The sequence below is a fragment of the Cognataquiflexum aquatile genome, from assembly GCF_003316845.1.
Taxonomy (GTDB): Bacteria; Bacteroidota; Bacteroidia; order Cytophagales; family Cyclobacteriaceae; genus Cognataquiflexum; species Cognataquiflexum aquatile.
The window spans coordinates 1,211,097-1,268,767 of record NZ_QMIK01000001.1; the positions used below are offsets into that span (position 1 = coordinate 1,211,097).

Sequence of the window (57,671 nt, forward strand, 5' to 3'; positions counted from 1 at the left end):
GTATCTGGTTAGCATCAGAAAGAAAGAGGTTAGAATTTGGTAGGTCATTTAATTTATACTGCTTTTCTAAAAATACCTTCACCATATTTTCAGCATTTTGTGAATCATTTTGAAAGTGATTTTTCAAAAAAAAGTAAACCTCCGCAGGAATGCCATGCGGGATTTTTTCCTCCGAATAATGCCCGGAATTCTGAAACAAATCTACTCCTACTAAACTGACTGATCTCATTTTACTTGAAAGAAATGGAACCTGCTAACGTCCAATTATTTAAAAATGGAAATCACCTTCCCAATTTATCGATAATTACATTAATACAATTTAGGAATGGCATTGATTTTTTTTATGGCTTCCTGAAAATCTATACCTATGATTTCTAGGTACCAACGGATGGTTTCAAAACGGGGGACGTTCTCTGCCTTTACTAAATTTAAGCCCATTTCCCTGCTGATCATTCCTTCTCTGATTTGGTTGCTGCGAAAAGTGTCAACCTCAGAAAACCCTGCAACCGTATAGTAGATATAATTATAAAATCCTGCCGTCCCATCCCCTATCCTCCAAGTTGAATCGGTGTCCGGGGATTTTTCCCAATTGTATTCAGATAAAATCAAATTATTGACCTCGTCTTCATTCCAAGGATAATAATCAAATAGCTGAAAATAATCCCTTTTGGGGGCAACATACCTGACTGCAAATGAACCCAAGCTATCCAACACAGATTGGTTAAAGTAAGCAGGGTTTGACAGCATTTCTTTTCCGATAAACCCAAAGAGTTTTAATTGGTTGGCGATAGAAAGAGAAAAAATCCTCTCTTTTTCGAATTCAGGTTTCAATCCTGCAAAACCTGTTTTGAAATCAGTGTTTTCCAGGTGGTTGACTCCCCAAATATTCAAGTTGATGCCTGTTTGTTTTTTGAGCCTGTCGGTATAATAGAAAAAATATTTGTCCCCTGCCATAAAAAGTGGAATCATGCCCAAAGCCGGTTTTCGCAACCAAGCCTCTACATTTTTCCTGATATTTCGACGCTTCCATTGGATATCCGCAGCGACGACCACATTCTCCACTCCGAGTTTACAACAAACTCTTGAGATATTCCTTCTAGCCAAATCGGTGACCATTCCCCAATCATAGGTGAAGGCAATTGGGTTTAGACCAAGCTCCTTCTTGACAAAGTGCAGTGCAAACGTACTGTCTCTTCCTCCACTGAAAGGCACAATACAATCAGGTTTTGACGAATTTTTGCGATAAGGTTCAATAAGTTGCCTCAAACCATCAAGGTTCTTTGGCCGGGATTTTGGTTTGTAATTCCTACAATAGTTACATACCCCTTCATGGTCAAATGAGATAAATGGGAAGGTTTCTGGCAGAATACATTTCGTACATCTTTTCAGGTTTTCAATCCTTTCCGACTGATTTTCCAAAAGATCAAAAAGATCCTTTTCTTTATTTCGGTTAAAATTTATCTCAGGCTCAATGACGATTTCACTTCCAGGCCCAGGGTTTTGGATAGAAGAAATCTGAACTGAATACGATGGGTTGTTTTCTGATTTCGCTTCAATTTGCTCACTTCGCTCCACTCCAATTTCCTTTAATTCCATTGTAAAAGGATCAAACCAAAACGCTTGATTTGGATTCACTTTTGAAATCAAAACCGTATCATCCAATTTTCCTTTTTGGAATAATGCCAACAGTTCTTGCATATAATGTATTTCCGATCCAAAAAACAGATAATTTCTATTGTCACTCAGGAAATATAAGGAGCCATTATTGGTGGCAAAAAGGAATGTATCAATTCCAGGAAAAAATGCCATGATGGAATAAGTCCCTTCCAATTGTGATAAGGATTCTTTTATTGCCTTTCCCAAATCAACCGGGTTTTGGGAAATGGTACTATCCAAAAGACTTAGGATGACTTCTGAGTCTATTTTGAATTCCCGTTTCATGTCGGGAAATTTTTCCCAAAGTGAATCAGCATTGACAACGATGCCATTGTGGATCAAAAAATTACCGTTTTTGATCACAGGTTGGTTGTTTTCAGTTTGCAACTGCGAGCCATTGGTTACCAGTCTCGCATGCCCAAAAACCGAAAAAGAGCATTTATTGCTCTTATACCGCTCCAAAGAATCTGAGATTGAGGATTTGACCTGGGTGGTGGCTAGCAGTTTTCTAATTCTTATGTCTCCTTTTGTCACCTTCACTTTCTTATCCAAGTGGTCCACAAAAGCCATTCCTGAAGAATCCTTTCCGCGCGACTCACTCATCAATGCAAGTTTTGAAGTCAGTTTCCTGATATCCTTATCCGAAATTCCGGATTCAGGTTTAACAAAAAGTCCAAATATGCCGCACATACTCTCTAAAATAAGGATTTTGGATCTATTTCGCCTGAAAGAAGTTTTTGCTTGGAATCGGGATATTCAGCGACCAACCAAGTTAAAAAATCAGTGAGATTGTACCTTTCTCTGTTTAAGGTTTTGATCTTTTCCTTCAATCGGATTTTAAACCTAGGATCCTTTAAAATTTCAAAGGCTTCTTCCAAAGTCCCTTCCTGATAACGCTTGTTGATAATCAAGCCATCCTCAGCCTGCCTTTGCAAAGTGCCGGCATCAAGTGAATTGACATAAATGGCAGGGGTTCCCAAAGCAGCGCATTCGGATGCCATGGTCGCACCTTCTCCTATAAAAAGGTCAGCAAAATACAAAACATGGTGGATCCTATTTGGCTTTATTTTGATTAAAAAAGGTTGAAGTTTGTAGGGCAAAACTCCCTCTGAGGAGATAAATACCTTGTATTTCTCACTGAGCTTTTTGACCAAAGTGATTTTATAGTCATCCGAGAAACCCATTTGTCCCTGATCATGAAAGGCTCCCCAAGAGACAAATCTTAAAAAAATAAACGGGGCGCTTTCCGTAATTCCCAACTCATTGAAAATCCCCATATCGGGTTGAAAGTACTTCTCATTGAGATAAAAAAGCTCCATGTGGCCTTTGAATTTATACTGCTTTTGCCCAAAATCAAGTAAGTAACTTTCGGGATTGAGTACGAGGTCGGTAAAAGGAAAGTACAACCTCCTATTGAGTTTGGCATGCTCTGTATCATCGAAAGAAATATGAGGCAAACCAAAAATAGAAGCCATATGGGCAACATAGGAAGCCGCAAAGCTTAAAGCTATATCAGGTTTTTTCTTAAGGTATAGCTTGAAAATATTCCATTCACATTTCAGAAGAAACAAGAACTTACCAATCGAAGACTTTGGATTTTTGCCCATTGGGATATAGTCCAAACCCTCCAATCCCAACAATTCGTAAGTAATCTCTTTGTTTCGGCAAGTAATAATAATCTCAAAACCCATCGCCTTCCAGTTTGCTATGGCATGCTTGAAATAATGCACGTTGGCCGGATGAATGATGTCGATGTGGATGGATTTCATTAAATAGAATTAGCTTCTAGGGATAAAGAGAACTTGTCGGTAAACGTCCAAAATTTTTTGAACGATTAATTGGTTGCTAAACTCTCCCACAAATTTCCTTCCATCAGAGCGCTCTCCTTTTTCTAAAATAATTCTCATTTTTTCCACTATTTCATATTTGTCAAACTTTGTAACAAAGCAGCCTTTTGTCTGACCAATGATTTTTTTCACATCACCGACATCGGTAGAAACAATTGGACAGTTACAAGCCATTGCTTCTTTTATTATTTGAGGCGAGCCTTCCGAGAATGAGGTAAGAAGTAGGATGTCACATCTGTTCAACATCTCTGCAACCTCCTTGCGGGTTTTATTTGACAATTCAATCAAGGTGGCATCAAAATCATTCAACATTAAAAATGATTCATTGGCCAGAGGGAAATTTTTAATCTTATTCGAAAAAGCGGAGGAAAATAAAATCTCTATTTTCTTCCTACCCAAGTCCTTTTTCAGTTCCTTATTTTCTATATCAATCGGTTTGAAAATATCTAAATCGACTCCGCAGGGAATAATGGAGAAGTTTGTTTTTGGTCTCCTAAACGCTTTTTGATAAAGTTCCTCAGAAACGAAAATGTTCCAACTTGCAAAAAGAATAGAAAATGAGGAAATTAAATTTGAAACTTTTTCATTAATGTCTGTCCCGTGATACGTCACAACAACAGGAAATCTTGACACTAAACCCGCTATAAAACCACAGTATCCATAATGGGCATGAACAATATCATATTCCCTATTTTTTAAAAATTTCCTGAGTTCAAACGCTCCTTTGACATAGCTTAAAATTCCTGTTCCCCTCAAAAAAAACACATCAACTGTGTGGATGTGTTTTTTTAAGCCTACAAACTGATCATATATATAAGCTCTATTTTTCTGAAAGTTTAATTCAGAGGGCTCAAAATTTGCTTTGCAGACTATTAAAATACGCATGCTTTTTTTTTTGAGATTTGAATTCAACAGCAAAAATATTATTTGAATTCACAAGTTTACGTTTTTGCCAAGGTCTGATTTTCTACACATGCGTGGTAAAATAATCGATTAATTTAAAAATTCTTCAAAGCTATTTACCTGCTGTAAAAAAGATATTCCTTAAAGATAACTCTATACTTAAACTATTATGTTGTAAATGAATTCAACTTTGTAGGATAATTCTTGTGATATATTGATGAAATTGAAAAATTTAAGGGTCAAACCGATTATTTTGATAAGATTCTTCAGATAATAAAATCTTTGTTATTTATGGACACCTGCTGTTAAGACAAAATTTTTCCTCCACTCCTCATGCCTCAGACTTATATAATATTTTGTTTTTGACAAATTAGAATATAAGCTTAAAAAAATCATGGTAATTGAAAATGAATAAGAGTTAACTGAGACGTAGTAAAAGAAAAAGAAGTCCCATAAAATAAACAGAAATAATATCCATTTTAAAATCTTATTGGTATTAAACCTAATCAACATAAAACCAAAACTTAAAAAAAGTATAACTCCAAAAAAACCATAGGCAATAAAAGTTTGAAAAAAACCGCTGCTACTTCCTTTGGATTTTAAACCATATTTACCAGAATCAAAATTCTCATAATCTACATCAATTTTAGAAAAACCGTCTCCTATATAAAAAGAGCTATCCTTTAAATTAATATTATGCAGAAATTTACTTAGTAATTCCAAACTTCCACCTCCACGACCTTGAATCAAATCTGTTTGATAAACTTTTTTACTATCACCAAAAGAATATTCCATTAAGTACTCAGAAAAAAAACTAGGGTCAAAACTCCCCCATCTTGAATTTTCAGGATTTAAACTTGGGTTAATTTTAACTGCAACAAACACACAAATAAAGCAAATAATAGAAACCTTAAGAAAATCAACCGGATTGATTCTTCGAGAAAAAACATAAGTCAAAATAACAAAAATTGGAAATATGAAAATTATTGATCTTTTATCCCCAATAATTGAAACACTAAAAACTATTAATAGATACAACCAATCTTTATAGCTAAGAAAACCATCTTTTTTAACCCAAATTAAAAAGAAGGCTATAATGGGTAAAATATTACTAGCTCCACCACCATTAAAAGAAATACTCCCCACCAAAGATTCTCCAAATCCCCAAATAAAAAACTTGAACAACGCGAAAATAAATTGGACACCTATAATCCATAACAAGGCATCTATATAAAATTCATATTTGATTTTAGGATAATGGACGAAACCAAGGATAAAAATAATGGGAACTAATTTTTTTTGAAATTGGCTAAAAATAATTAAAAAGTCTTGATCATTAATGTAGAAATTTAAGGAAAACAATACTCCCAAAAATAATAGCAAAATTATATAGGATAATTTATATCGGCTAAACTTATATTGAATTATAGGACCTAAAAACAAGTAAAGCGAAAAAAATAAAAAACCCAATTTATATATTCGGGTAAATGATGTATACTCATATCCTATGTATGAAAATAGCCCTTCACAATAAATGAAAATAAAAAATAAAACTAGTTTATCAAGTTTAAATTTGATGTAAATAGCCAACATACTCAGCGCAACTAGCAAATAATAAAAAGGTAATAGACCATTGCCTAAATACATTTCCACACCCTCTGCTAGAGAACTTTCCTCCATAAAATTTATTTTTTGAAGTTTAATTAATTTTGTTTTAAAAAATAAAAGGTATTATTTATAAATTATTAAGATAAATTTTTGACAATTGATAGGGTTACAAAAGATTCAATTTCATTGCCGAAGAAGGGTTTGAATCCAAATATCATTTAATAAAAAAGTTAATCAACAAAAAGGACATTTTTTTTTTAGAGGGATGAAGACGACCCAAACAAGAGGTAGCCATAATAGAAAAACAAAAAAATTATCAACTTAAAAAACTAATGATTGACACTAAATAAACTTATAAAACACTTTTCAACTATTAATGCCCAGTTGTTATTAACAACCGACCCCCTAATCAAATCAGAGTTATAATTATCACGATTAGAAATAAGTTTCCCTAAACCTTGACAGAAGCTCAATGGAGTATCTTCAATTAATACACCATATTTATTATTAATAACCTTCAAATTTTCTTGAGTTTTAGTAGCAATTACGGCCATACCAGCACTTAAATATTCAAAGGTTTTGGTAGGGGGTTGAAGGTTATATGCTTTAGAAATCGGTACATATGAAATTCCAATTTGACAACAATCCCAAAGGTATTGAATATCGATATGTCTCTTGCGTCCTAAAAAAAACACTGTTTCGTTTAGATTATTCTCCAAAATACAATTTTTAATGTTAAATATTTCTTGTTTTGTACCATCTCCAACTACATAATACTTAATTAATTGATCGGGATTTTTACTTCTAAATAGTACAAGTCCTTCAATGGTTTGATTTATGTTCCTATTATTTAATGTTCCGACATATAACAAATTTAACCCTTCACTAAAATTTTTATTAATACTTGAAATAGTATTTGTACCAATTGGTAAAATTGAAGTTTTGTTTTGAGGGAGATTTAAATGACCTCTTACTTTTTCTGTAATTACTGTTACTTTGTTAAAAAAAGTTGCCTCTTTTGTAATTTTTTGATCAAGTTTAAAGTTCAAACCTTCATCATTAGAAATAGAAACACTTCTAATATCTAAGATCATATTTTTCCAAAAAAACAACCTTTTTATCCAAGAACAACCAGGGAAATATTGGATGAAAATAAAAGAACGGTTAATTAGAAGGTAAAAAAAACAACTCATCGAAAATAATAACCCATTAATAATTTTATTATTTCTATCCTTTATGTAGACAACATCTATTCCACATTCTACAACTTTGGTGTATCCACTATCAAAACATATAAATAAAATTTCAAATAAATTTTTTGAATACTTACAGTGCATGTAAGCATCAGTATGATATCCAAATTGATTTTTATTAATATAGATTAATTTAAATTTTTTCATTTACTTAAAATTTAAATACTAAAAATCTACAAAATATTTTGATTAGTTGATTAAGATGTAAATGTCCGCTGCAATTCAATCAATAATATATATTTTGATAAGGTGGATTCTTAATTTAAGGAGAAAAAACACAAGCCAATGCTTATCATCTTTTTTAATGGATTTTAATCACTTGTTTCCATGTACAGTTCTTTATCAATAGATTCTTTAATAATAGAAAATATCGAAACCTTGATAGATTTGAAACAGAATGATTATATCTAAAAAGAAGGATTTTATCCAGAAAAATTATCAATTTCAAGTTTCAAATTTTTCAGCCTCGCTTCAACCATATAACAGAGAAAATAGGAATTAAAAAAAAGTTGAAATTAGCTTAGGTGATTTTTTTATTTTTTTTTGCTTTCCGCTATCAGTTTAAAGGTCATCTTAAAAAATTTATTTTCTACAATTAAAAATAGAAATACAATTCCGATAAGGAAATACCTTATGAAAAAATTTTCGGAAAGGAAAAAAATAAAAGATAAACAAAAACAAAAAAATAGTAGGATGTTTTCTTTAGAACTTAAAAAAGAAATTTGGCCTTGAAAACTTGTATATAAAGTTAGAAAAAGATAGTTTATAGCAGAAGGAAGCATAATGAAAAATGCCATACCTAAAATCCCAAATTCATTTTTAAAATAAAGAAGAAACAAACCTGAAATTATATAACTTAATAACTGAGCAAGTGATAAAATATAAACTTTATTATTTGTATAAGGCAAATAACCTCTCATCCTTACCATAATCTTAAAATAATTTAATAAAAGTATGAGATTCAGTATGAACATAGAATCTTTAAATTCATTAGCATTAATCAAAGAAATAATTTCAGGAGAAGCTAAAGAAAATATAATGATGATCGACAAAATTAATACAGATATACTATGGGAAATTTTAACAGTATCACTTTTAAAATTCTCGTTATCTTTATTCTCAAATAGCAATGGCATCCATGTCATGTGAATTGCAGTATTAATCAATTCCAATAACGAAGCAAGTCTAAGAGTGAAATTGAGTAAGCCAATTTGGCTATTGGAAAAGTAATCAACCAAAAGAAATCTAGAAAATGGTTCCCAAAAACCGATAAGAAAAATGTAAGGAATTAGACGTCCTGAGTATTTTATAATTTTTGTGATATAGTTAAGTTCAATTGAAAATTTTATATAGTTTTTGTTGATAAAAATAAAGCAAATAGTTGAGAAAATGACCTGAAATAAATGACCTAAAATAACAGAAATTAGTCCAAAATCCAGATAAAAAAGAAAAAATAAGATAGTAAATATTTTAACTAAAACAGCCAATATGTTAATAATTGTGAAAATCTTTGCTTTATTATCATATCTTGGAATTACACTCAAATAAGTACTTATTGCATTAAAGAAAACATAAAATATTCCAATAAAGTAAAAATTGAATTGGCTAATATCTCTTATGTAATACTTTAAAATATAGTCAGAAAAAAAATGCAAAATTACAACAACCACTATAGCTAAAAAAAGTGTTATAATTAAGCCACTACTTATTAATTTTCTTTTCTCTTCAAATTCCTTGGTCTCATAAAAAAACCTTCCAATCGCTGTATATATTTCTGAATTAATCAATAATGTAGCAAAACTAAAGAGAGTCAAAAACAACTCCATATAACCAAAGTCGTTGCTATCTAGAAAAAGGACATAAACTGGTAAAAGTATGAAGCCAGACGCCTTAGTTATAAGGGGAATTAGTCCATAAACAAAAAGATTTTTATTGAAATTTTTCAAAATTCTATATTAAATCAAAAAAACCTATTTCAATTGTCTGTGAATTTTTATTCTTCAAAAAGCCGGAGAATACGGTTCCCAACTTCATTAGCCCAAACCCCTAATCTTCCTAGCCGGATTCCCTGCCCAGACTTCATTGGCAGGAATGTCGGAGATGACCACCGAACCCGCCCCGACGATGCTGTTGTCTCCGATGCTGATTCCCTGCTTGGCTACTGCCCCCACTCCAAAAAAAACTTTGCTTCCCAAGGTGACATTTCCCGCCAAAGTGGCATTGGGTGCAACATGGGAAAAATCTCCGATGACGCATTCATGCTCGATAATCGCCCCGGTGTTGATGATGACTCCCTCGCCGATCTTTGCAAGTGAATTGATGACTGTGTTTTTTCCTACAAAGGTGGAAAGACCGATTGTTGCCTTTGATGAAACCAAAGCAGTTTTATCTATCACAGCCAATTGATTAAAACTTTTACTCTTGATAAAACTGACAATTTTCTCCCTGATGGAATTGTCACCGATGCAGGGAAATATCAAATTTTCATCTAGGATCGGACCCACATCATCAGCCCTTTCATCGCCAAAAAACTCCAGGTTGTAGGGATCCTCCACATTAAAATCCTTTGCAAAATACCCCCCAACATGAAGACCCTGCTCCAGGATACTGTCCAAAACCACATAAGCGTGGCCTGAATAGCCGATGATGAAGATTTTATTTTGTTGTGTCATTTTAATTTAAGGGGATGATTTTTTATCTAAATTGAAGAATTGAATTTCATTGTTTTTGTCAAAAGTCTTTTTTTTGACTTGGGATATTTTCGGCCAAAAACCGGATTGCATTTCCTTTTCTACCAAGATTTGACTCAGTCCGAATGGCTCCAGCCAGGCGGGCCCGTCCGAATGGCTTCAGCCGGGCGGGCCAGTCCGAATGGCTTCAGCCGGGCGGGCCAGTCCGAATGGCTTCAGCCGGGCGGGCCAGTCCGAATGGCTTCAGCCGGGCGGGCCAGTCCGAATGGCTTCAGCCGGGCGGGCACTACGTGGCCAGTTGTCGCTATCGGCTGTACCCTCAATTTATAAATCCAGCTTCAGGACAAGTAGGATAGCGACGCCTCCTCTTACCTCTCACCTTTTACAATCCTTCATTCCTCTACCTTCATCCTTTCTCTGCGTCCTCTGTGGTTAAAAATTTTATTGATCTTTCAAAGAAACGGATGGTCGGCCAATGGTTTTTTAGAAAAAGGATGGTAATCACCAATCAATCCTATGCCTTTCTGCTGCCTGATGTCATGGACGAGTTCGACCGAACTTCTAGCTTCCTGCAAACCAAACCCTTTTCCCATCAAAATCCCGGCATAACTTTCGGTATGCAAATCCACAAATCCATCGCTAAACTCAATTTCCTGTCCTTCCAAAGCCAAAGACCGATAGATAGTTTTCCCTTTTGCCAAGATGGATTCGGGCAATGTTTCCTGATTGATACTCAAAAACCACCTGACCCGCGCCCTTTCCAACTCAAGGTATCCTGAAGCCCTGTCATGGGTCTGCAGGTGGACGATATTGCTTTTTACTTTCCCAAAAATCCATACCAACATGTCAAAAAAATGAATCCCGATATTGGTGGCAATGCCTCCGGATTTGCTTTCATCCCCTTTCCATGAGGTGTAATACCAATTCCCCCGGGAGGAAATATAGGTGAGGTCAATGTCATGGATTTTATTGGCAGGTTCGGAAATGACTTTTTGCCTGAGGGCCAAAATCGCAGGATGAAGGCGCAGCTGAAGGATGTTGAAAACCCTCGAACCGGTTTCTTTTTCTACCAATTCAAGTCCGTCCATATTCCATGGATTGAGTACCAATGGCTTTTCGCAGATCACATCGGCACCTAGCCGCAGTCCAAACCTGATATGTGAATCATGAAGGTAATTAGGCGAACATACACTGACGAAATCCACCCCTTTCCCTTCTCTTTTCAACTTTTCCAGATGTCTGTCAAATCTTTCAAATTCAGAAAAGAATGATGCTTTGGGAAAATAGCTGTCCATCACCCCTACCGAATCAAACTTATCAAAAGCAGCCACCATTTGGTTTCCTGTCTCTTTGATTGCCTTCATATGTTTTGGGGCGATATACCCTGCGGCCCCGATCAGCGCAAAATTCTTCATTTTGGAACTTCAGATTTACGGACTTTCTTATTTTCCAATACATACACTTCGCCGCTTTCTGGACATATTGCTTTTCCTTCTTTGTCAAAATCAAGCTTATGGCCAAATTCCGACATCCATCCTGTCTGTCGGGAAGGATTACCGATCACTAAAGCATAATCAGGAACGTCTTTGGTCACTACTGCCCCGGCCCCGACAAAAGAATAAGCCCCAATTGCATTGCCGCAAACAATTGTCGCATTGGCACCTATTGTAGCACCTTTTCCAACTTTGGTGGATAAATATTCATTCTTCCTGCTGATGGCAGAACGGGGATTGATGACATTGGTAAATACCATAGAGGGTCCCAGGAAAACATCGTCTTCGCAGGTAACTCCAGTATAGATAGAAACATTGTTTTGGACTTTGACATTATTTCCAAGGATAACTTGAGGAGATACTACCACATTTTGACCAATGTTACAGTTTTTTCCGATTTTGCAATTGGCCATAATATGGGAAAAATGCCAGATTTTGGTCCCCTCTCCTATTTCGCAGCCTTGATCGATATAGGCTGATTCGTGTGCAAAATATGGTTTCATAGGAAATAGCTTTGGATAGAATCAATGATCAATTCTAATTGTTCAGGTTCCATTTCTGTATGCATGGGAAGTGAGATGACTTCCTGACAGAGTTTTTCAGCAATAGGAAAATCACCCTGTTTGCAGCCATAGCTTTGATATGCTACCTGAAGGTGAACCGGAACAGGATAATATACCATGGTAGGAATTCCGTTAAATGCCAGGGATTTGACAAATGCTTCCCTGTCAACTCCCTTCAATTTGATTGTATATTGATGGAAAACATGGGAAGATTCCAGCACCCTTTTTGGAATGGAAATATGTGGATGCTTGTCAAAGGCTTTGTCATAAGCGGCTGCTACCTCATTTCTTGCTTTGATATATCCGTCCAAATACCTGAGTTTTACCCGAAGCATGGCAGCCTGAATGGTATCCAGGCGGGAATTAACCCCTATGGTGTGGTGATGGTATTTCTTTTTTTGTCCGTGGGTGGAGATCATCCGCATTTTTTCGGCGAGGTCATGGTCATTGGTAAACAATGCACCGCCGTCGCCAAAACAACCCAGGTTTTTGGAAGGAAAAAATGAAGTTACCCCAATGTCTCCCATGGTACCCGATTGGGCCACAGTCCAATCCCGAAACCTATAAACCGACCCGATGGATTGGGCGGCATCTTCTATCACTTTTAACCTATGTTGCTTTGCTATTTCCAAAATGGATTCCATGTCAGAACATTGTCCAAAAAGATGCACAGGAACAATTGCCACAGTTCTTTCTGAAATCACAGGCGCAATCTTTGCCACATCAATTTGAAAAGTATCTGGATCTACATCCACAAAAACAGGTTTCAGTCCCAAAAGTGCAATCACTTCCACCGCTGCGACATAGGTAAATGCCGGAACTATCACTTCATCCCCGGGTTTGAAATCAAGCGCCATCATCGCTATCTGCAAGCCGTCAGTGCCGTTGCCGCAGGGAATGACGTACTTACAATTGAGGTATTGCTTCAACTCATCAGCAAACAGCCTGACATGGGGTCCGTTGATAAAAGCAGTCTGATCAATGACTTCCTGCATGGCAGCATCGATTTCATCTTTTATTTTTTCATATTGGGACCTTAGGTCCACCATCTGGATTTTTTTCATTTGTTCATTATGCTTTCCAAAGGCAATGGCATAGCTTCGCCACCTGGGTCACAGTAATTATCGGGATTTGGGAATTAAATCAAACTTTAAATTCATAATTCCAAGGTCTGGGGAGTTTTGTAAAAACAATAGTACTTTTCCCGAGGCCGAGGGGTTATTTAAGTTGACATAATGAAAGTTTAACTTGATTATTCATTCTAACCCTCCTCCAACTCCCCTGATTCCTCCCTCTTACCTTCCACTTTTCCCATCCATTCTTCCTAACTTCAAACTTCTTCCCTTCTACCCCCTTCTCATCGCCCGCTTCCACCATGGCAACTGAACCTCATCATGGTAACCGTAGTGGCTTGAATAGCCGTAGCCATACCCATAGCCGTAACCGAACCCATAACCTTTATCAATGTGGACATCATTGAGGATGGAGTAAATTTTTGAAACTCCGCCTTTTTCAATCAAATTGTTCAATATCTGGATATTGCTCTTGTTGGAAAATCCCTGCCTGAAAATAAAAAAGTTGACATCCGAATGCTTGAAGAGTTCTTTGGTCTCAGAAACCAAGCCTGCGGGAGGACAATCCAATACAATCACATCGTACTCCTCTTTGATTTCCGCCATGATTTTGGAGAACTTATTCTGAAGGAGCAACTCGGCAGGATTGGGAGGAATAGGGCCTGAGAGGATAATGTCAAGGTTTTCATACTTTGTTTTTTTCACCACCTCCCTCCAAGGGACGTCTTTACTCAGGCAGCTACTCATGCCTTGGTAATTGACCAGTCCAAACTCTTCCGCTATTTTGGGTTTCCTTAGATCCAACCCAATCAGCAAGGTCTTTTTGCCCAAAAGTGAGTACACAGAAGCCATATTGATAGATGCAAATGTCTTTCCTTCACCGGAAATACTGGACGTAAACAAGATGGTAAGCTGCTCTTTATTGGGACTCAGGTAGGACATATCCGCCCTGATGTTTCTGAAGGATTCGGTTACGGAAGACCTTGGATTGTGCAAAACGGGTTTGGGGTCACTGCCTTGGTTTCTCCCGATCATACCGATCAGTGGGGTTTTGATCTGCTTTTCGAGTTCCTTGGGATCTTCAATTTTGGTGTTTAGAAAATCCCTTATGGAAATGTAGCCAATGGAAAAAATCAAACCAATCGCCAAACCGATGATCAGGTTGGTGATTTTCTTTGGAAATACAGGCTCTTGTCCTGCTCGGGCCAAGTCCAGAATGGAATTTTTAGGCATGTTCGACGCCCTTGTGATTTCAGATTCTGCCCTTTTTTGGAGGAGGTAGACGTAAATGTTTTCGTTTACGGTAAATTTCCTTTGGATTCCCAAAAGCCTTCTTTCTGTTTCGGGGAGAGAATTGATTTCTTTTTCTACTCTTTTTATCTGAGAATTGATTTCCTGCAAGTAGGTATTTGTATTGCGGATAGAAGACTGCACATTTTCTTGCAGGGCATTTTTGGTATTCCGGATCTGGCTGTTGATTTCCCTGATGGGTGGTGCTTCCTCTGAAAAGTTATTGGAAAGCCTCATTTTTTCAACCTGAAGTTCACTGATTTTCACTACCAAAGATTGTAACAGTGGGTCGGTATTGCCGATAATTGCCGGAGCCACGATGTCACTGGCATTGTCTTTATTGACGTAATTTTGCAGGGTCTGAAAATACCTCAGGTTAATCTCAGCCTGAGATTTGTCTTTTTCAAGTTCTTGGAGCCTCAAAAAAATCTGCGAACCTTCTTCACTTAAATTGAAAATCTTGTTTTCGGATCGGTATTTTTCCAGACTCCCTTCAAAAAAAGCAAGTGAATCTGTGATTCCGCTCAATTGGTCTTCAATAAACCGGATGGTATTCTCCGCTGCTTTGTTTTTTTCATCCAATTCCCGCTGCAGGTATACTTCCATCAGTTTGTTGAGGTATTGCTCCCCCATCCTTCTCACAGGCGTTTCAAAGGAAATATTCAGTATGGAAGCCTGTTTGTTGGTAGGGGTGACCGAAATTTTATCTTTTAGAAAAAGCGCCAATGAAGGCGTGTCTACCAATTGGATGAGAATTCTGTCACCGGGTTGGGCATTGTTGCTTTCAACTTTAATATTTAAATATTCCGATTCAATGGTTTCACCAAATGAATAAGTAGGATTGTGTTCAGGGATATCTTTGATTTCAGTTTTGTAGAATGGATCGGAAGGATTGAACAATTCAAAATCATCTCCTTCAGGCATGAAGCTGAATGTCTGACTATCCAATACCTCAATCAGAAATTTTCCATTGACCAGCTGCTTGTGGGTCCAATCCACGTCTACGTCAACAGGAACTCCTGCATGAACCTGTGAGCTCATCAACAGGTCGTCTGTAAAATAAAAAACATCCAAACCGAGTTCAGTAATTGCCTCCTCGGCAAGGGTATAGGATTTGAGGATGCCGATTTCGTTTTCGACGTTGTTTTTAATTGGCATCATGCCAACGGCATCAAAAATTTCGGAACCCAAGGCCTGCGGTTCTTCGGTCACAATTACCGAAGATTGGACCATGTATACTGGTGTTGCATACTTATTGAAAAGGAATGCTGCCAACACACAGACCAAAGTACAAATGGCAATAAATGGCCAGTACTTGAGGTAATTGAATAAGATCACCTTCAACTCTATATCATCCTCATGCGGCGGCATAAAAGGATCAGGCATAAATGGGTAGGAGTTGTTAGCACTCATCAATTTTGGAGGATAATATTCAAAATCAAAGCAACAGCCGTAACGGAAGAAAGTATCAGTGCCACCGTCTGTGCGGTGTTTTCACCGGTACCGATCTCCCTTGTTTTCAGAGGTTCAGCGTAAATCTGGTCATTGGGTTGTATAAAATAAAAAGGAGTCTGTATAATCTGTCTGTCATTTAGGTTGATCCTGTGAAGCCTTGTCCCATCAGGATATTGCCTTACAAGTAAGATTTGGTCCCTTTTTGCCACAGTGGTCATATCTCCCGCTTGAGCAATGGCTTCAAATATGGTTAGCCTGTCCTGAAGGACGACATATTTGCCTGGTCTCCTGAATTCACCAAGGGTCGAAAACCGGATTCCACCCAACTTAACCCTTACAAAAATCTCGGAAGTCACATATTTTTTCAACTCTTTTTCCACCAAAATCCTGATTTCATCCAAAGTCATGTCATTGACCTGAATTTCCCCTAAGAGAGGCATTCGGATAAAGCCATTTTTATCAATGGTATAGCCGGTCATATAGTAAATGTCCCCGCCGGATTGGGCAATCTGACCAAAAACAGCATTATTGGCTTCATTCTGGATTTTGGAGGTAAGGCCTTTTTCAAGAATCTGTTCTATGGTCTGAATCTGGATATCGATGATGTCGTTGTACTGAAGCCTGTATTCAGGCAATTCATAGCTGATCAATTCTCCATCCTGAATGACCTGATTTCCTTCAAGGTTTTGGTAATACATAATCTTCTTGTTGGATACACAAGAGGTGAAAGAGAGCATAAAAACCATTACCAAAAGACTCCAAACAACCTTTCTCATGGCCGGATCAAAAGAAATTTTCATGGGAAATGTATTGTGTAAACTTAATCAAATAATTTAACATTGGACAAAAATCAGCCCCGGTGGAAATTTGACCGGAAGCTTTTGGCTAATTACGAAAAAAAGCAAAGAACAGAAATCGTTTATTATATTTTTGGCCATAAAATAAAAGAATCCAATCAGAGATTCAGAAGAGAAGATCAAATGGAATTCTTTCATAGACATGAGCTTCTTTGCCAGGAACCTTATATTCTTTTTCAGCGGGGACGGAAGACGGAAGACCGATGTACCGGGCATTTCAATCTGCAGACAAGAATTTAAATGGATATCAAATCTACTGTCATAACAGCTTGCATCCATTATTTTTTTTTCAATTTGAAAATGAAATAATGCATAGGGGGAATTACCCGTCTGTTTTCTTTTCTTCAAATAAGGAAGGCACGTATTCTTTTTCCTCAAGTTTGACAAGATAGCCGTCTTCAAAAGTGGCCAAAACATAGAATTTATCATCCCGATTGACCCGATAGGTTTTTTGAATCCCGTCTAGGTTACTCAAAACCGCATTTTCATTTTGCCTCAAAAATTTCTTTTCAGTCATTCCCTGATAATATTCCTGGTTAGGACCGAAAACACTGCACGAACCCAACAAGACAATAGAAAGGATCAAAATCAGTAATTGCTTCATATTTTTTATTGTTTTTTCAAGTTAAAATATTGCAAATACTTTGCCACGAAATTTATCACTGATATTGAGAGACTTAAGAATAAAAGCTTTGGTTTTTATTTAGCTTGTTTGAAACCGGAGATTTTTGCCTTACATTTGCGTCCTAGCGGCACGACCAGCTCCTGCTGAATCCCCCAGGTCCGGAAGGGAGCAAGGGTAAGCAGTCGTAGCGGTGCGATGCCGCTTCTTTTTTTTATTTTTTTTCCACTTTTTGAATTTTGGAATACACGACATTTCAATTACCCATTCATCATTTTACATTCTTTTTCCCCTTCCATTTCCTGATTTATCAATTAACTTTGTACACTTCAACATAAACAAACAACATATGAAATTCTTTATTGATACCGCCAACCTGAATGATATCAAGGAAGCCTACGATCTTGGCGTATTGGACGGCGTCACTACCAATCCATCCTTGATGGCAAAAGAGGGAATCAGCGGGGAAGAAAGAGTCCGTGCCCATTACAAAGCCATCTGCGACATCGTAGACGACAATGTAAGTGCCGAAGTCATTGCCACGGATTTTGAAGGAATGATCAGGGAAGGCAAGGAACTTGCAAAAATCGATGACAAAATCGTCGTAAAAATCCCCATGATCAAAGACGGTATCAAAGCCATCAAGTATTTTTCAAATGAAGGCATCAGAACCAACTGTACTTTGATTTTTTCAGCAGGCCAGGCACTTCTTGCCGCAAAAGCCGGCGCAACCTACGTTTCACCATTTATCGGAAGACTGGATGACATCTCCTACGATGGCTTAGAGCTGATCGATCAGATTGTCAATATTTATGAAAATTATGGCTATGCCACCCAAGTTTTGGCGGCATCAGTAAGACATACCATGCACTTGATCAAATGTGCCGAACTCGGTGCAGATGTAGTGACATGTCCTTTGAAAGTTATTTTGGGATTGTTAAACCACCCACTTACAGACTCGGGATTGGCAACTTTCCTTGCCGACCACGCCAAGGCTGCAGGAAAATAAGTGAAAAAATGGGATCGGTGAATTGACTACGATTTCCGATCCCTTCATTTCTTTTCAAAGGGATACATTGTTTTTCCTGCAAAAGATTGAAACACAATCAAAAAAACGGTTGTTTAGCCACTTGACACCGGAACCTCCAAAAATCATGTATATCTTAAAAGTAAAAGGAAAAGCTAAAATCCCTGATTATGTCCAAATCAGAGATGATAATTTTGTTTTGGTGGCCTATTTCAGGGCTGATAGACCCTTGAAGAATATTGAGAAATTCGGTTTGGAGGGAAAAGAAACAGAACTCGAGACACTCATCAGAGACCTCCCATTTGGAAAAACCCAAAAAATTGAGATTTAATGGAATTTGGAAAGCAAGCGATCATTGAGGTTAAAGATGCCTGTATTTTTCAGGGCTTGGATGCAGTCCTGCAGGATGTCAGTTTTTCGATCGGAAAAGATGAATTCGTTTTTTTGATTGGAAGAACAGGAAGTGGAAAAAGCTCCCTCTTAAAGACCCTTTATGCGGATTTGGCGCTTAAAATGGGACAAGCTGAAATCGTAGGCTTCCAACTAGCCAAGATCAAAAAGAATGAAGTCCCCTACCTCAGAAGGAAACTTGGGATAGTATTCCAGGACTTCCAGCTTTTTCCGGATAGATCTATAGCTGAAAATCTCTTCTTTGTCATGCGGGCCACCGGCTGGAAAGACAAAGAGAAAATGAAAAACAGGATGATTGAAGTCCTCCTCAAAGTTGGTCTTGCCGATGCAGCCACAAAAATGCCACATCAGCTATCAGGTGGAGAACAGCAACGTGTGGTGATCGCCAGGGCACTGATCAACCAACCTTCTATTCTTTTAGCCGACGAACCTACGGGGAACCTTGACCCCGATGTAGCAGACGGGATTTTCAAACTATTTCAGGAAATCAACAATGAAGGTACTGCCATCCTGATGGCGACCCACAACCATGATTTATTGAGAAAATATCCCTATCGTGTATTGAAATGCGAGAAAGGGAAACTGCTTGACAGCAAAACATCTGACATCACCATCAACACTTCTTATTAAATCCGGAATATTTGAAAATTCTTAATAAATTTTCAATCATTTGGGGTGGAATCTGCGTTTTGATCTATGTTCATTCCTGATGTTCTATTCCTTAAAGTAATTGTATATGAAATATTTATTCAGTAAAAAAACAGGACTTTCCCTGTTATTTGGCTCCTTGATTTTCTTAAACGGCTGCAAAGACAAAACTGAAGATCCCGTACCGGAATTGTCTGCCAATGCAAAAGTCAATACATGGATTCAGGAAATGATGGATACTTATTATTTCTGGTTAGATGATATGAAAAATCCGATTGCTTTAGAATCTGACCCTGAAGATTATTTTGAATCCCTTCTCTTTAGACCAACAGATAGATTCTCGGTCATCTATCCGGATTATCAGGAACTCATCAACAGCCTATCAGGAGTGAGCAAAGAAGCGGGATATGAAGTTACACTTGCCCGCGAAAGCAGTACCAACAACAATGTAATTGCATTCATTACTTATACCAAAAAGGGAAGCCCTGCAGAAAGTAAGGGTCTAAAACGTGGCGATCTGATCACCCATATCAACGGGGTCAGGATGACACTGGACAATTACCGGGAAATACTGGGACAAAGATCTGAGGCTCATTCTATTTCTTACCTCAGGTATAATGCAGGTTCTTCCTCATATGTAGCGCAGACTCCTGTGGACCTGACTACTTCCGTTTTATCGGAAGACCCTAATTTCCTAGACTCTATTTACACTATTGGAAATCAAAAAATCGGATATGTGGTCTATCATTTCTTTGCTCCTGGGATTGAAGGGCAGTCAACCAGATATGATGATGAAATGGATGCTATTTTTGCCAAATTCAAGGCAGAAGGCATCAATCACCTGATCTTAGATTTCAGATACAACGGTGGAGGCATTCAATCCAGTGCTGTCAATCTTGCCAGTTTGATTGCGCCGGGGGTGACTACAAATGATATTTTATCTAAAAATAAGTTTAATTCATTTCTTTCTGGATTTAATGAATTCAAAAATGTAACCATAAAATTTGAAAGCAAACCAGAAAACCTTGGACAAATATTGACTGGAAATCGGGTATTTATCATCACCTCATCCAGAACCGCTTCCGCAAGTGAATTGATCATCAACGGGCTAAAACCATACATGGATGTATTTTTGGTTGGAGGATTAACTTTTGGAAAAAACGTGGGGTCTGCTCCGATAGAAGATGAAGAAAACATAGAGAATAAATATGGACTTTTGCCGATAATTTTCAAATCGTTCAATAAGAATGACCAATCTGATTATTCTAACGGCTTTCAGCCGAATATCCAAGGAAATGAGCTTTCCCAGCCAACCTTGTTACCACTTGGAGACACCAATGAGTTCCTATTGAAACTGACATTGGAGCAGATCACAGGAACTCCATCTTCCGATAGGCTTAAGCTTATTGACAGAATAGATCTTGGCAGCTCTATAGAAAACCAGACAAGGTTTGGAAAATTGATTGATGACCAGACGAAATTTAAATTGAAGCACTAAAAACAAAAATCAAGCTCCTTCCCCATGGGAAGGAGTTTTTTTTGCCCTTTCCATTCCTTTAGTAGAAATGATGGAATAAAACCTGTCAAATTGTCGGTATTTTTTTAATTTCGCAGTCCAAAGTAAATTATCCATGGAAAATATCATCAGAGATATAGATATCCTCAGTCCTGAGGAGGCGCAAGCAACTGATTACAAAACAACCGAAGAAGTCAATACAGGCAAGCAAAAAAAACTCTACATTGAGTCCTATGGCTGCCAGATGAACTTCTCCGACTCGGAAATAGTGGCTTCCATCATGAAAGAAAACGGGTATGATACCACTTCAGATTTTGAGCAGGCGGATGTGATTTTTTTGAATACCTGCTCTATCAGGGACAAAGCTGAACAAACGGTCAGAAAAAGACTAAGCCAATTCAATACGCTCAAAAGAAACAAACCTGAACTGATGGTCGGTGTTCTTGGCTGCATGGCAGAGAGGTTGAAAGAAAAACTACTTGACGAAGAAAAAATCGTGGATGTAGTCGTCGGACCGGATGCCTACAGGGACCTTCCCAACCTGGTGACAGGAGCAGAATTCGGTAACAAAGGAGTCAACACTTTCCTTTCAAGGGAAGAAACTTATGCAGACATTGCACCAGTCAGACTCAACTCCAATGGCGTGAATGCCATGATTTCGATCATGAGAGGCTGTGACAACATGTGTTCCTTTTGTGTTGTACCATTCACAAGGGGCCGGGAAAGAAGCCGTGATCCGCATTCCATTGTGAGTGAAGCAAAAGACCTTTTTGCGCAAGGTTATAGAGAAGTAATGCTTTTGGGCCAAAATGTAGACAGCTACAAATGGTCTCCGGAAGAAAACAACAAAGCGAGACTCAGTAAAAAAGAAGATGAAGTGTCTGAAGTGGTACATTTCCATCATTTGTTGGAAATGGTCGCTGAGGTCAGTCCCTTGCTTAGAATCCGGTTTTCGACTTCCCATCCCAAAGACATCACCGATGAGGTATTGTACACCATCAAAAAATACGACAACATCTGCAAATACATCCACCTTCCCGTCCAAAGTGGTAATTCGAGAATCCTCGAACTGATGAACAGAACCTATGACAGGGATTGGTATTTGGAAAGGGTCAGCAAAATCAGAGAAATCCTTGGGGAGGAATGTGGCATCTCATCTGATATGATCACGGGTTTTTGCAGTGAGACGGAAGAGGAGCACCAAGATACACTTACCTTGATGGATATCGTGAAGTATGATTTTTCATACATGTTTTTCTATTCCGAGCGTCCGGGAACCTTGGCCGCAAAGAAATTTGAAGATGATATCCCATTGGAAGTGAAAAAAAGAAGGTTGGCAGAAATCATAGAAAAACAAAGCCAACTGTCATTTGAGAGAAATAAACTTGACTTGGGGAAAATCCAGGAAATCTTGATAGAAGGAACTTCAAAAAGGTCAAAAGAACAGCTTAAGGGAAAAAATTCTGCCAATAAAGTTGTGATTATTCCCGATGGGCCTTACCAAAAAGGGGACTATGTCATGGTAAAAATTACCGACTGCTCACCGGCAACACTTTTTGGGGAAGTTGTATCCTGATATCTAAGACGCTATAATGATCACAAACTCAGAGATTCAAAGTATCAAGCAGCGGTTTGGCATAATCGGCAACAGCCCTTTGCTCAACCATGCCATACAGGTGGCCATGCAGGCCTCTCCTACCGACATGACAGTGCTGATTACAGGAGAAAGCGGTAGCGGGAAAGAATCATTTTCAAAAATCATCCACTCGCTTAGCCTCCGCAAACATGGCAAATTTATTGCCATCAACTGCGGGGCAATTCCTGAAGGCACGATTGATTCAGAATTGTTTGGCCATGAAAAAGGGTCATTTACCGGTGCACATGAAGCGAGGAAAGGCTATTTTGAAGTGACTGATGGCGGGTCGATTTTCCTCGATGAAATCGGCGAAATGCCGCTTGGAACACAGGCAAGGCTCCTCAGGATTTTGGAAAACGGGGAATTTATAAAAGTTGGCTCCTCCAAAGTGCTCAAAACAAACGTCCGAGTCATCGCTGCCACCAATGTAAACCTGATCAAAGCCGTAGACAAAGGCGAATTCAGAGAAGACCTTTATTACAGGTTGAATACTGTTCCGATCTACGTACCACCACTGCGGGAAAGGGGCGATGATGTTGTCATGTTGTTCAGAAAATTTACGACTGATTTTTCTGAACGGTACAAAGTAAAGCCCATTTCGCTTGATGAAGCTGCAAAGAAGTTATTGGTAAAATTCCCATTTCCCGGAAATATCCGTCAGCTAAAAAACATCGCAGAACAAATCTCACTATTGGAAGAAAACAGAGAGGTGGACGCTGCAACTTTGTCAAAATATCTCCCGACTGACCAAAGCCGGCTTCCTGCCCTGACCGGAAGCTCAGGAGGCTCAAATGAATTCTCGGATTTTTCGGAAAGAGAAATCCTGTACAAAGTCCTTTTTGATATGAAAAAGGACATGAATGAACTCAAAAAACTGGTACTTGAGGCATTTCAATCTGGAGGCCTTAATTCCAATATCATGAGCAAGCATCAAAATCTTTTTGATGATTTAGAGCCCTCTTCCCCTTCATTCGAGGAGAAAAAGGCTTCGAGTGTTCCATCCAATGTCCCTTTGGTAATCGACCACCAAAACCAAAACGAGGAAACGGAAGACTATGATGACGATACTATCGAGGACATTATCCATGAGGAAGACGATAATTCACTTTCTTTGGAGAAAAAAGAAAAAGAAATGATTCTGAAAGCACTTCGTAAGCATAACAACAAAAGAAAATACGCCGCAGGTGACCTTGGTATATCCGAAAGGACGTTATATAGAAAAATAAAACAATATGACATTGAATAGGAAATCAAAACGCCATTTCTTGACATTGTTATTTCCGATATTGCTGCTTCAGGGATGTGCGATCAAATACAGCTTTACCGGAACCAACATTAATTATGAATTGACCAAGACATTTTCGGTGGAGAATTTTTTCAACGATTCCGGAGGTGGTCCTGCCAATATGGAGCAGCTCTTTACGGAATCACTTAAAGAGTTTTATCAAAGAAATACCCAACTTGAATTGGTCAGAACAAATGGAGATTTACAGTTTCTCGGCGCCATCAAACGCTATGCGATCACCCCACAGGCAACTGTAACGAGCACAGACCCGAATCTTCCTGACAGGGCGGGTCAGATGAGATTGACTATTTCTATTGAAGTAGAGTACCTGAATACTGTCAATGAGGAGGAAAACCTCAAGCAAACATTCTCTTTCTTCAAAGATTATGACCCGAGGACAACTTCCATTCTTCAGGTCGAAAGTCAGCTGATTGAGGAAATTTTCAATAATATTATTCAGGACATCTTTACTGCTACCGTTGCCAATTGGTAAAAATGAGTAAATTGGAATCTATTCAATAATCAAAACCGTGAACAGCCATCAACTAATCTCAATTCTGAAAGTGGGCAATACCCTTCAAAAAGAAGATATCGCCCACCTGATCAAATTGCATGAGAGTTTTCCGTTTTTTCAGATCCCGAAGGTGTTGCTCGCCAAATATGAATTTGAAAAATCGGGTGGAAAAGCAAAAGAATTTTTGAATTGGGCGTCAATTACAAGCCCTGACCGGTCGTGGCTCAAATTGATGATCGAATCCGATATCCCGTTCCGGTTTTTGGAAAACAAGATTGCCGAAAACATAGAGAAATTTTCCAATTTCAAACCGACCATTCAAAAATCAATAGTGTTGGAAGGATTTGAAAAATCCCTCATCCCTGAACCCACCAAAGAAACCGATCCGGAGATCAGGGCTAAAATCCTCAAAAAACTGGAAGAAAATCTCAATAGCAGGAAAGACCAACAGGTAACCCAAAATGTAGAAGAAACTGAAGCACAGCCAAAATCCAAAAAAAGAAGGGTAAATGATGATTTGATTGAAAACATCAGGAAAAGGGAGAAGAAGGAAATTGTAGATGAGAAGAAAAAAGAACAGATAGATCTGATCAAAGCTTTCAGCAAAAGGGAATTCAAATTGGCAACACTCAAGGAAATGGAAGATTTCCAAAAACAAGCCGATCTCTCCGAAAACAGCACCCATCTCCATCCGACATTGCTATCGGAATCATATGCAAAACTGTTGGTAAAGCAGGGTAAAAAACAAAAAGCTAAAGAAATTTATCAAAAATTAATGGTGAAATTTCCAGATAAAAACATTTACTTTGCGGACTTAATTAAAGACTTGGATTTATAATATCACTCATATGTTCACATTTCTCATTACATTAATCATCATTCTAGCGGTTTTATTGGTTCTTGTCATTTTGGCACAGGATTCAAAAGGGGGCGTTGGAGCAGCTTTTGGTGCAGGAGCATCCCAGATTATGGGTGTGACAAAGACCGGAAATATACTTGAAAAATCTACTTGGGTGTTGGCAATTGCCATCTTGGCCCTTTCCCTATCCTCCTCAGCTTTCTTTTCAACCATTCAGCCCGGTCAATCCACTTCTCCGAATATTGAAAATGCAAGGAAACAAGTGGTAAGTCCTTCTTTTGGTGATACGGAAAGTATTTTGCCTACAGAGGGAACTGAAACTGTTCCGGTAGATACCACGGAAAACGAAAATTAAAAAATAACAGCCCGCACCATGCGGGCTTTTTTATTCCACCATTTTTAGGATCAGTCTTTTGCTGATCGGAACGAAACTCTCTTCCAATGGAATCTGCTGACGGCTGCAAATACTGAATGTAGCAGGGTTTGGCAGTTCTTTGTTGGTTTTTATCAGGTCAAGTTTGATGTTTTCATAGGTATTGAGGATGGACCGCCTCACCTTTTGGATGAGTTGCATCATGATTCCTTTGAAGGTATCAATGCTGTTTTGAAACAGGTTCACCTTGTACCTGTAGACAAATACATCCCTGGACTTGTCAAAAGAAAGAAAAACATACCCCTCCTTCTGATATAAAGGAGAAATTCCGATAGGTTCTATTTTCATTTCTCCTTCCAGAAAATCATAGATATTTTTTCCGTCCTCGATATGGTTTTTGAGTTGGGGAAGTGAAAATGCTACAATCTCCTCCAACTGTTTCATCATATCATCATCGATGACCAAAGGCCTGTAGGTAAATTTCAACTCTTTGGAATCAGGTCCCTGCAGCATTTTGGGGAATGCGGATTTGATCTGATCCCTGTTTTGCTCAAAACTTTTGAGCCGGCTGTAATGCTGTATCAGTTCGGCAAGCGGAGGGTAAAGTTTCACCTCTTTGAACTGCCCGCCGACATGCTGCAGATATGCCAATAGAAGGTATTTTTTGTATTCAAAATCAATCCAACCTTCAGTAATCCAATTTTCAGATAAGCTTTTCATAACGTTCAGTTTGTGAAAATTTAAAAAAATCTGACATCATTTAAAAATACATGGGAAAATTTGACAGGAAATATTACAGGAACATCAAACTTCTGACAGCAATAAAGTCAAATTGACGGACTATATGTCAGTTGGCTGTAGAATAACTTCTTTGGCACAAGAAGTGATAATTGAGGTTTACAAGATTTTGTTTCTAACCTTTAAAAATCCAATAATTATGTCAAAAGTAAACATCAAACCTCTTGCAGACAGAGTTCTGGTGGAGCCTGCTGCAGCAGAAGAAAAAACCGCTTCCGGACTTTACATCCCTGATACTGCCAAAGAAAAACCTCAAAAAGGCACAGTGATCGCAGTAGGTGGCGGTAAAAAAGACGAACCAATGACTGTAAAAGTAGGTGACCAAGTGCTTTATGGCAAATACGCAGGTACAGAGCTTGCAGTTGAAGGACATGATTACCTTATCATGAGAGAATCAGACATTTTTGCGATTCTTTAATCAACTTATTCAAACATTTAAAAGAACCTAAAACAACAAAAAAATGGCTAAAGAACTATTTTTCAATACCAACGCTAGAGACAGATTGAAAAAAGGAGTGGATGCTCTTGCTGATGCAGTAAAAGTAACGCTCGGACCAAAGGGAAGAAATGTCATCATTGACAAAAAATTCGGTGCACCTGCGATCACCAAAGATGGTGTGACAGTGGCCAAAGAAATCGAATTGTCTGAGCCGATTGAAAACATGGGGGCCCAGTTGGTGAAAGAAGTAGCTTCCAAAACTGCTGACAATGCAGGTGACGGAACTACCACAGCAACGGTATTGACCCAGGCGATTTTTGGTCTTGGAATCAAAAACGTGGCTGCAGGTGCCAATCCAATGGACCTCAAAAGAGGTATCGACAAAGCAGTTTCTGCTGTCGTTGCTCAATTGAAAGCCAACTCAAAAGCAATTTCTACCAGCAAAGAAATCCAGCAAGTAGCTACAGTTTCTGCCAACAATGACGACGAAATCGGTAAAATGATTGCTGACGCAATGGACAAAGTGGGCAAAGACGGCGTCATTACCGTTGAAGAAGCAAAAGGAACCGAAACCGAAGTGCGCACTGTAGAAGGTATGCAGTTTGACAGAGGATACCTTTCTCCATATTTTGTGACCAATACCGAAAAAATGGAAGTCGAATTAGACAGACCATTTATTTTGATTTACGACAAGAAGATTTCCTCAATGAAGGAATTACTTCCAGTACTTGAGCCGGTAGCACAATCAGGAAGACCATTATTGATCATCTCTGAAGATGTGGACGGTGAAGCTTTGGCAACATTGGTAGTAAACAAAATCAGGGGTGCTTTGAAAGTCGCTGCTGTAAAAGCTCCGGGATTCGGTGACAGAAGAAAAGCAATGTTGGAAGACATCGCAATCCTGACAGGTGGTACTGTCATCTCTGAAGAAAGAGGATACAAATTGGAGAATGCTACCATCGATTACCTTGGAACTGCCGAAAAAATCAACATCGACAAAGACAATACTACTATTGTAAACGGTGCAGGTGAAAAAGCAGGAATTACTGCCAGAATCAATGAAATCAAAGCTCAGATCGAAAAAACAACGTCTGACTATGACAGAGAAAAACTTCAGGAAAGATTGGCAAAACTGTCAGGTGGTGTAGCCATCCTGTATATCGGTGCTGCTACTGAAGTGGAAATGAAAGAAAAGAAAGACAGGGTCGACGATGCTTTACATGCAACAAGAGCTGCTGTGCAGGAAGGTGTTGTAGTAGGTGGCGGTGTTGCTTTGGTAAGAGCAGTGTCAGCACTTGACAACCTTAAAGGTGAAAACGAAGATCAGGACACAGGTATCAATATCATTAGGTTTGCAATCGAATCTCCGTTGAGGACAATCGTGGCAAATGCCGGTGGTGAAGGATCAGTTGTGATCAACAAAATCAAAGAAAATAAAGGTAATTTCGGTTACAATGCCAGAACAGATGTATATGAAGATCTATTCGAAGCAGGCGTTATCGATCCTACCAAAGTGACTAGATTGGCATTGGAAAATGCCGCTTCTATTGCAGCATTGTTGTTGACTACCGAATGTGTAGTGGCAGATGTGAAAGAAGAATCTCCTGCAATGCCTCCAATGGGCGGCGGCGGGATGGGCGGTATGATGTAATCAAATCTCCGGTCAAAATAGAAAGAGGAACTCAAAAGGTTCCTCTTTTTTTTTCTAAAACCTCAGCCTATTTATTGAAATTATAAAAAAATCAATTTCAAATAAATCCGGTTTATTTTAATTTAGAGAAGTATATTTGAAAGAACTTAAACAACTTTCGTATTTCCAAGAAGCATCTATGCAAAGGTTTCATTCCATAATTTTAGTAGATGACGATCCTATCAACAACTTGATAAACAGAAGGTTGATTTCAAAATTAAAACTGACTAGCCAAATTGAGGAATTTTTAGAAGCCGAACAGGCGATTGAAAGAATACGGAAGATGGAAGTCACAGAGAATATTCTGATTTTCCTGGATATTAACATGCCAGTCATGAATGGGTGGGATTTTTTAAACCAATACATGAAGGAATTTAAACTGAGGAAAGATAAAATCATCGTTCTGTCGAGTTCAATAGATTTTCAGGACCGACAGAAAGCCAAGGAGTATGCCTGCGTCGAAGGATTCATTGAAAAGCCACTTTCTCCCGAAAAAATCAAAAATATTTTATGATGAGTGCGGTCAAAACCCGATCAAATGAAATCAATATGGAGATTTATGAATTTGGAGATGGTGTTTTCAAGAAGCACCACATTACCACTTCAGAGCAGATAAAACCATTTTTAGAAGTGAACCATAAATTTTGGCTAAACCTCTATGGCCTGGACAATGAATCTTTGCTAAAAGAAATAAGCGAAATTTTTGAAATTCACCCCTTGACTCTCGAGGATATCAAAAACACCTCCCAAAGGCCAAAATTCGAGGAGTTTGAAGAAAACATCTTTGTGGTGTGCAAAATGATTTATTCCAAAAACAAATCACGTGAACCTATCACTGAACAGGTAAGCATACTATTTGGGAAAAACTACATCATCTCTATCCAAGAAAATCCTTTTGATATTTTTGACCCTATTAGGACCAGGCTAGAAAACCCAACAGGCAAAATGCGAAAAATGGGTACTGATTATTTTGCCTATACCTTGCTCGATGCCATCGTAGACAAGTATTTTGATTGCTTGGAGCTTGCTGTTGAAAAAATCGAAGACATGGAGGACAGCATCATCAGTCAGTCCAAGAAAACCAAACTGCCTGAAATCTTTCTCCAAAGAAAAACCATCCAACAGATCAAAAGGACGGTATGGCCGACAAGGGAACTATTGTCAGCCTGGAAAAAATCGGAAAACCCTTTGGTCAAAAAGAAAACCATTCCTTTTATCAATGATGTCTATGAACATGTCATTGAAATTATCGAAAATCTGGAAATCCAGAGGGAATCCATTTCTGCCTTGGTAGAATTGTTTATGTCCAACTTAAGTCTCAAACAAAATGAGGTCATGAAAACCCTGACCATCATTGCAACGATTTTTATTCCCTTGACTTTTATCGCCGGAGTGTATGGTATGAACTTCGAGTTTATGCCGGAATTAGGCTGGAAATATGGCTATTTATTGATCTGGATTTTCTTTTTGGGATCAACATTGGCGATGGTGTACTATTTCAAAAGAAAAAAATGGTTCTGATGATTCACCTTTTATTTACATAAATATTCCTTTTATTTTAATATTTTTTATTTATTTTTCAGTAGGAATCACCCAAAAAACACAAGAAACATTCCTTAACTAATAAAATACGAATATTAGGCCACGAAATTTCACCCAAAATTTCCCGCCTGATAAGCGATTTGCCAAACACCCGTTTTTGATTATCTCAATTGAAATAAAATGAAAAAAATTTTACTGTTTTCAATTCTTTTTGTGGCGACCTTTTCCTTGAGTTTTGCCCAAACCACTTGGAATGGAAGCGTAAGTTCTGATTGGAACACCGCTGCCAACTGGACTCCGGCGAATGTTCCAAATGCCAATAATGAAGATGCCCTTATTAATGGTGCAGGAACTTTTCAACCGGTGATGACCTCTAATATTTCCATTAGAGATATTAGCGTAACAGGCGGTTCTTTGGGTTTAGCAGGATTTACTTTGACTTCTTCAAGAAATGGGGTTTTTACAGGAGGAAGCATTAACAATGGGAATCTAGTTATAAACGATTTTAACAATTTATCCAACATGGTCTTTAATGGCACCATGACTTTGACAAAAAGTGCAGGAAACGACGATGATCTACAAGGGGGTAACATATTTAATGGACCAACAACCATTACCAATTCTGATGGCAATCGACTAAGGTTTGCCCAGACAAATGGTGATACATTTAACGCTTTATTGACGGTAAATAAAAACAATACCGGAAATATTGAAATGGCTTATAACGGTACGAACAGTATCAACAGCATCATTATCAATAATACAAATACCGGCGGACAAATGAATTTCGGTGTCGGAGGAGGTACCTCTTCCTTGGTGATAGGTGGGCTAATAACTACAGGATTTGTCGGAACTTTGGTAATCAACAATATGACCCAAACATTGAATGTTGCTAACAGCCCATTCAACATTACGACTTTCACTGTCGCAAACAGTACATTTTTAGGAAATTTTCAAGTCACCACCTCAGGTAATATGACTTTCACAGGTGCGAATACCTTTCAAGGGAACAATACTTTTATTTCCGGAGGTCAAATTACAATGGCCGCAGGGGGCAATACTTTTAGCTTACCTTCTAATGCAACCACAATAACCAGAAATGGCGGAGGTGGAATTACCTGGGGTCCTGGAAATACTTTTGGGAATTTGACTTTGACAAACAACGGTGGCCAGTTGGTAATGAATGGTGGCAATATTTTCAATGGGAATACCTTGATGGTCAATGAGTCCAATAACAATATCAGGTTAGCTGAAGTTGTGGGAGACACCTTTAATGGCCCTGTTATATTTCAAAACAATGGAACTGCCTTTTTCGATATTTCAAGGAGAGGTACCAATATATTCGAGGACCAAGTCACGATCAACAACACAGATGCAACCGGTGAAATCAGGATTGGTGAATTTGCTGGTACAAGTGAATTGCGAAACGGGGGATTAGTCACTACTGATTTTATTGTTTGTAATATTCTTGAAATCAACAATTTCACACAATTGACCAATGCACCAAACGGAAATTTCAATGCTGTGACTTTTACTTCGGCAGACAATAACTTTTTGGGTGACTTTTCAGTGACAACCTCGGGTAACATGACATTTACCAATGCCAATAGCTTTGAAGGAAACAATTCATTTATTTCCGCAGGTCAAATTACCATGACTGCAGGGGGAAATACTTTTAGCTCACCTATTAATGCAACAACCATTATAAGAAATGGAGGAGCGGGAATAACATGGGGACAAGGCAATAATTTTGGCAACCTTACATTAACCAATAATTCCATCAACAATTTGACAATGCAAGGTGGAAATACTTTCAGTGGCAACACCTTGATTACTAATAATTCAAATTCAGTTTTAAGGCTTGCAAATACACTTGGTGACAATTTTTTGGGCACGAGTAATTTTGTCGCTAATGGAACGAATACTTTTGATATCGCATACAATGGCAATTCAACATTTGCAGATCAAATTACAATAGATAACAATGGTGGTGGCACGATGAGATTTGGCGGTACCACAGCCCAAAACGGAACTTCGGTGCAGACAAATGGCGCTCTGACCACCACCAACTTCAATTCGGGCACCTTAAATGTCAGGAGGTTTACCCAAACTACCCCGGTTCCAAACAGCGTTTTTAACCCGGTAACTTTTGAATCACAAAACAGTAGCTTTCAGGGAGATTTTACAGTCAATGCGACTACCATCACTTTCCTTGGGGCAAATACATTTGCAAGAAACAACTCTTTCATTTCCTCAGGTCAGATGAACATGGCCACCGGAGGGAACCTGTTTAGCAATCCAGGCAATACCACCATATTGACTAGAAATGGCGGTGCTGCGGGCGTGACTTGGGGTCCAGGCAATACATTTGGGACATTGGTGCTCACTGATAATTCCGCACAGAGTCTCACCATGCAGGGAGGAAATACCTTTGGACCCGCTACCATTATCAACAATGGAAACAAACTTGTCAGACTAGCAAATACCCAGGGAGATACTTTTGCAGGCACCAGTACATTTATCAACAATGGGACAAATACCTTCGAAATCGCAAGAGCTGGCACCAATTTATTTGGGGACAATGTTACGATCAATAACCTCAATGCAGGTGGTACCATGAATTTTGGCATCAACGGAGGAACAAGTACATTGACAAACGGAGGTCTTCTTACGTCAAACTATTCTGTGGGAAATACTTTGACTGTAAATAATTTCTCGCAGCTAGCTTCTGTTCCGAACGGGGATTTTTCGATGAATACATTTTCTGCTTCCGCTAGTACTTTCAATGGAGATATTGGGATAACAACCCTTACAGGTGCCATCACATTACAAAATTCAAGCGTATTTGCCGGAGATGATACCTTCAACTCAGCAGGTTTGATTTCAATTCTGAACAACAGTTCATTTCCCGGAAATGACACATTTACAGCTGCTACTTCCATCGCTATTTCTAACAACAATACCTTCTCGGGAACAAATGCCTTCACAGCAGGTACCACCATGCTGATTGCCAATAACAATACGGTAGCTGGAAATAACACTTTCTCAACAGGAACCGGTGGAATTACCATAGATAATGACAATGCCTTCCCCGACAACAATACCTTTACTGCTGCCACAGGTATTCAGCTTAATAATGGAGGAAACAGCTTTAGTACCAATGCAGGAACATTGACCACCATGATCAAAAATGGAGCGACAACCAATGATTGGCAGGGAGGAAATACCTTTGGTGATTTTACCTTAGTCAACAATGGAACAGGTAGGATAAGAACTGCAAACTCAGCTGGAGGAGACACATTTCTAGGAGATGTGACTTTTGACAAAAATTCTACCGGAGCCATGGAACCTGCCTTCAATGACATCAGTACCTTTGCCGGGAATATTTCAACAGCCCTTTCCAATACTGTATTGACATTTGGTCTTGGTACAGGTACGGTGGAAATCAACGGTAGTACTGCACAGAATCTTCTGACAGATGGAACATTAATCCCGGTTTTAAGAAGGGTAAGAATGAACGGAACAGGTACTCTGGAATTGTCTGACCCCATATCCATACCAATATCACTTGAACTTATCGGTGGAATCATCAATAACAATGAGGACCTTCTGACTTTTCCATCAGGTTCTTTTGTGACAGGAGGCTCTAATGCCTCTCATGTCAATGGAAGAATAAGAAAAGTTGGGATTACCGCCTTCACTTATCCTTTTGGTAATGATGGATTTTATGCACCAATGACCACATCGGCTATTACAGGCGCTGCCACCCAGCATTTTACAGGAAGATATTTCCATGTCAACCCAGACCCACTTTATGACAGGGATAGTAAGGAACCTTCTATCGGCATCGTCAATGGATGCGAATATTGGGAATTGGCAAACACCAACTCTACAGCTATCCCAACATTAACCATGTCATGGTCATCCGATAGGACTTGCCCGATTGATGATTATAATGAATTTATGGTCACCAAATGGGATGGAACCCAATGGACAGATTTAGGGCAAGACGCACTCAGCGGAAATGCTACTTCTGGTACTGTCCGAAACCTGACTCCAACTCCGAATTTCTCCCCGGGTATATTTACGCTGTCCCAGTCATTTAGAATCCTTCCAATTGAGTTGCTTTCCTTTACTGCGGCAATCTCCGAAGATGAAAAAATCAAAGTTTCATGGTCTACAGCGATGGAAAAAAACAACGCGTTTTTCACCTTGGAGAAGTCCTTGGATGGAAGTACTTGGTCACCGATCGGTATAATTCCGGGTGCGGGAGATTCTGATATAATCTTGTTCTATGATTTCATCGACGAGAGTCCGGTTTTTGGAAGACAGTATTATAGATTGACACAGACGGATTATGATGGCACAAGCGAAACATTCAAAGTCGTGGGCGTTACACTTCAGTCAAACAAGGAAACTATAGAATATAAAGTATATCCAAACCCTTCTTCCGGCATTGTTAAAGTCCTTTCCCAAAACACAAACATGGAGGAAGCCGAAATCATGGTGCTGGATAATCAGGGTCAAATAGTAAGAACTGTAAAAGGCATTTCCGGAAGGCTTGTGGAAATGGATTTATCTTCACTTCCAAAAGGATTGTACCTAATCAAAATCAAGAATAACTATCATTGGGAAACCAAAAAGGTGGTAATAAATTAAAAAATCTTTCTTTCATGTTTATTTATTAAATCCTGCCCACTAAGGCAGGATTTTTTGTTTTGGCGATATTCATATACTTTCTTTTGAAAACAGTCAACATAAAGGCTAATATTGTAACATAATGGCAACAGCACATAGGTTATGTTACAAAAACCCAAAATCCTGGTAATCAAAATCGGATCCAACGTCCTGACAAAAGATGGCGGTCATCCTGATAGGGAAAGGATGGATGCTTTGGTGACGCAGATTGCCACCTTAAAATCTGAAGGGATCAAAGTGCTTTTGGTGTCCTCAGGCGCCGTGGCTTTTGGAAGAGGGGAAATCACCTTATCTGAAAAAACAGACCCCATATTGAAAAAACAGATTTGGGCATCAAACGGGCAGATTGAACTGATCAATACCTACAAAGGATTATTTAAAAAGCACGACATCACCATCTCCCAGATCTTGGTGACCAAGGAGGATTTTAGGGACCGGAAGCATTATCTGAACATGAGAAATTGCCTCCTTGGCCTTATTTCCCAAGGGATAGTTCCGGTGATCAATGAAAATGATACAGTAGCCATCACAGAGTTGATGTTTACCGACAATGATGAATTGGCCTCACTGACCGCTGCCATGGTCAATGCCGACAGTATGGTCCTGCTTACCAATGTAGATGGTATTTTTGACGGAAACCCATCCCTTCCGGAGTCCAAACTGATCCATTTGATTGGAAACAAATTACCAGACCTTGGTGAGGTTATAAGCCCTGTCAAATCCTCTTTTGGGCGCGGAGGAATGCTCACCAAGACTAGTATGGCCAAGAAGGCTGCAGAATTGGGGATTCAGGTTTGGATTGCAAATGGAAAAAAGGAAAACATTCTATTGGATATTTTCAACCAAAAAGCACCCTCCACCTACTTCGAACCCAATCCGAGAAAACATAGCCCTAAAAAATGGCTGGCACATGGAGACCAATATTTCAAAGGCGAGGTGGTAATCAATGAAGGAGCAAGCATTGCCTTGACTTCGAATAAGATCAGCAGCCTTTTGCCGGTAGGAATTATTTCTGTCAAAGGGGATTTCTCCAAGGGAGATATCATCCGGATTACCGATGAAAAAGGCGCCAAAATCGGACTTGGCAAAGCAGAATACCCCTCCCCTCTTGTTCAGGAAAAAATCGGTCAGAAAAACCAAAAACCATTTATCCATTACGATTACCTCTATCTGTTTCAAAATGGGTGATTATAACCTCCTTTTCAAAAAAGTCAAATCGGCATCCAGAAAGCTGATGGCTGCAGATGATGCTGCCATTCAAAATGCATTGTCTTCTTTGGTTCAGATAAGCCTTGCTGAAACCCCATTCATTTTGGCGGAAAACGCCAAAGACTTGGCACTGATGGACCCCAATGATCCCAAATACGACAGATTAAAACTCACTGAAGAAAGGATAAATGCCATTTGCGAAGAATTGATTCAGGTCAAAAATCTTCCGTCCCCTCTTGACAAAATAATTGAGGAAAAAATCCTTCCCAACAGGTTGAGCCTCAAAAAAATCAGCGTCCCGCTCGGAGTTTTGGGGGTAATCTATGAAGCAAGGCCCAATGTGACTTTCGATGTTTTTGCACTTGCACTCAAATCCGGAAACGGCCTAATCCTCAAAGGGGGCTCAGATGCTGACCATTCCAATCGGGCAATCATGTCCCTTATCCATCGCGCCTTGGAAGAAAACGGATTGCCAACAGAGGCTTTTCAACTCCTTCCTCCGGACCGGGAGGCCACTAAAGCGTTGCTTGAAGCGGTAGATTTTGTAGATGTGATTATCCCAAGAGGTAGTCAGGGATTGATTGATTTTGTGAGACAAAATTCAAAAGTTCCAGTCATAGAAACAGGCGCAGGGATCGTCCACACTTATTTTGATGAATCGGCAGATCTGGAAAAAGGAAAGGCCATCATCTTCAATTCCAAAACACGACGGCCAAGTGTATGCAACAGTTTGGATTGTCTGATTATCCACCGAGACAGGCTAACTGATTTGCCTGAATTGGTTGAAAAACTTCTATCGGCAGGAGTAACCATTTTTGCAGATGAGGCATCATTTCCATGGATATCCAACCAAACTTTGGTAGACAAGGCGCGTGAAGAGCATTTTGGAACAGAGTTTTTATCCCTGAAAATGTCCATCAAAACAGTCTCAAATCTGGAAGAAGCCTTGGACCACATCGCACAATACAGCTCCAAACACAGTGAAGCCATTATTTCCGAAAACCCAACCAATATTGACTTATTTCTCAAATCCGTTGATGCTGCGGCTGTCTATGCCAATGCCTCCACCGCATTTACAGATGGAAACCAGTTTGGACTCGGAGCGGAGATTGGGATCAGCACACAAAAACTTCACGCCAGAGGACCAATGGCCCTCAATGAACTGTGCAGCTACAAGTGGGTAATCAAAGGTGATGGACAAATACGGGAATAATACGGTGATATTAGCTCCACAAGCCGCTTTCAAAAAGCATAACCGACCGAGATCTGGGGCCAAAAGGGTCTGAATTCGTCTTTTCTAAACATAGGTGTGATGCCGGCTCTGAACAAAAAACCTCCATCAATAGGCTGATACCGATATCCCAAGCTCATGTTACCTGACCAACCTTCCCATTTGGCTATTTCGGGACTATCAGTTACACCTCCCCCATTTTTGTAATCGGCAACCAAATAATTTGCCCCCACTCCCATTTCAAAATAATGTCCTTCTTTGCCTTTTAAATAATTGACCAAAAAGGGGAAAGAGGAATAATGGTCCCCATCTAAACCAATGTACCCGAATCCGACTTTTCCTCCCAATCCATCTACTTTCTTTGAGAAACGAGTGTCATAATTCACAGAGTAGAAGAGACCGTTTCCCAAAAACTCCACAAAAACCCCATGATTACTTCCATCCTTTTCTTCCTGTCCAAAAGAAATCCGGGAATAAACCATGGATAAAGAAATAATTGCGACAGTCAGGAATTTTCTCATGGCATTGTAATCTAAGGAAAAACATAGGTTATGCAAATGATCTACTCAAAGTTACCAATTTATTGGAGCGGATTAAACCAAAGCAAACTTTAACAACTCTTCCAAAGGAATATAATCCAAGGTTTTTTCGTGGGTTGCCTCCAAAATCACGTATGGTGCGGCACCTGCTTTGTATGCCTCCATCCATCGGCTGGCACATAGACACCACTTGTCGCCAGGCTTGAGGCCGGGAAAAGCATATTCAGGTCTTGGGGTTATGAGATCATTTCCTCTTTTATAGCTGAAAACCAAAAATTCTTCCGTCATCACTGCGCAAACTGTATGCGTACCAAGGTCATCCGGCCCGGTTTCACAGCAGCCGTTCCGATAATATCCCGTCTTGGGTTCATTGCTACAAAATGCCAAAGATTCTCCGAAAACGTTATATGCCATAACTCTTATTTTTTGTGAAAATATAAGCCCAAAAAACCAATATCGGGTGAATAACCAGGAGTCTTATCCAAGCTACCCATTCCGGAACACAAAGTCCGTCATCTACGCAACTGCCGATTTGAATAAAATAAATATGCGAAGGGGTGAATAAAATCAACAAAATCACAATTCCCCAAGCGGCCATTTTGGAAAATTTTTTCCAAAAAATTCCCATACCCAAAAGTATTTCCAATATCCCAGAAATTGCATTTATCCATTTTGGATCAGGCAAATAGTCCGGAATCAAAGGAAAATAAAACTCAGGATTCAAAAAGTGGTTGAAACCGGCTATTACAAAGAACAAGCCCAACAAGTACCTTAACAATATTTTTAACATGATTTTAAAGTTGAAATTTCTATTGAAATCAAAATGCTGATTTATCTAATACCCTGATTAACCAAAAATAAAGCCTTTGGTTAAAAAGTTGGTAGATAACAAAAAGCTAATCCTTAATTTACTTTTTGGAATTTAAATCGGTTTAATTTTAGCTGGATAAACAATGAGCTCCCAATCAAACAAAACCCATAAAACAACATGAAAAGACGCGATTTCTTCAAAAACGGCATTTTTACAACCATCGGTCTGGGGGCGCTCACCTCGTTCCCTACTATAGCGTCTTCTCCAAAACCAAAATTGGGACAGGCAAAAAACATCATTTTTTTGGTCAGCGACGGCATGAGTGCAGGTACACTCAATATGGCAGACATACTTTTGAAAAATAAAGAAGGCCGCTCTTCTCATTGGATAAATCTCTATGAGAAAAACATGGTCAAAAGAGCCTTGATGGATACTGCATCTGCCAATTCATTCATCACTGATTCGGCTGCCGCCGGTTCTGCCTGGGGTGGCGGCATGCGCGTCAAAAACGGCGCACTCAATATCGGACCAAATGGAGAAAGGCCCATTCCGATTCTTCAGAAATTCAAATCTATGGGAAAATCAGTAGGCTGTGTGACCACAGTACAGATTACCCATGCGACACCTGCCTCTTTTTGTGTCAACAACGACAGCCGAAATGCCATGCCTGAAATCGCCGAAGAATACCTCAAGCTAAGGTTTGACGTGATGATGGGCGGTGGTACTGAGTTTTTTTCTGCAGAAGGAAGACAGGACAAAAGAGACCTGTTTGATGCCTACAAACAGACAGGCTTTGACGTAGCACGGAACAAAAGTGAGATGTTGCAAGCTGACGGAAGCAAACCGATCATGGCGGTTTTTACCGATGACGGATTACCATACGCAGTCGATAGAGAAAACAATGAAAAGCTAAAAAATGAAATTCCCACTCTTGCAGAAATGACAAAGAAAGCCATAGAGGTTTTGAGCAAAAACAAAAAGGGTTTTGTCATGCAGGTAGAAGCCGGCAAAGTCGATTGGGCTGCCCACGGCAATGACGCTGCCGCCCTACTCTACGATCAGGTTGATTTTGATAATGCTGTGGCCGTCGCCATGGACTTTGCGACAAAAGACGCAGAAACGCTCGTGGTCATCACCACCGACCACGCCAACAGCAATCCGGGACTTTTCTACAGCAATCAGGCCAATAAAAACTTCGAAAGACTATTTGACACCAAAGCCTCCAACCAGTGGATTTTGAATCAGATCACACCAGAGTACACTTCCGCCCAGGTAATCGACCTGATCGTCAGCCATCAGAAAATCACCTTAAAAACAGAGGAAGCTGAAACTATCTTAAAAAGTTACCAAAGAGGGGAAGATGGCATGTACAATCCACGGAACCTTCCATTTATGCCCTTGGCGTCCATGCAGGCGCCACACACTTCGATACAGTGGGCCGGCAGCAACCACTCCGCTGACTATGTTGAATTGGCCATGTTTGGGCCGGGTTCGGAGAATTTGGGAGGATTTGTCAAAAACCATGAACTCCACAATTTTATGTTGCAGGCCTGCGGTGCCGACAAATCACTTTTGGTATAAAACAACAAAGCCATCCCGATTCGTGGACTTCGGGATGGCTTGGTCTTATAAAATCTTTGACTATACTCTAGAATACTTTGGATCAAATTTCAGCTTCCCTACTCCGTATAGGTAAAGTACTTTTGAATACCTCAACATCACCGGAAGCAGAAGTAAATTGGTAACCACAACTGTAACTCCATAAACCCACATTTCAGGATCATTGAAAACATAATTCAATACGATTAGCACGTTGATGACCAAGGCGACCGAGAAAGCATAACTGATGTACATAGCGCCATAAAAAAAATCAGGCTCCGGTGTCAATACCGCTTCACAATGTGGACATTTATGGTGCACATCAGTTAACCTGTTGTAACTGAAAATCGACGTCGGAAAAATATTCCCTTCCCTGCATCTTGGACATTTTCCCTGAAGAATAGCTGATCCGAGACTTTTTTCTTTCATAATCAATTTGCTTAACCGGTGTAAAGATAGCCAAAAACGGGGTAAGTCCGGTGATCAAAATCACTCATTGACTTTGAATAATCCTTAAAAAGGGAACAGGTATTGATTTTGCCTTAAATTTGTGTTAAGTCAGTCAGATAAACCAAAAAAGAAATCATTTTAGCTTTGCAGATAAATTTTGTCAATCTGATTTTTAAAGGTTTATTAAATTCAAATACTTTCTACCATGAAAAAAATATACTTCATTGTGCCTTTCCTGTTTTGCCTGGCCAATCACTCCCTTGCTCAAGAAATAAACAAAGACAGTGTAAAGCAGGAAAAATCAATCCTTGACAGTTTGTTTTTGGCAGAAACTGAGGAAGTCCAATCCACCGAAAAACCAAAAGTCCTTCACGCCGAACCTTTGTATATTGACTTGATCCGAGATCTTGGCGCAAGAAAAGGCGAAAAAGAATGGAATATCGGGATGGGAATGACGGACAAAAGAGGCTTTGACGAATTTGAGGCTTTGATCGAATACGAATGGGCAGTCATTGACAGGTTAGGGTTGGAAATTGAATTGCCTGCTACTTTTTATTCCGGCAGATCTTCACTTCCTCCCAATGTAGAAAAACCCTCCAATAGGTTGGAATCTTTGAAATTAGCCACCCAATGGTCATTTCTTGTTTCAGAAAAAGCAAAAACCACCCTTGCACTAGGATACCTCCATGAATTCAAGCTAGCGGATCTCAATCAATGGGGAGAAGAGAATCTGTATAAGGGAAATGTTTTCAATCCGTTTTTTGTAGCTGCGAAGCGGTGGGGAAGGAACTTCCACACGTTGATTTATACCGGACCAAAAATAACACAGGTGTTTGAAGGAACGACTGAAGCTAGATTTGACATCAATACAAATTTCCATTATATGTTATCCGGAACAAGGAATTTTGTAGGAATAGAAATCAATAAAGAAATCCAAAACGGTCAAATGACTGCCGTCCTCAGGCCACAGATGCGGGTCGGATTTGCCGAAAATTTTCTGATAGGCATCGTCTCAGGAATCCCGATCAATAGAGAAACCCAAGGCTTGAGCTCTTTTGTGAGGATCATCTATGAACCGCACTAAAACCCACTAATCAAAAAGAGCCTTTGGGAAATCCCAAAGGCTCTTTATATATATTGAGAATTTACGATTTCATGCCACTAACAATAAAAATCCGGAGTGAGGTACAATTGTAGAGGCTATGGACTGTCGACTGTGGTCTGATTTTCTTATTCCTCCATCCATTCGTCAAGCTCATAATCCTTGCCTTTACCCCATCTCAGCAATTCCTCAATGGTATAAACCTCGGTGGTATCCATGTCCTTGACTTTGAAATTATCCCCTGACAAGCGGGCCAAAATCTCCAATTTTCTTTTTTCTCCCATATTCGAAAAAGAATACACCCTTCCTACCCTAAGATTATCCAATGCAATGGCCATGATGCTTACTCTATTTGAAGGTTAGTGATTTTTTTGATCGGACCGGGACAGTATTTTTCATGGCAGGCTATACAGTAATTGTACACGATTTTGTACTTGGAGACTTTCAGTTCATACGGTCCAAGGCCCAATTGCCGGAGTGATTCAAGGTATCCGATCGCCATTTGGTCAAATATGGCATCCTTTACTTTTGGATCAGTCGCTGTTGCCGTCAATATGGCCTGATGCTTTTCAAGGTAAGATTTGATAGTCTCCTTTTTTTCCAAAGAAATCTTCATCTCCTCCATATCAAGGTACATTTCCCGCATCAATAACGCCAAAGGTGCATCCTGTTTGGGTTGTGTAACAGGAACAGTTTTTACTTGTTCTTTCGCCTTTTCCTTACAGGAAAAAAGAGAAACCACTAAAAGAATGAAGTAACAACACTTTTTAAGCATTCTCCTTGATAATGACGCCGACAGCCTCAAAAGCATATTCTTGTCTTGACTCAGTAATCTTTTCGATTTCTTCTTTGGATTTGCCTGCATCCTGTGCATAGTGCCTCAAAGTCTCCACATCAGTTACTTTTTTGGTAGCAATGCCTTCGATGACGACCTGATATCCGCTAGAATTCAATGGGACGAAAAATCCATAATCTTTGAAAGTGACACGCATGGTTTGACCGTTAGGCAAATCAATTGTCATCCAACATCCTTTTTTGGAACAGACTTCTTTGATTTGACCGACAACTTTGCCTTGGAATTCGTCCTTAGATTCAAGTTCCGTTACCAATTCTACCAAAGTCACCACACCTGTGTCATTGATATCTGCACCAAATTTTCCTGCGGCAGTTTCTGATTTAGCTTCCTCAGCGGCAGGCACAGCGACTTCTGTTCCTTTCTGCTGGCAAGAAAAACCCGCCAATACGATCATCAAAGTATAAATGAATGTCTTTTTCATAGTGAGTATTGTTTTCCCAAAACTAAATAGGAGTGAAATCTAATCCAATACTTAATTTCAATCAATTACTTCAATTTTTCAGCAAAAGCTTTTTTGAACTTCTCCATTTTTGGACGGATGACAAACTGGCAATAAGGTTGGCCTCCATTTTCTTTGAAATAATTCTGATGGTAATCCTCCGCCACGTAGAAGTTACTGAATGCGGTGATTTCTGTTACTATCGGTCTGCTGAAAGCCCCGGATTCATCCAATTTCTTTTTGAAAAACTCTGCTTTTTGCTTTTGGTCTTCGGACTGATAAAATACCGCAGAGCGGTATTGTGGTCCGACATCAGCGCCTTGTCTATTCAATGTAGTCGGATCGTGTGTGGCCCAAAAGATCTCCAAAACTTCCTCAAAGGAAATCTCCTTTGGATCAAAAACCACCTGGATGACTTCCGCATGGCCCGTCGTGCCGGAAGTTACCTGTCTGTAAGTAGGATTGTCCACATGGCCTCCACTGTATCCTGAAAGCACTTTTTTGACACCTATCAGATCCTGATAAATTGCCTCTGTACACCAAAAGCAACCCCCTCCCAAAATGGCTACTTCAAGTCCCTCTTCTACTTTTATGGTTGTCTTTGGTAAATTTTGCATGGATTTTTCGTTTTTGTTTGGCGCTTGCGCACAGGCCATCGTCGCCAAAATGCTGAAGCAGAAAATAAAAGATACTAATTTCATTTTTTTCGATTTTGATTCTTTAACACCATCCGGGCCGGTGAAGTTTAAAATTTAGCTTTGATTCTCACTTCTCCTTTTGGAATTCCTTCTGTAGAAATGGGGAGTTGGTTTTGGGTCACTTCAATTTTTCCTGTTTTATAAAGAATCATCATTTCTTCCAAGACCTCATCCATAAAATGTTCCCAAGATTGAGGATAGATCCATTTGACCACTTCCGAAGGGCAAAAACTTTCCTCTTTTTTAATCCTGCACATCTCTAAGATGGCAACTGCCAGAATATTGGAGTTATCAGGTTTGGTGAAATTAGCCATGGTCAAAGATTGGAGGCGGAATTTTATATTTATTTACAGCCTAGCGGAAATTAAATATTGTTCAATCCTGCTAAAAAAACAATGCGATAGTCCCACAAGAATGATAAAAAAGCAAAAGCCTATTCCTTATTTGCCGTCAAAAAAGGAATAGGCCTTAAAATGAATTCCCGAGAAGCAAAATCTATTGCTCGCAGACCAAAATAAAGGTCGGGGGAAAATTCTTAAACATCAGGTGGCTTTTGATTTCCTCAAAGTATCTTCCAAACTGAAATTTGAGCAGGTAGGAATAGCAGATCTGGATCAGCTTTCCGTTTTCCACGATGTTTTCTTTACACTTTTTATAGATCTGTTCGCGGGAAGGTTTAGGGATCAACGTCAATGGAAGTGAGGAAAGGATCAAATCCGCCTTTTTGCCACCCAGGTATTGGTCTATATTTTCTGCAGAATCACAGATTATTTTTACATTTTTTTGCGGAAATATTTTTTCAAGATTGTTACAAAACGGCTTGTTGATTTCAAAAACCAACAAGACTGCATCCGCATCCATTCTTTCTACGATACCGTGTGTGATACTTCCATCTCCTCCTCCAAGCTCAACGATCAGCTTGGCGCCTTTGAAGTCGGCGTAGGATAACATTTTATTTACCAATGATTTAGAACTAAAAGTAACAGCACCTGTAGTTGAAAGATTTGTAAAAAGCTCTTTGAGCAAAGCTCCCTTATTGTTCATAGATTTTGTTTAATTGCGCAAGATATGAATTTTAGAAAATTTATATTTGTAATCGCACCCTAATAAATAAGTTTCGCAAAAGAAAGTATGTCTTCCTCGCAGACCCAGATCAGATCGACCTTTTTATTGAATCTCAAACTCAATTTTATCAATTTTTGGAAGTTGGCAGTTCCGTTTTTACTTTTCTTCTTGATCTTGAGGCTGATAGAAGTATGGGCAGTTTTCAGCATCCACAGTTTGGAGTATTCCAAAACCCAGGTTACGCTCATGGGATGGGTTTACGACCTCGAATGGGTATTTTATATTTTAGGTTTTCTCTTGATTTTGAATACTATTTTGGGGATGATTTATCCTTCGACGGCGAAGGTCCTGGTAAAAATCACGCTCACTTTGCTAATTATTCTACAAGGCGGACTTCTTTTCTATTTTACCAAAATGCTGCTGCCACTTGGGACCGATTTGTATGCTTATTCGCTCAATGATATTTTCCTGACTGTCAAAGCTTCCGGAGAACTGAATCTATTCAATATTTTGGCCATCCTGTTTGTATTGGTTTTTGTTTATGTTTTGCTCGGATTGGGAAAATGGATTCCCTTAAAATATCATTCAGCCGTCTTTTTGACAGTGGTCTGCTACGGTTACCTGATCGGAATAGGCATTGCCAAAAATACCCAAAAGGAGCAGGCTGCTGAACTTGAAAGAAATCTGATGGCCAATAAGTCTTCTTATTTTTATGACCAATCTTACAATTACTTCACTTCCAACGAATACCTATATTTTGACTTTTTCCTTGCTTCTGCCAATTCAGGAGATAGACTTGTCAGCAAAGATCTTACCGAAACCAATTATCCTTTTTTGCATTCCAATGATTATCCGGATGTATTGGGTCCATATTTTGATGAATTTGACACTTTGCCTGATATCGTATTTGTGATTGTGGAAGGTCTTGGTAAAGCGTATTCAGGCGAAGATGCTTATTTAGGAAGCTTTACGCCGTTTTTGGATTCTTTGAGCGAGCATTCGCTGTATTGGAAAAATGGCCTCTCGACGACGGGAAGAACATTTGGTGTATTGACAGGAATGTTTGGTTCTTTGCCTTTTGCCCAAAAAGGGTTTATGGACCAGGCACCCAATCTGCCCTTGCACCACACGCTACTTTCTTTGCTGAAAACCAACGGGTATTTTACCAATTTCCATATCGGTGCAGACAAGAACTTTGACAACGTCAATTATTTCCTTCAATACCAACAGGTAGACAGGATTTTGGATATGACTTCCTTCGATTCGGATTTTGAGGAAACACCTTCCAAATCAGGCTTTTCTTGGGGTTACCCGGACAAAGCCATGTTTGAAAACGGAATGAGAAAACTACCTGTGAACTCCGGGCAGCCCCAAGTCAGCATTTTTCAGACCCAGACTTCGCACGATCCTTTCCTTATTCCTGATGAGGAAAAATACCTGGCGATGTTTGAAAAATACATCCAAAATGACCTTATGTCTCTGCCTTTGACAACAGGGGAGTATAGAAAATATAAAAACATGTACGCCAGCATCCTCTATGTGGACGAGGCGATCAAGGAGTTTTTCCAAGCCTATCAAAAACTGCCTAATTATGAAAACACGGTTTTCATCATCACAGGAGACCACAGGCTTCCCGAAATTCCCCTTGCCACCACCATTGACAGGTTTCATGTGCCCATCATGATTTTTTCGCCCAAACTCAACCGTCCCAAAAGAATGCATGGCGTCACCAGCCATTTTGAAATTACCCCGACTATCCTGAGTCTGTTGGAAAACAGGTTTGACCTGGACTTGCCATCCAAAGTGGCATGGAAAGGATATGTGATGGATACTTCATCGACTTTTCAATCCAAAATCTCCAATCCTTTGATGAGGAATAAAAATCAGTTGGTCGATTATATCAGTGGGGAATATGTTTTGGCAGACAACCAGCTTTACCAACTATATGACAATATGGGAATGGAACCGGTCACCGATGTAGCAATGAAAGAAAAACTGCTGACCGAGCTCGCTACTTATAAAAATTCCAATCGATTTGCGACCGAAAACAACCGAATTCTACCCGATTCATTGGCAGTATATATTCCAAAAAACTAATTTTCTACTTTTCTGGTTTCATTTCGCTGATAGGTATCCTTCAGAATATTACCCATCATTGGATAATAGAAATTCCAAAAGAAACTGTTCCTCTGGGAATAATCCTCAGCGTGTAAAAACATCCTCCAGAGTTTTTCAATCCCATAAAAGTCATAAGAACTTCCTGACACAGGGTTGTCGGCAAAATCTCCACAAAAGTAATAGAACTTTCCCTGGCCGTTTTTCTTTACCACTACCGCCGGAAAATACCTGGGAAGTCCCATTTCACCCAATTTTTTGATCCCGTCTTCTGTTGGGGCAAGATCATAATAAGAGACCACTTCATAATCCCTGCTTACAAAAATGATATCAATCCAATAGGGGTATTTCACAATCTCGGGGACACCATAAGTCTGTTGGCTTTTTAGACTGGAAACGATTTCAGGAACAACTTTCTTAATTTCGATTTCTTCTTTTAGGATTTCGATCTGACCATTTTCATGCAAAAAAACCATTGCAGGACCTGAAAAGTCCCATGCTTGTTGATGTTGGCGCTTATAGCCCGATACCAGCCATGGAGGCAAATCATTATTCAGCATGGTATCCAATTCGTCAAAATACCGCGCTATCCAACCGGTCCATTTGATCCCTGCCAAATTCTCAAAATCCTTTCGGACTTCTTTTTTTGTAGGGCTGGCTATGGTGTTGAATTCGCTGATGATGTCAATTTCCTTCTTGTAGGCTTTTTCCAAAAAAGCTATGTCGTCCTTGTCCATTCCGCCATAAATCTTCTTGGAATGGGTTTGGATAGGTTTTTCTTTCAGGTCATTTTCATAGACGCCATACGTATCCGCAAAATAAACCAATTGAGACTCATCAAGGGTCTTTTGGGTTTGAATTTCGGACTGGCCAGACAAATCGTTGATTTTGTAGTCTTCTATTTTCTCACCGGGAAAAAACCCAAAGTAATCTTTCGATGCATTATAGATAGACCCTTCATTTTTGGTAAACTTAAAATGATTAAGCAACCAATGGATGGATTGGTGTTCCTGGTAATTTTGGTTAGGGACAGTTTTGTCAATCACCACCACTCCCAAACTAACTGCAGGCAACAAATACCATATCAACATACTAATCAAAGGAATGACAATAAAAATAAAGGCAACCACCAAAAATCCACGGAAGAAAATCCGGAATTCGATTGGAAGATATTTACCAAGAATATTTGCCATTAGAATCTGAATTCAGTACCGATAGAAATGTTGAGGTTGTTTCGGAATTGTTGTTCGGAGATTTCATCCCTTGAGTATCCTACAAATCCAAAACCCATCCACCTGGATGTCCAGAGATGCTGATAGCCGATCCTTGCTCTGTAGGAATTGAGCAATTGGGATTGGAAATCGCGGGTTTCTTCATCCGGGGAAACTCCTGTTGATAGCTGGATACTGAAAAAGTCTTCAGGTCCATTGAAATAATATCTGGTCTGAAAATTGGCACTTGTCGAAGATCCGTCTTTTCCCGGGATAAAGTTGAGTCGGAGGTTGAGCCACCAGTTGCTGATGTATTTTCCGGCAGAACCTGTGATGATGTGTGTGGCGTCAGAAAATTGCAAAAATCTATATCCTGCCTCTAATTCATAGGCTTTGGGTAAGTTCCAAAAAACACTTGTTCCAAATCTGAACTTTGGAAAAAATGAAGCTTGGGAATAACCCACATTGAAATAGCCATATTTGTTCTTGCCCAATGAAGGAAAAGCATCCAGCTCCGCTTGGGTTCCTCTTCCGTCAAATCTCTCAGAATGGGTGACCCTCGCAATCAACGATCCTGTTAAATCGGTGTGCGTCCGGCCATAGACCGAATAAGTATTCCACGGACTGAGGTCGCCGTAAAAGTAATCGTAATCATAAGTAGCACCTACGGCATTGGTTCGCGTCTTTCTTCGGAGGGTTTCAATGTATCCCAGTAATCCTTCTGTTTTGGGTGCTTTCGCGAAAACCTCGTTTGCGATTTTCATCGCTGATTTATAGTCTTCCTTGTAATAATAGAGCCTGGATGACCGATATTTCAAAGGCATGGATTGGGGCCCGATTTTTTCAAGTCCCATTTTGATCACAGCTTCTGCCCTTTCGTAATTTTCGCTCCAAAACAAATCATCGATATAAGCAATATAGGCATCTTCGTAAGTAGGACTGGCTATCAAAGCCTTTTCAAAATAGATGGCGGCAGAATCGTATTTTCCATCCCAGGCATAGGACCTTCCCATCAAAATCAAAACATCCCCATATTCCGGATATTTTCCCAAAACTTTGGAAAGGATAACCCTTCCTTCTTGTCTTTTACCTTCCAAAATCAGCTTTCGGGCATCTTGATAAAGCACGTCCGGGTCAAAAGTTTCCTGCGCCCATCCGGTTTTGGGCAGGACTATTGCCAAAAACAAAAAACCATAAAAAAACAGCGTTGCATATTTCCTCATATCCGTGTCAATTAAGCGGAATAGGTGATTCGATTTTTTTCTTATCCTCGGCTTTTTTGAAACCTGTGCGGATCATTTCTCCCCATCCTCCTTTGCCTTTGATAAAGTGCCAATGTCCTTTCAGACCCCAAAGCACGATTTTGGGATGGATCAGAAATGGCTCCAACAAGACTGTTTTCATCAATTTGTTGAGGTCAGACCTGTCTTTGTAATTATTGTAAGCCACGCCTTCAAATAAAATACTGAAGGATGAAATCATGACAGAAAAAACGTACATCAACCCAAAAAGTCCCACAAAATACAAAGCACTGATGTCACCCGTGATAATCATCAAAAGTGTATACAGGAATCCCATCATCTCTATGATTGGCCCACCTTTTTCAAACACAGACCAATAGGGATACGAAACCAAACCCAAAACCCCATATTTGGGATTCAATTTAACTTTTTGGTGGAGCTGAAGCGTTTCGATTGTCCCGCGCATCCACCTGTTGCGCTGCTTGGAAAGGATATTTTCGGACTCCGGCACTTCTGTCCAGCATAATGGATCAGGCACAAAGCCAACTTTGTACTTTTGACCTGTTTCTTCCATATATCTCCGCATCCTGACGACAAGTTCCATGTCCTCACCCACGGTCTTTGGGAAATATCCCCCCACTTTCAAAACCAATTCTTTGTTGAAAAAACCAAAAGCGCCCGAAATAAGCATCAACCCATTGATCCTGGTCCAAGCCATTCTTCCCATCAAAAAAGCGCGGAAATATTCAATTACCTGAAATCTCCCCAAGAGGGTTTCCGGAACTCTGTATTCTGTCACTGTCCCGTCTTTTACCTGACAATTATTGGCCACACCGATCACACCTCCTACCGCGATTACTTTGCGGTTGGTTTCTTCCATAAATGGCCTCACCATTCTCGTCAAAGAATCACTGGACAGGATACAATCCACATCGATACAGGCCAAAATTTCATTGGCTGCCAAGTTGATACCAGCGTTGAGGGCATCGGCTTTGCCTCCGTTTTCTTTGTCTACCAAAGTCAGCTTGGCATAAGAAGGGTTTGTTGATTTGTAAACCCCACGGATTTTTCCGGTCTCTACATATTTATGGTAAGCATAATTGGTCTTGACCAAGCCAAAACTTTCAATCATCTTATCAAGAGTATCGTCTTTGGAACCATCATTGACAATAATCACTTCGAATTTTCCGTAATGTAGGGTCAGGAGACTTTTGGCGTTTTGGACTATATTTTGCCCTTCATTGTATGCCGGCGCAATGACCGATATACTTGGCGTGACCGGGCTTGTGATGACATCTTTGTAATCCGCAAACTTGTTTTTTTTCAGGTGATCGCGCATTTCCAATGTGGAAAGGACAGTCATGATCAGGTAAAAAGAAATGATTGAAAAACTGTATACCAAGAACAGTATCCCAAAAACCTCGATCAATATGTCCAAAAGTAAATTATACATGGCTCAAAACAGGATCCGTAAGGTGGTTGAAAATCTGGTATACTTCCATGTCATCCGCTTGACGCGTCCACTCTCCCAAGACATCGGGATTGAGGACATTCAATGCCTGCATCACGGCTTTTTTGGATTCAAAGTCCAGACCGTTTTTTAGTTTTTCCAGCAAAATCACTTCTGAAATAGGGTTTCCGATATTCTGCAATACCCCCACAATTCCTAGAAACAAACCCTTGTCGGCGGTGGACAAATCGCGGTGGAGATGGTTGAGGCAATCTTGGTAGCTGAACACATCAAAGCATTTGATCATCTCCAATTTTTCCGGGATGGTGGCATTTTTGTATTTATTTATCAATATTTCTAGCAGTTCAAAAAGCCCAAGATACCTGACGAGTTTGTATCCAAAAACCCTCACAGATTCATTTTTGGATTCAAACAATAAATCAACCCTCACTTTTTCCTGGCTGTTGTTGATAAATTTGATGATTCTGAAATAGACCATTTGCTGCCATCTCGACAAAGGAAAATCCTGGTCGACAAGGACTTTCAGTTCGGGATCGTTGGAAATATTCAAAAGGGTAGCGACGGCATTGGACCGCACATAAAAGTTTTCTGATTTGGCAAATTTCTCCACCTTCTCTACTGCTTCCACGACATCCATTTCATTGATTTCGACAATCCCGGAGGTGATCACATCCCATTTTTTTGAGGAAAGCTTTTGGATGGAATGGGCGTCCAAACCGAGTTTTCGGTAGATAGTCTTGAGCTTGGTTTTGAATTCCCCCTTCATATTTTTGTTGAGACTGATGATTTCCATGATCATCACGTCTTTGAAAAGGTTGTTTTTAAGATGGTCGACCGGAAAAAAGCTTTCAAACTTCTTTCTGTCAAAAGATTGCAGTTCCTCTAAAGAATGCTCAAAAAGTAAATTGGAAACAGGTTCTAAACTCAGTTCCTTAAATTTCACGGTGAGGGAGTCTCTTTTCTTTTTTCGTTTTTTGACCACATACATGATGGTGACCAAGATGATCGAAGCCACCAAAAACAAAACCAAGGTCGCAACAAGCAGCAACATCTTGGTGTCACTCAGTATTTTGGTTTGTAATTCATAATAAGGAGAAAAATTAACATTGGAAGCCAAAATATGAAGCTCCCCTTCCTCAAAACCATTGGATGTGGAGGAAACATCGGAAGGCAAAAGTTCATTACGGCTGAGGTTATCCAAAAATTCATGGATGGCCTCTTTCTCGGACTTTTGGTCGAAAAGCAAAAATGCAAGATCCGCTTTCTTTCCCGAAGCTGAAAAAATGGTGTCCCTAAGGTGGGCAGCACTTCTAAAATCCACAAGCGTATCCGAAACCCACAAACCGTTATGATCCGGCTGGGTCAATGAAAAAATGCTGAGATCCTTCTCATTTTCTTTGACTTCCAATATAAAGGAAAGACCGGGAATTTCGCCGGAGACCTCAAATAGTTTGGACTCTACCTGCAAACTAAGGGAATCCTGAGCGCGAAGGTTGCCAAGCTGAAAAATCAGAAACAAAAATAATGAACCGACCTTAAAAAAACGCCTTCTATGTGATTCATCCATCCATTTGAATTATTGAATTAATCTCCGAACACGCACTGCGAGCTCATTTGGATTAAATGGTTTTGGGACAAAATCAGATACGCCGAGATTAAAAGCTTCCATGACAGTAGCTTCTTCTTCTCCTAGAGAACTCAAAACAATAATTGGCACTTTCGGATAAACCTTCTTAGCGTGGTTGATGATTTCGATGCCGGTTTTGAAAGGAATCATGACATCAGTAATGATCAGGTCTGGCTCAGAGGCATCGATCGCATCCATTCCTGTCAAGCCATCTTCGGCAGTGGTGACATGGTAGCCATCCTTTTTAAGTCTAAAGTTCAATAGACTGGATATCAGTCTATCATCCTCGATGATTAGGATATTCTTCATTTTATTCAATCTTTTGGGTGATAAGAGATTTAAATATAGAAGTAAAAAAAACAAAAAAACAAGGCTCCAAACACCCGAAAAATTGAAATTATTTTAGGAAAAAATACAATGGGATTAAAATGTATTACATAAAAAAATATTTGCCGTTCCTAACCGTTTATGGGTTTCAAAAAAAATAAATTTTTTTTGAAAAAATTTCTTTTGTTAGCTTACAAACTGATTAAATCCAACATTTCAAGCAAACCATATGATTATGAGCCCTAAGATTCAGGTATTCAAAAGTATATTGGTATTGGTTTTTTTTCTTTCTTTTCAATATACAAAGGCGCAAAGCGATCCAAGTGGGGAAAAGAGGGTGACTGGTACAATTGCCATCAAGAATGCCACCATCACCACAGCACCTGGAAAAACCATTCAAAACGGTACGATTCTGATTAAAAACGGCCTGATAGAGGCGGTCGGGACCAATATCACCATTCCCAAAGAGGCCCAGGTTATCTCTGCTGATTCCTTATTTATCTATCCGGGATTTATCGACGGAGCAAGTACTGCAGGGGTAGGCAAAGCTCCTGAACCTGAAAAGCCCTCTGATTACAATCCTGCCAACCCTCCCGACGATATTGCCGGGATTACGCCTTGGAGGAATGTAATCGATATCTATGACAATAAAAACAACCAAATCAATGATTGGAGGAAAAGTGGATTTACCATCGCCCAATTGATCCCCGAAGGTGGAATGATGCCGGGAAAAACCGCAATAGTCCTTTTTGGAAATCCTTCCTCCACCAATATTTTATCCCAAAACTCAGCGCTAGTTGTAAAATTCCAAGCTGCTAGAGGAGGTGGAAGAATCTATCCGGGAACTCCGCTAGGAATCATGGCTAAATTCAGGGATGTATATAAAAATGCCGAATTGGCCTCCCGCCACGGTAAACTTTTTGCCTCCAACAACGGTCTCAACAGACCTGAAATAAACAAGACCTACGAAGCCATGTATCCCGTGGTTGATAAAAATATCCCGGTACTGTTTGAAGCAAACGATGACATCGAAATCAGAAGAGCGCTTTCGCTTCAAAAAGAAAATGGGTTCAGGTTGATTTTATCAGGTGTCTCAAGTGTGGAGAAAGTCACTAACGAAATCAAGGCTGCAAATGCCCAAGTATTGCTTTCCATGAAATTGCCTGATGATAAAGTGACCAAAGCCAAAATGGAAGAATTGTCTGAAGAAATGCAGGCAAGAACCAAAAGGGTACAAGAAGCTTATCAAAGTACATTGAAGCAAGCGGCATTTTTGGAGGCGGCTGGAATCCCATTCGGCTTTACTTCTATGGGTGCCAAAAGCGGGGATACTTTCAAGAATCTTCGCCTCATGGTTGAAAATGGACTAACGGAAAATGGAGCTTTGGCTGCGCTTACCATAAACAACGCCAATATTTTGGGTATCCAAAAGTTTGCCGGCACATTGGAAAAGGGAAAATCTGCCAATATGGTTATTTTAACCGCTCCATTGTTGGATGAAGAAACTCAGGTCAAACATGTAGTAGCTGATGGGTTTATGTTTGATTACGAAATCAAAGAAAAGAAAAACGGTAACGGCGAAAAGAACGGTACCAATGGGGCAGTCGCTATTGATGGTTTTTGGGAATATACATCTGATACGCCGGCCGGAAGTTCGTCCGGAACTTTAGAAATCAAAAAAGAAGGAGATTCCTACAAAGGAACCATCACCTATGACAACCCTGCAGGAGGAGGCCAAGCAAGTTCTGAAATGAAAAACATCAACCTTTCGGGTTCTAATTTGACTTTTTCATTTGATGTGGCTGCAGGTGGAATGTCTTTGGTAGTGAATGTGAGCGGAGAAGTAAGCGGAGATCAAATTTCCGGAAACCTCTCTCTGGCAGAATACGGAAGCTTTCCGATGAATGCTACCAAGAAACCAAAATCATTTTAATCGCTAATCACCGAAAATCATGAAAAAGATAATCTATATAATAGCAGCTATATTGGTGATGGGCTGGAATTCAGCAAATTCCCAAACCCAAAAAGGGTCTGTATTAATCAAAAATGCTACTGTTTTGACAGTTACCAAAGGCATCTTGGAAGACACTGATGTCCTTGTTGAAAACGGCATCATCAAAAAAATAGGAAAAGGACTTACTGCTTCGAATGTCACTACCATTGATGCAAAAGGAAAATATGTAATGCCCGGAATCATTGATGCCCATTCTCATGTAGCCTTAGATGCTGTCAATGAAGGTACTGCACCGATTACCTCAGAAGTAAGGATGGCGGATGTGATTGACCCTTACGATATCGGTTTGTACCGGGCACTCGCCGGTGGGGTGACTGTTTCGCACGCGATGCATGGTTCGGCCAATGCCATTGGAGGACAAAACATCACACTCAAACACCGGTATGGTTCAGGCAATCCCGATGACTTGATCATGAAAGATGCCGCTAGAACCATCAAATTCGCCTTAGGTGAAAATCCAACAAGAGTTCATGGAAGAGGAAATGGGATTCAACCAAGATCAAGAATGGGTGTCGAGGCTGTAATCAGAAACGGTTTCAACGATGCGATTCAATACAAAAAAACCTGGGAAACCTACAACAATGCACTGAAAGTAAAAGGAGCAACGCCTGTTCCCCCAAAATACAGTGAACGTCTCCAAACCTTAGTGGATATTTTGGACGGGAAAATCATCATCCATTGTCATTCCTACAGGGCAGATGAAATCTACATGCTCATCAATGTCTGTAGAGAATTTGGTATCACCAACATCGTGTTTTCCCATGTCAATGAAGGATTTAAAGTAGCCCCTGAATTGGCGGCTTATACAATGGGTGCTTCGGTTTTTGCAGATTGGTGGGCGTACAAATTTGAGGTGTATTATTCCACGGCATTCAATGCCGCTATATTGACCCAAAACGGAGTCATCACTTCTATCAATTCAGATTCAGGAGAATTGATCCGTCACCTGTACCACGAAGCCGGAAAAGCACAACGCTACGGCGAATTGACAGACGAGCAAACCTTGGCCCTGATCACCATCAATCCTGCCAAACAACTTGGAATTGCGGACAAGGTAGGTTCCATCGAAGAAGGCAAACAGGCTGATCTGGTCATTTTCAACGATCATCCACTTTCAGTTTATGCTATCCCTCAGATGACTTTTGTGGATGGTGTCAAATATTTTGACATCAATGAGGATCCTAATGACATGAGATTGAGGGTAGCAGCAACAGAATCCATTGAACCCATATTCCTTAAAGAACATGATCACAAGTGTATGCATGGGGTAGATTTCTTCTTTACCAATTTTGGTAGAAGCTTATTTGACCACGAACACTAAAATCTAAATGGAAGATCAAAACATACTGAAGATGAAGAAGATAAATCAGATCATATTTACAGTCGCTTTATTGGTTCTCCCCTTTTTGGCCAATGCCCAATTTGACGGAGAATTTATCAAGCCTAGAAACGGCAGATTTTTACTGCAAAACGCAACCATTGTCACTGTTACCAAAGGCAATATCGAAAATGGAAGCGTGCTCATATCAAATGGAAAAATCGAAGCTGTAGGAAAAAACATTCCTGCTGGAGATGCTGAGGTGATAGATTGTACCGGATATTTTATCTATCCGGGATTGTTTGATGGAGGAAGCCGACTTGGATTGGTCGAAGTCAATTCTGTACCTGAAACACAGGATTACGCAGAAATCGGTCAGGTAACACCAAACATGCAGGCGCTTGTGGCCGTCAACCCCAACTCTGTAGCGATTCCCGTAACACGGGTAAGCGGAGTCACTACTACTTTGGCCACTCCTTCTGGAGGTCTATTTCCCGGAACAGCGGCCTTGATCAACCTCAACGGCTATACTGCAGACCAAATGTATGCAGGTTTTAAGGGTGTTGTCCTGAATTTTCCTTCCTCCGCCCGTCGCAGTACTTGGGACAGAAGAAGTGATGAGGACATCAAAAAAGAAGCTGAAAAAGCTGAAAAAACCCTCAATGAAATCTGGGAGAGGGCGGTTACTTTTAATCAATTGAAAAAAGCCGATGCCGCCCTGGATTATTATCCTGAGATGGAACAATTGGCAAAAGTTGTTGCGGGAGAATTACCTCTCTTGGTAGAAGTAAATGCCGCATCAGATATCACTTTAGCAATAGAGTGGATCCAATCCAAAAATGTAAAGGCTATCCTTACCGGAGTGGCTGAAGGTTGGAGAGTGGCTGACAAAATCGCTGCCTCCAAGATCCCTGTTATCACTGGACCGATGCTTTCTATCCCTACAAGGAATTCTGACCGTTTTGATGCAGCCTATACCAATCCCGGCAAAATGGCCAAAGCAGGTGTTAAAGTGGTCATTCGCTCCAATGATGCAGAAAACACAAGAAACCTTCCTTTCAATGCGGGTTTTGCTGCGGCTTATGGTATGGGCAAAGAAGAAGCCTTGAAAGCCGTCACGATCAATGCTGCCGAAGTATTCGGTGTTGCTGATCGAATGGGTTCCATTGAGCAGGGAAAAGATGCAACGCTGTTTGTCTCCACGGGAGATCCTTTTGAAACCAAAACCCAAATCCGCCATGTATTCATAGATGGATACAGGGTACCGATGAGCAACAGACATATCAAACTGTATCAGGAATTTTTACAGAGATCACCTGGACTTGTCGAAAATTGATTTGATCCAAAATCAAACCGCAGCCCAAAAAGCTGCGGTTTATTTTTTTTATAACTTGTTGAAAATAGAGATATCCAATTGTCCTGGTATCCGTAAGAATGTTGAATCATAAACCATAAAAAAATGATAGTAAGTACTACACCAAGTCTGGAGGGATATAAAATTACTGCCTACCTCGGCATTGTTTCAGGCGAAACCATTATCGGCGCCAATGTTTTTAAAGATTTCTTTGCCAGCATCACCGATATCGTAGGCGGCAGGTCAGG

At 39.7% G+C, this 57,671-nt stretch carries 53 protein-coding genes and 1 other RNA gene (2 of these 54 cut by a window edge); 24 read left to right on the plus strand and 30 right to left on the minus strand.

Features of this window, described 5'->3' with window-relative positions:
• From DQW11_RS04990 to DQW11_RS05065, 14 genes are all read right to left on the minus strand, one after another.
• Positions 1-229, minus strand: partial view of a sugar transferase gene (locus DQW11_RS04990; protein ID WP_113922863.1) — the 5' portion only. Its footprint begins 818 nt before the window's first position; 229 of the gene's 1,047 nt are visible here — the first part of the coding sequence; the start codon lies at positions 227-229; its stop codon lies beyond the left edge, outside the window.
• A gap of 80 nt (positions 230-309) precedes the next feature.
• Positions 310-2,346 carry a glucosamine 6-phosphate synthetase gene (locus DQW11_RS04995; protein ID WP_113922864.1) on the minus strand — a complete coding sequence of 679 codons (2,037 nt, stop codon included), beginning with the start codon at positions 2,344-2,346 and terminating at the stop codon, positions 310-312.
• Positions 2,347-2,351: 5 nt separating this feature from the next.
• Positions 2,352-3,425 (minus strand): DUF354 domain-containing protein, encoded by a 1,074-nt coding sequence (locus DQW11_RS05000; RefSeq protein ID WP_113922865.1) that lies wholly within the window; start codon positions 3,423-3,425, stop codon positions 2,352-2,354.
• 9 nt (positions 3,426-3,434) lie between these two features.
• Positions 3,435-4,388 carry a glycosyltransferase gene (locus DQW11_RS05005; protein ID WP_157966037.1) on the minus strand — a complete coding sequence of 318 codons (954 nt, stop codon included), beginning with the start codon at positions 4,386-4,388 and terminating at the stop codon, positions 3,435-3,437.
• Positions 4,389-4,691: 303 nt separating this feature from the next.
• A complete protein-coding gene (locus DQW11_RS05010) occupies positions 4,692-6,086 on the minus strand; it encodes a hypothetical protein (protein ID WP_113922867.1) in 1,395 nt (464 codons plus the stop codon).
• Between the two features lie 257 nt (positions 6,087-6,343).
• Complete coding sequence (locus DQW11_RS05015) at positions 6,344-7,414, minus strand: glycosyltransferase (RefSeq protein ID WP_113922868.1); 1,071 nt, start codon at positions 7,412-7,414, stop codon at positions 6,344-6,346.
• A gap of 386 nt (positions 7,415-7,800) precedes the next feature.
• Positions 7,801-9,213 carry a lipopolysaccharide biosynthesis protein gene (locus DQW11_RS05020; protein WP_157966038.1) on the minus strand — a complete coding sequence of 471 codons (1,413 nt, stop codon included), beginning with the start codon at positions 9,211-9,213 and terminating at the stop codon, positions 7,801-7,803.
• A gap of 87 nt (positions 9,214-9,300) precedes the next feature.
• A complete protein-coding gene (locus tag DQW11_RS05025) occupies positions 9,301-9,939 on the minus strand; it encodes an acetyltransferase (protein WP_113922870.1) in 639 nt (212 codons plus the stop codon).
• 470 nt (positions 9,940-10,409) lie between these two features.
• Positions 10,410-11,372, minus strand: a complete 963-nt coding sequence (locus DQW11_RS05035; protein ID WP_113922872.1) for a Gfo/Idh/MocA family oxidoreductase — start codon at positions 11,370-11,372, stop codon at positions 10,410-10,412.
• Complete coding sequence (locus tag DQW11_RS05040) at positions 11,369-11,953, minus strand: acyltransferase (protein ID WP_113922873.1); 585 nt, start codon at positions 11,951-11,953, stop codon at positions 11,369-11,371. The genes DQW11_RS05035 and DQW11_RS05040 overlap by 4 nt, the downstream gene beginning before the upstream one ends.
• Positions 11,950-13,077 (minus strand): DegT/DnrJ/EryC1/StrS family aminotransferase, encoded by a 1,128-nt coding sequence (locus DQW11_RS05045; protein WP_113922874.1) that lies wholly within the window; start codon positions 13,075-13,077, stop codon positions 11,950-11,952. The genes DQW11_RS05040 and DQW11_RS05045 overlap by 4 nt, the downstream gene beginning before the upstream one ends.
• A 282-nt stretch (positions 13,078-13,359) precedes the next feature.
• On the minus strand, positions 13,360-15,789 hold the full coding sequence (locus DQW11_RS05050; RefSeq protein ID WP_113922875.1) for a GumC family protein: 2,430 nt from the start codon (positions 15,787-15,789) through the stop codon (positions 13,360-13,362).
• The gene (locus DQW11_RS05055) at positions 15,789-16,577 is read right to left on the minus strand and encodes a polysaccharide biosynthesis/export family protein (RefSeq protein ID WP_394337137.1); all 789 of its coding nucleotides are present in this window, start codon (positions 16,575-16,577) and stop codon (positions 15,789-15,791) included. Before DQW11_RS05055 ends, DQW11_RS05050 begins: the two co-directional genes overlap by 1 nt.
• Positions 16,578-17,010: 433 nt before the next feature.
• Entirely contained in the window at positions 17,011-17,292 is a 282-nt protein-coding gene (locus tag DQW11_RS05065) for a hypothetical protein (RefSeq protein WP_113922877.1), read from the minus strand.
• Positions 17,293-17,434: 142 nt separating this feature from the next.
• Here DQW11_RS05065 and ffs point away from each other — a divergent pair.
• From ffs to secG, 10 genes are all read left to right on the plus strand, one after another.
• Positions 17,435-17,521: signal recognition particle sRNA small type (gene ffs / locus DQW11_RS05070), an RNA gene on the plus strand.
• Positions 17,522-17,659: 138 nt separating this feature from the next.
• Positions 17,660-18,319: a fructose-6-phosphate aldolase gene (gene fsa, locus DQW11_RS05075; RefSeq protein ID WP_113922878.1), complete on the plus strand. Its 660-nt coding sequence runs from the start codon at positions 17,660-17,662 to the stop codon at positions 18,317-18,319.
• A 145-nt stretch (positions 18,320-18,464) separates the two neighbouring features.
• Positions 18,465-18,668, plus strand: coding sequence for a fructose-6-phosphate aldolase (locus DQW11_RS05080; protein ID WP_113923225.1), 204 nt, complete (start codon positions 18,465-18,467; stop codon positions 18,666-18,668).
• A complete protein-coding gene (locus tag DQW11_RS05085; protein WP_113922879.1) occupies positions 18,668-19,378 on the plus strand; it encodes a cell division ATP-binding protein FtsE in 711 nt (236 codons plus the stop codon). Before DQW11_RS05080 ends, DQW11_RS05085 begins: the two co-directional genes overlap by 1 nt.
• 106 nt (positions 19,379-19,484) lie before the next feature.
• Positions 19,485-20,894 (plus strand): S41 family peptidase, encoded by a 1,410-nt coding sequence (locus tag DQW11_RS05090; protein WP_113922880.1) that lies wholly within the window; start codon positions 19,485-19,487, stop codon positions 20,892-20,894.
• Between the two features lie 133 nt (positions 20,895-21,027).
• Complete coding sequence (gene miaB, locus DQW11_RS05095; protein WP_113922881.1) at positions 21,028-22,488, plus strand: tRNA (N6-isopentenyl adenosine(37)-C2)-methylthiotransferase MiaB; 1,461 nt, start codon at positions 21,028-21,030, stop codon at positions 22,486-22,488.
• A gap of 16 nt (positions 22,489-22,504) precedes the next feature.
• A complete protein-coding gene (locus DQW11_RS05100; protein WP_113922882.1) occupies positions 22,505-23,794 on the plus strand; it encodes a sigma-54 interaction domain-containing protein in 1,290 nt (429 codons plus the stop codon).
• Positions 23,781-24,326 carry an LPS assembly lipoprotein LptE gene (lptE, locus tag DQW11_RS05105; RefSeq protein WP_113922883.1) on the plus strand — a complete coding sequence of 182 codons (546 nt, stop codon included), beginning with the start codon at positions 23,781-23,783 and terminating at the stop codon, positions 24,324-24,326. The genes DQW11_RS05100 and lptE overlap by 14 nt, the downstream gene beginning before the upstream one ends.
• 37 nt (positions 24,327-24,363) lie before the next feature.
• Positions 24,364-25,185 carry a hypothetical protein gene (locus DQW11_RS05110; RefSeq protein WP_113922884.1) on the plus strand — a complete coding sequence of 274 codons (822 nt, stop codon included), beginning with the start codon at positions 24,364-24,366 and terminating at the stop codon, positions 25,183-25,185.
• 10 nt (positions 25,186-25,195) lie between these two features.
• Positions 25,196-25,561: a preprotein translocase subunit SecG gene (gene secG / locus DQW11_RS05115; RefSeq protein WP_113922885.1), complete on the plus strand. Its 366-nt coding sequence runs from the start codon at positions 25,196-25,198 to the stop codon at positions 25,559-25,561.
• Positions 25,562-25,591: 30 nt separating this feature from the next.
• On the opposite strand, the gene DQW11_RS05120 is transcribed toward secG, so the two are convergent.
• The gene (locus DQW11_RS05120) at positions 25,592-26,299 is read right to left on the minus strand and encodes a hypothetical protein (RefSeq protein ID WP_113922886.1); all 708 of its coding nucleotides are present in this window, start codon (positions 26,297-26,299) and stop codon (positions 25,592-25,594) included.
• Between the two features lie 217 nt (positions 26,300-26,516).
• Here DQW11_RS05120 and DQW11_RS05125 point away from each other — a divergent pair, with 217 nt between their 5' ends.
• From DQW11_RS05125 to DQW11_RS05155, 7 genes are all read left to right on the plus strand, one after another.
• Complete coding sequence (locus DQW11_RS05125) at positions 26,517-26,795, plus strand: co-chaperone GroES (RefSeq protein WP_113922887.1); 279 nt, start codon at positions 26,517-26,519, stop codon at positions 26,793-26,795.
• A gap of 43 nt (positions 26,796-26,838) precedes the next feature.
• Positions 26,839-28,467, plus strand: a complete 1,629-nt coding sequence (gene groL, locus DQW11_RS05130; RefSeq protein WP_113922888.1) for a chaperonin GroEL — start codon at positions 26,839-26,841, stop codon at positions 28,465-28,467.
• Between the two features lie 178 nt (positions 28,468-28,645).
• Positions 28,646-29,020, plus strand: coding sequence for a response regulator (locus DQW11_RS05135; protein WP_113922889.1), 375 nt, complete (start codon positions 28,646-28,648; stop codon positions 29,018-29,020).
• Positions 29,017-30,027 (plus strand): magnesium/cobalt transporter CorA, encoded by a 1,011-nt coding sequence (gene corA, locus DQW11_RS05140; protein WP_317047868.1) that lies wholly within the window; start codon positions 29,017-29,019, stop codon positions 30,025-30,027. The genes DQW11_RS05135 and corA overlap by 4 nt, the downstream gene beginning before the upstream one ends.
• A 201-nt stretch (positions 30,028-30,228) precedes the next feature.
• Positions 30,229-34,707 carry a T9SS type A sorting domain-containing protein gene (locus DQW11_RS05145; protein WP_113922890.1) on the plus strand — a complete coding sequence of 1,493 codons (4,479 nt, stop codon included), beginning with the start codon at positions 30,229-30,231 and terminating at the stop codon, positions 34,705-34,707.
• A 141-nt stretch (positions 34,708-34,848) separates the two neighbouring features.
• Complete coding sequence (gene proB / locus DQW11_RS05150) at positions 34,849-35,934, plus strand: glutamate 5-kinase (RefSeq protein ID WP_113922891.1); 1,086 nt, start codon at positions 34,849-34,851, stop codon at positions 35,932-35,934.
• Positions 35,927-37,168: a glutamate-5-semialdehyde dehydrogenase gene (locus DQW11_RS05155; protein WP_113922892.1), complete on the plus strand. Its 1,242-nt coding sequence runs from the start codon at positions 35,927-35,929 to the stop codon at positions 37,166-37,168. The genes proB and DQW11_RS05155 overlap by 8 nt, the downstream gene beginning before the upstream one ends.
• Positions 37,169-37,197: 29 nt before the next feature.
• Here the strand turns inward: DQW11_RS05155 and DQW11_RS05160 are convergent, their stop codons facing one another.
• The 3 genes from DQW11_RS05160 to DQW11_RS05170 all read right to left on the minus strand — a co-directional run bounded on the left by DQW11_RS05160 (position 37,198) and on the right by DQW11_RS05170 (position 38,515).
• Positions 37,198-37,707 carry a hypothetical protein gene (locus DQW11_RS05160; RefSeq protein WP_113922893.1) on the minus strand — a complete coding sequence of 170 codons (510 nt, stop codon included), beginning with the start codon at positions 37,705-37,707 and terminating at the stop codon, positions 37,198-37,200.
• A gap of 72 nt (positions 37,708-37,779) precedes the next feature.
• On the minus strand, positions 37,780-38,139 hold the full coding sequence (locus tag DQW11_RS05165; protein ID WP_113922894.1) for a DUF2237 family protein: 360 nt from the start codon (positions 38,137-38,139) through the stop codon (positions 37,780-37,782).
• Positions 38,129-38,515, minus strand: coding sequence for a DoxX family protein (locus tag DQW11_RS05170; protein WP_113922895.1), 387 nt, complete (start codon positions 38,513-38,515; stop codon positions 38,129-38,131). Before DQW11_RS05170 ends, DQW11_RS05165 begins: the two co-directional genes overlap by 11 nt.
• A gap of 198 nt (positions 38,516-38,713) precedes the next feature.
• Here DQW11_RS05170 and DQW11_RS05175 point away from each other — a divergent pair, with 198 nt between their 5' ends.
• Entirely contained in the window at positions 38,714-40,117 is a 1,404-nt protein-coding gene (locus DQW11_RS05175) for an alkaline phosphatase (protein ID WP_113922896.1), read from the plus strand.
• Positions 40,118-40,177: 60 nt separating this feature from the next.
• Here DQW11_RS05175 and DQW11_RS05180 read toward each other — a convergent pair whose 3' ends face one another.
• Positions 40,178-40,564, minus strand: coding sequence for a DUF983 domain-containing protein (locus tag DQW11_RS05180; protein ID WP_113922897.1), 387 nt, complete (start codon positions 40,562-40,564; stop codon positions 40,178-40,180).
• Between the two features lie 226 nt (positions 40,565-40,790).
• Here DQW11_RS05180 and DQW11_RS05185 point away from each other — a divergent pair, with 226 nt between their 5' ends.
• Positions 40,791-41,669 carry an HAEPLYID family protein gene (locus tag DQW11_RS05185; protein ID WP_113922898.1) on the plus strand — a complete coding sequence of 293 codons (879 nt, stop codon included), beginning with the start codon at positions 40,791-40,793 and terminating at the stop codon, positions 41,667-41,669.
• 146 nt (positions 41,670-41,815) lie between these two features.
• Here the strand turns inward: DQW11_RS05185 and DQW11_RS05190 are convergent, their stop codons facing one another.
• From DQW11_RS05190 to DQW11_RS05215, 6 genes are all read right to left on the minus strand, one after another.
• Positions 41,816-42,025 (minus strand): hypothetical protein, encoded by a 210-nt coding sequence (locus tag DQW11_RS05190; protein WP_113922899.1) that lies wholly within the window; start codon positions 42,023-42,025, stop codon positions 41,816-41,818.
• Positions 42,026-42,030: 5 nt separating this feature from the next.
• A complete protein-coding gene (locus DQW11_RS05195; protein ID WP_113922900.1) occupies positions 42,031-42,462 on the minus strand; it encodes a hypothetical protein in 432 nt (143 codons plus the stop codon).
• A complete protein-coding gene (locus DQW11_RS05200) occupies positions 42,455-42,964 on the minus strand; it encodes a DUF4920 domain-containing protein (RefSeq protein ID WP_113922901.1) in 510 nt (169 codons plus the stop codon). Before DQW11_RS05200 ends, DQW11_RS05195 begins: the two co-directional genes overlap by 8 nt.
• A gap of 65 nt (positions 42,965-43,029) precedes the next feature.
• A complete protein-coding gene (gene msrA / locus DQW11_RS05205) occupies positions 43,030-43,683 on the minus strand; it encodes a peptide-methionine (S)-S-oxide reductase MsrA (RefSeq protein WP_113922902.1) in 654 nt (217 codons plus the stop codon).
• 44 nt (positions 43,684-43,727) lie between these two features.
• On the minus strand, positions 43,728-43,994 hold the full coding sequence (locus DQW11_RS05210; RefSeq protein WP_113922903.1) for a DUF3253 domain-containing protein: 267 nt from the start codon (positions 43,992-43,994) through the stop codon (positions 43,728-43,730).
• 181 nt (positions 43,995-44,175) lie between these two features.
• Complete coding sequence (locus DQW11_RS05215; protein ID WP_113922904.1) at positions 44,176-44,724, minus strand: class I SAM-dependent methyltransferase; 549 nt, start codon at positions 44,722-44,724, stop codon at positions 44,176-44,178.
• Positions 44,725-44,811: 87 nt separating this feature from the next.
• Here DQW11_RS05215 and DQW11_RS05220 point away from each other — a divergent pair, with 87 nt between their 5' ends.
• Positions 44,812-46,842: an LTA synthase family protein gene (locus tag DQW11_RS05220; protein ID WP_113922905.1), complete on the plus strand. Its 2,031-nt coding sequence runs from the start codon at positions 44,812-44,814 to the stop codon at positions 46,840-46,842.
• Here DQW11_RS05220 and DQW11_RS05225 read toward each other — a convergent pair.
• From DQW11_RS05225 to DQW11_RS05245, 5 genes are read right to left on the minus strand one after another with little or no spacing between them, the layout of a single operon-like run.
• Positions 46,839-48,053, minus strand: a complete 1,215-nt coding sequence (locus tag DQW11_RS05225; protein WP_113922906.1) for a hypothetical protein — start codon at positions 48,051-48,053, stop codon at positions 46,839-46,841. The genes DQW11_RS05220 and DQW11_RS05225 overlap by 4 nt on opposite strands.
• Positions 48,053-49,294: a YaiO family outer membrane beta-barrel protein gene (locus tag DQW11_RS05230; protein WP_113922907.1), complete on the minus strand. Its 1,242-nt coding sequence runs from the start codon at positions 49,292-49,294 to the stop codon at positions 48,053-48,055. Before DQW11_RS05230 ends, DQW11_RS05225 begins: the two co-directional genes overlap by 1 nt.
• Before the next feature lie 7 nt (positions 49,295-49,301).
• Positions 49,302-50,765 carry a glycosyltransferase family 2 protein gene (locus DQW11_RS05235; protein ID WP_113922908.1) on the minus strand — a complete coding sequence of 488 codons (1,464 nt, stop codon included), beginning with the start codon at positions 50,763-50,765 and terminating at the stop codon, positions 49,302-49,304.
• Positions 50,758-52,350 (minus strand): hypothetical protein, encoded by a 1,593-nt coding sequence (locus tag DQW11_RS05240; protein WP_113922909.1) that lies wholly within the window; start codon positions 52,348-52,350, stop codon positions 50,758-50,760. The genes DQW11_RS05235 and DQW11_RS05240 overlap by 8 nt, the downstream gene beginning before the upstream one ends.
• A 9-nt stretch (positions 52,351-52,359) precedes the next feature.
• Positions 52,360-52,719, minus strand: a complete 360-nt coding sequence (locus DQW11_RS05245; protein ID WP_113922910.1) for a response regulator transcription factor — start codon at positions 52,717-52,719, stop codon at positions 52,360-52,362.
• A gap of 253 nt (positions 52,720-52,972) precedes the next feature.
• On the opposite strand from DQW11_RS05245, the gene DQW11_RS05250 reads away from it, so the two are divergent.
• From DQW11_RS05250 to DQW11_RS05265, 4 genes are all read left to right on the plus strand, one after another.
• Entirely contained in the window at positions 52,973-54,670 is a 1,698-nt protein-coding gene (locus DQW11_RS05250; protein WP_232826681.1) for an amidohydrolase family protein, read from the plus strand.
• A 19-nt stretch (positions 54,671-54,689) separates the two neighbouring features.
• Positions 54,690-56,072: an amidohydrolase family protein gene (locus DQW11_RS05255; RefSeq protein ID WP_113922912.1), complete on the plus strand. Its 1,383-nt coding sequence runs from the start codon at positions 54,690-54,692 to the stop codon at positions 56,070-56,072.
• Between the two features lie 31 nt (positions 56,073-56,103).
• Entirely contained in the window at positions 56,104-57,405 is a 1,302-nt protein-coding gene (locus tag DQW11_RS05260; protein WP_113923227.1) for an amidohydrolase family protein, read from the plus strand.
• A gap of 123 nt (positions 57,406-57,528) precedes the next feature.
• Positions 57,529-57,671, plus strand: the start of a protein-coding gene (locus DQW11_RS05265) for a YbjQ family protein (protein WP_113922913.1). The gene runs 181 nt beyond the window's last position; only the first 143 of its 324 coding nucleotides appear in the window; the start codon lies at positions 57,529-57,531; its stop codon lies off the right edge, out of view.

What these genes read in the sequence shown, in the direction of transcription:
- DQW11_RS04995 (WP_113922864.1), bottom strand. Translation starts at nt 2,346, where the DNA reads ATGTGCGGCATATTTGGACTTTTTGTTAAACCTGAATCCGGAATTTCG.
- DQW11_RS05000 (WP_113922865.1), bottom strand. Translation starts at nt 3,425, where the DNA reads ATGAAATCCATCCACATCGACATCATTCATCCGGCCAACGTGCATTAT.
- DQW11_RS05005 (WP_157966037.1), bottom strand. Translation starts at nt 4,388, where the DNA reads ATGCGTATTTTAATAGTCTGCAAAGCAAATTTTGAGCCCTCTGAATTA.
- DQW11_RS05010 (WP_113922867.1), bottom strand. Translation starts at nt 6,086, where the DNA reads ATGGAGGAAAGTTCTCTAGCAGAGGGTGTGGAAATGTATTTAGGCAAT.
- DQW11_RS05015 (WP_113922868.1), bottom strand. Translation starts at nt 7,414, where the DNA reads ATGAAAAAATTTAAATTAATCTATATTAATAAAAATCAATTTGGATAT.
- DQW11_RS05025 (WP_113922870.1), bottom strand. Translation starts at nt 9,939, where the DNA reads ATGACACAACAAAATAAAATCTTCATCATCGGCTATTCAGGCCACGCT.
- DQW11_RS05035 (WP_113922872.1), bottom strand. Translation starts at nt 11,372, where the DNA reads ATGAAGAATTTTGCGCTGATCGGGGCCGCAGGGTATATCGCCCCAAAA.
- DQW11_RS05040 (WP_113922873.1), bottom strand. Translation starts at nt 11,953, where the DNA reads ATGAAACCATATTTTGCACACGAATCAGCCTATATCGATCAAGGCTGC.
- DQW11_RS05045 (WP_113922874.1), bottom strand. Translation starts at nt 13,077, where the DNA reads ATGAAAAAAATCCAGATGGTGGACCTAAGGTCCCAATATGAAAAAATA.
- DQW11_RS05050 (WP_113922875.1), bottom strand. Translation starts at nt 15,789, where the DNA reads ATGAGTGCTAACAACTCCTACCCATTTATGCCTGATCCTTTTATGCCG.
- DQW11_RS05055 (WP_394337137.1), bottom strand. Translation starts at nt 16,577, where the DNA reads ATGGTTTTTATGCTCTCTTTCACCTCTTGTGTATCCAACAAGAAGATT.
- DQW11_RS05065 (WP_113922877.1), bottom strand. Translation starts at nt 17,292, where the DNA reads ATGAAGCAATTACTGATTTTGATCCTTTCTATTGTCTTGTTGGGTTCG.
- fsa (WP_113922878.1), top strand. Translation starts at nt 17,660, where the DNA reads ATGAAATTCTTTATTGATACCGCCAACCTGAATGATATCAAGGAAGCC.
- DQW11_RS05080 (WP_113923225.1), top strand. Translation starts at nt 18,465, where the DNA reads ATGTATATCTTAAAAGTAAAAGGAAAAGCTAAAATCCCTGATTATGTC.
- DQW11_RS05085 (WP_113922879.1), top strand. Translation starts at nt 18,668, where the DNA reads ATGGAATTTGGAAAGCAAGCGATCATTGAGGTTAAAGATGCCTGTATT.
- DQW11_RS05090 (WP_113922880.1), top strand. Translation starts at nt 19,485, where the DNA reads ATGAAATATTTATTCAGTAAAAAAACAGGACTTTCCCTGTTATTTGGC.
- miaB (WP_113922881.1), top strand. Translation starts at nt 21,028, where the DNA reads ATGGAAAATATCATCAGAGATATAGATATCCTCAGTCCTGAGGAGGCG.
- DQW11_RS05100 (WP_113922882.1), top strand. Translation starts at nt 22,505, where the DNA reads ATGATCACAAACTCAGAGATTCAAAGTATCAAGCAGCGGTTTGGCATA.
- lptE (WP_113922883.1), top strand. Translation starts at nt 23,781, where the DNA reads ATGACATTGAATAGGAAATCAAAACGCCATTTCTTGACATTGTTATTT.
- secG (WP_113922885.1), top strand. Translation starts at nt 25,196, where the DNA reads ATGTTCACATTTCTCATTACATTAATCATCATTCTAGCGGTTTTATTG.
- DQW11_RS05120 (WP_113922886.1), bottom strand. Translation starts at nt 26,299, where the DNA reads ATGAAAAGCTTATCTGAAAATTGGATTACTGAAGGTTGGATTGATTTT.
- DQW11_RS05125 (WP_113922887.1), top strand. Translation starts at nt 26,517, where the DNA reads ATGTCAAAAGTAAACATCAAACCTCTTGCAGACAGAGTTCTGGTGGAG.
- groL (WP_113922888.1), top strand. Translation starts at nt 26,839, where the DNA reads ATGGCTAAAGAACTATTTTTCAATACCAACGCTAGAGACAGATTGAAA.
- DQW11_RS05135 (WP_113922889.1), top strand. Translation starts at nt 28,646, where the DNA reads ATGCAAAGGTTTCATTCCATAATTTTAGTAGATGACGATCCTATCAAC.
- corA (WP_317047868.1), top strand. Translation starts at nt 29,017, where the DNA reads ATGATGAGTGCGGTCAAAACCCGATCAAATGAAATCAATATGGAGATT.
- DQW11_RS05145 (WP_113922890.1), top strand. Translation starts at nt 30,229, where the DNA reads ATGAAAAAAATTTTACTGTTTTCAATTCTTTTTGTGGCGACCTTTTCC.
- proB (WP_113922891.1), top strand. Translation starts at nt 34,849, where the DNA reads ATGTTACAAAAACCCAAAATCCTGGTAATCAAAATCGGATCCAACGTC.
- DQW11_RS05155 (WP_113922892.1), top strand. Translation starts at nt 35,927, where the DNA reads ATGGGTGATTATAACCTCCTTTTCAAAAAAGTCAAATCGGCATCCAGA.
- DQW11_RS05160 (WP_113922893.1), bottom strand. Translation starts at nt 37,707, where the DNA reads ATGAGAAAATTCCTGACTGTCGCAATTATTTCTTTATCCATGGTTTAT.
- DQW11_RS05165 (WP_113922894.1), bottom strand. Translation starts at nt 38,139, where the DNA reads ATGGCATATAACGTTTTCGGAGAATCTTTGGCATTTTGTAGCAATGAA.
- DQW11_RS05170 (WP_113922895.1), bottom strand. Translation starts at nt 38,515, where the DNA reads ATGTTAAAAATATTGTTAAGGTACTTGTTGGGCTTGTTCTTTGTAATA.
- DQW11_RS05175 (WP_113922896.1), top strand. Translation starts at nt 38,714, where the DNA reads ATGAAAAGACGCGATTTCTTCAAAAACGGCATTTTTACAACCATCGGT.
- DQW11_RS05180 (WP_113922897.1), bottom strand. Translation starts at nt 40,564, where the DNA reads ATGAAAGAAAAAAGTCTCGGATCAGCTATTCTTCAGGGAAAATGTCCA.
- DQW11_RS05185 (WP_113922898.1), top strand. Translation starts at nt 40,791, where the DNA reads ATGAAAAAAATATACTTCATTGTGCCTTTCCTGTTTTGCCTGGCCAAT.
- DQW11_RS05190 (WP_113922899.1), bottom strand. Translation starts at nt 42,025, where the DNA reads ATGGCCATTGCATTGGATAATCTTAGGGTAGGAAGGGTGTATTCTTTT.
- DQW11_RS05195 (WP_113922900.1), bottom strand. Translation starts at nt 42,462, where the DNA reads ATGCTTAAAAAGTGTTGTTACTTCATTCTTTTAGTGGTTTCTCTTTTT.
- DQW11_RS05200 (WP_113922901.1), bottom strand. Translation starts at nt 42,964, where the DNA reads ATGAAAAAGACATTCATTTATACTTTGATGATCGTATTGGCGGGTTTT.
- msrA (WP_113922902.1), bottom strand. Translation starts at nt 43,683, where the DNA reads ATGAAATTAGTATCTTTTATTTTCTGCTTCAGCATTTTGGCGACGATG.
- DQW11_RS05210 (WP_113922903.1), bottom strand. Translation starts at nt 43,994, where the DNA reads ATGGCTAATTTCACCAAACCTGATAACTCCAATATTCTGGCAGTTGCC.
- DQW11_RS05215 (WP_113922904.1), bottom strand. Translation starts at nt 44,724, where the DNA reads ATGAACAATAAGGGAGCTTTGCTCAAAGAGCTTTTTACAAATCTTTCA.
- DQW11_RS05220 (WP_113922905.1), top strand. Translation starts at nt 44,812, where the DNA reads ATGTCTTCCTCGCAGACCCAGATCAGATCGACCTTTTTATTGAATCTC.
- DQW11_RS05225 (WP_113922906.1), bottom strand. Translation starts at nt 48,053, where the DNA reads ATGGCAAATATTCTTGGTAAATATCTTCCAATCGAATTCCGGATTTTC.
- DQW11_RS05230 (WP_113922907.1), bottom strand. Translation starts at nt 49,294, where the DNA reads ATGAGGAAATATGCAACGCTGTTTTTTTATGGTTTTTTGTTTTTGGCA.
- DQW11_RS05235 (WP_113922908.1), bottom strand. Translation starts at nt 50,765, where the DNA reads ATGTATAATTTACTTTTGGACATATTGATCGAGGTTTTTGGGATACTG.
- DQW11_RS05240 (WP_113922909.1), bottom strand. Translation starts at nt 52,350, where the DNA reads ATGGATGAATCACATAGAAGGCGTTTTTTTAAGGTCGGTTCATTATTT.
- DQW11_RS05245 (WP_113922910.1), bottom strand. Translation starts at nt 52,719, where the DNA reads ATGAAGAATATCCTAATCATCGAGGATGATAGACTGATATCCAGTCTA.
- DQW11_RS05250 (WP_232826681.1), top strand. Translation starts at nt 52,973, where the DNA reads ATGAGCCCTAAGATTCAGGTATTCAAAAGTATATTGGTATTGGTTTTT.
- DQW11_RS05255 (WP_113922912.1), top strand. Translation starts at nt 54,690, where the DNA reads ATGAAAAAGATAATCTATATAATAGCAGCTATATTGGTGATGGGCTGG.
- DQW11_RS05260 (WP_113923227.1), top strand. Translation starts at nt 56,104, where the DNA reads ATGAAGAAGATAAATCAGATCATATTTACAGTCGCTTTATTGGTTCTC.